This is a genomic window from Nodularia spumigena CCY9414 (assembly GCF_000340565.2).
Classification (GTDB): Bacteria; Cyanobacteriota; Cyanobacteriia; order Cyanobacteriales; family Nostocaceae; genus Nodularia; species Nodularia spumigena.
The window spans coordinates 89,346-147,016 of sequence record NZ_CP007203.1 but is presented as its reverse complement, the minus strand read 5'-3'; the positions used below and the strand labels follow the sequence as shown (position 1 = coordinate 147,016).

Genomic DNA, 57,671 nt, shown 5'->3' with positions numbered 1-57,671 from the left:
ACCCAATCCCCAACACCTAATCTCATAGACTGATAAAGTATCATTACTGGCTCGTTACGCAGGAGCTTTTAATATGGAAAGCGTTGCATATATCTTGATTTTTGCTCTGGCCATAGGTGTTCTTTTCTTTGCGATCGCATTTCGCGAACCCCCCCGCATTCAAAAGAAAGAAGAAGAATAGATTGCTCTTAGCAGAGATTTAAGGGCATCTAAACCTGTTATCCGCTGTTACCAATGGTGGTAGCGGCGGATATTTACATTTTGTCAATACCTTTGAAGGGTGAAATTCCCAAAAATATAGCAACCGCCAAGGACGTTAGGACATACACTGATCATAAAAGTTAGACACCGAAAGGTTTTTACCCTACTCCCCAGCTATAACTGATGAATAAATAAAAAGTTCCTAGAATATGTGATACAATATTCTATCTGGAAGTTAATATGTGTTAATACTAGCTTTTCTGCGCTAGGATAAAAAAAAGATGTAGGTGTCCCTCCCGCCTAGTGCCTTCGCATATACATCACGCCTATGCCACAACCCTTACGGAGACTAGAACCAGGAACAAATTAGCATGGTCAATCAGAACTTAACCGCTACAGAAATTGGATTCACTCACGAAGATTTCGCTGCTCTACTTGACAAGTATGATTATCACTTTAGCCCTGGGGATATTGTACCAGGAACAGTTTTCAGTATAGAGCCGCGCGGCGCTCTGATTGACATAGGGGCTAAAACAGCAGCCTACATCCCCATACAAGAAATGTCTATTAACCGGGTCGATGCCCCGGAAGAAGTTTTACAATCAAACGAAACCAGAGAATTTTTCATCCTGACTGATGAAAACGAAGATGGTCAGCTCACCCTTTCCATTCGTCGCATTGAATATATGCGGGCTTGGGAACGTGTGCGGCAGTTACAAGCAGAAGATGCTACTGTTCGTTCCGGTGTGTTTGCTACTAACCGTGGTGGTGCATTAGTACGCATTGAAGGATTACGCGGCTTCATCCCCGGTTCTCACATCAGCACCCGCAAACCGAAGGAAGAATTGGTAGGCGAAGAACTACCATTGAAATTCTTAGAAGTAGATGAAGAACGCAACCGCCTAGTTCTATCCCACCGTCGAGCGCTAGTTGAGCGGAAGATGAACCGCCTAGAAGTGGGAGAAGTGGTAATTGGTACAGTTCGTGGTATTAAACCATACGGTGCTTTTATAGATATTGGTGGTGTGAGCGGACTCCTGCACATTTCAGAAATTTCTCACGAGCATATTGATACACCTCACAGCGTGTTCAATGTCAATGACGAAGTTAAAGTCATGATCATTGATTTGGACGCAGAAAGGGGTCGGATTTCCTTGTCTACCAAGCAGTTGGAACCCGAACCCGGTGATATGATTAAGAACCGTGATTTGGTTTATGATAAAGCTGAAGAAATGGCAGCTAAGTATCGTGAACAGATGCTAGCTAAACAGCAAGGTATTACTGCTGCGCCTGCGGAAGCTGAAGAGGTTGTGGGTGCTGAAGAAGCCGTAGAAGCGACAACTGAAGAAGAAATCCCAGCAGCAACGGAAACTCAAGAAGAAGTATCGGCTGTAGCTGCTACTGAAGAAGAAACTCCAGCCGCAAGCGAAGAAGTATCGGCTGTAGCTGCTACTGAAGAAGAAGTTCCAGCAGCAACCGAGTCTGAAGAAGAGATTCCAGCGACTGTTGAACAGGAAGGTTGAGCCAAGTCTTGATTTAAACTCTGTTATGGATAGGGTAATGCTTCGCTACATTTAATAACAGCGACTGACAAGCCTTAAATGAACGCTAATAAGCTTGTAGTTATTAAACTATTAATTAAAGAGGGAACACCCCTCTTTTTTTGTGATGAATTGAATAAATAGGGTGAAATATTTTGGTAACTATTAAATGTAGAAACATCAGCTTTTCTAATATCCAGGCAATTTTTTTTGATAAAAATGGTACATTAGAAGACTCAGAAGCGTATTTGCGATCGCTTGGACAAAGAAGCGCGCGCATGATAGACGCTCAAATTCCCGGAATTGGCGAACCCTTATTAATGGCCTTTGGCATCAATAGCGATACCCTAGACCCAGCAGGATTAATATCCGTAGCTAGTCGCCGTGAAACCGAAATTGCCGCAGCTGCATATATTGCCGAAACTGGGAAAGGATGGTTTGAATCTTTAAAAATAGCTCGAAAATCCTTAGACGAAGCTGAAAAATATCTGGGTACAACTCCTGCGCCACTATTTCCAGGTACTTTGGATCTGTTAAAGTCCTTGTCAGCAGCCGGAATAAAACTCGGTATAATTTCCGCAGCAACCACAGCCGAAGTTAGTAATTTTGTCACACAACACGAGTTAACTGATTACATCCAGCTACAAAAAGGAGTGGATGACGGCCCCAGTAAACCAGATCCAATATTGTTTTTACAGGCTTGTGCAGCTTTGGGTGTAGAACCAGGTAATACATTGATGGTAGGAGATGCTGTTGGTGATATGCAAATGGCACGTAATGCTAAAGCCGCAGGTTGTATTGGTATCACCTGGGTAGGTAAATCAGATCATGTCCAAGGCGCGGATGTAGTGATTAATCAACTAGATGAAATAGTCATTAGTCATTAGTCATTGGTCATTGGTCATTGGTCATTGGTCATTGGTCATTGGTCATTGGTCATTGGTCATTGGTCATTGGTCATTGGTCATTGGTCATTGGTCATTGGTCATTGGTTGTTTGGGGTGCATAGTCGGGTAGTTAATACCATATTTTTATTAAAATGTCAAGCTTAAATGCTAGGATATGAATACCCGCAATTTTCACATTTGCTAGACAAGCCATGCAAAACACAGAAACAACCTTACCGCTTCGCCTGTGGACGGTTGAAGAATACCATCGGATGGCTGAGGCTGGGATTTTTGGTGTAGACGAGCGAGTGGAACTTCTAGAAGGAAAAATTATCTGGAAGATTGCTAAAGGAACAGCCCATCGGTCAGCAGTGGGGAGAACAGATAAGTTGCTGCAAAATCGTTTAGGAAATCGCGCCTGGATATCTATCCAAGACCCAATCAAGTTAAATGAACGCTCTGAACCAGAACCGGATATTGCTGTTGTTAAAGTCGATCCTTTAGACTACGCAGACCACCACCCGACACCATCTGAAGTTTATCTGATTATTGAGGTAGCAAACAGCAGTTTGATACTAGACTGCGAGACTAAAGCAAAAGCTTACTCCCAAGCCGGAATTACAGATTATTGGGTGCTAGATGTGATTAGCCGTCAATTGCACATTTTTCGGGAACCGACTCAGGAAGGCTATGAAAATAAAGTAATTTTGGCAGAAAATGCGACTATTTCACCGTTGGCGTTTCCTGATTTGCAAATTGTGGTTTTAGAAATGCTACCACCAGTCAGGTAATATTTTCGCTCAATTCTAGGATGGTTTAGCAAAAATTGTTAGCAAAACTGGTCCTAGTAAATAATGATGACTCAAACACAATAATCCAGCCGATGAGCCGAAAAGTTCACGTTGTTGAGGGCTATAGAGTCTAATACCACGAGGAGAAATCGGTAAAACTTGCGGTGCTGTATCTTTTTTGGTAGTGATGTCAACTAAGTAGAAGCGCCCGCCAGGTGAAAGTACCCGTGCTACTTCACTCAGCACTTGTTGAGGTTCCAAATAGTGTAAGAAGCTGATAGTACTAAAGACAGCATCAAACTGACCTTCACCAAACGGCAGAGACTCCGCTTTACCTTCAATATAAATTAAACGTGGATGGTGGCGATCGCTCTGTCTGGCTATTCGCAACATATTAGATGATAAATCTAATCCAGTGCCACGTACATCAGGAAATTCAGTTGCCAAGCGGTCAAGTAGTCGTCCAGTACCACAGCCCATATCAAGTATATTGGCTCCTTCGGCTAAATCCACATACTCCAACAACCGCTTGTGAATAGCTTGATAAATGACTGAAGGAAAAAGCCAATCATAGCTAAATGCCCATTGGTCAAAAAGCAGCTTTTTGTTACTGAGAAAGTTAAAAGTCATAAATCAACATTCCTTGTGGTCTGGGTCAAGCTTAAAGGGTAGATTTCACCCTTTACTGTCCATTTGAACAGCTTTTTTACATTCCGGCAATGTGTAAATTAAATCCCCTCTACGAGCCATTCGCAAGTCTGCGTTTCAAAGCGCTTTGTTATCTCGCTGATGAATGAGCTAAAGTTGGCTGGTATTTTGCTCAGTAGCTATCGGTAATTACAGGCTTACGGTTGTTACTTGCTTAAATCTATACTAAGCTAAGTCAACTCAACTGAGATTCAGGCTATTTATTGGTCTGATTTAATTACCCTGCTCAAATCCTGAATATCATCTATGACGCACATCTTGCTAGTTGAAGATGAAGTCAAACTAGCGCGATTTATCGAATTGGAACTAAGTTATGAAGGCTATCAAGTTAGTGTGGCCTACGATGGACTAACTGCGCTCACCGCAGCCAGAGAGTTAGATATAGACTTAGTAATTTTAGATTGGATGCTGCCTGGTTTGTCGGGCTTGGAGATTTGTCGCCGCCTGCGAAGTACAGGGGATCAAGTGCCAGTAATTTTATTAACGGCTAAAGATGAAGTCAGCGATGGGCATCGCGTTGCCGGTTTAGATGCTGGTGCTGATGACTACGTGGTTAAACCCTTTAGCGTTGAAGAATTATTAGCCAGAGTCCGCGCCCACCTGCGAAGAAATCAGGACGCAGACGCAGGAGATATTTTACAATTTGAAGACCTGAGTTTAAATCGCCGCACACGAGAAGTATTCCGGGGACAGAGGTTAATTGATTTAACTGCCAAAGAATTTGATTTACTAGAATATTTACTCACCCATCCGCGACAGGTAATTACACGCGATCGCATTTTAGAACAAGTTTGGGATTATGACTTCATAGGTGATTCCAACATCATTGAAGTTTACATCCGCTACTTGCGCCTGAAACTCGAAACCAATAACGAAAAGCGCCTCATTCAAACTGTGCGTGGTGTCGGCTACGTTTTGCGTGAGTGAACCATCTCTAAATCCGCTACACTTTGGGCAGGGCTTTGAGATTCCCATAATTAAGTTTTGGGACTTTTCTCTGCCCAACTATCTGAGTTTACCACCAATAAATCTGTACTTATTGGAGATAGGACTTACGCAAAAAACCTCCCAACCTCTCATGACTCTGTGTACTCTGCGTCCTCTGTGGTTCGTTTTTCCCTTCTTTGTGCGTAAGTCCTGGGAGATTTTGGGAATTATCCTGATCTGAGCAAAAACTCATTTAAATAATGGTTAGTTGTATGAGGATGCAGAAACTGGAATCTACAAGACCAAATACTAGACTAAGACCATATTAACGCCCCAAAAATGTTAATAATCAGTTTATTTTTAGCTACGCTTTTTTTAGCTTATTCAAATGGAGCAAACGACAACTTTAAAGGTGTAGCAACACTGTTTGGTAGCAGGCAAACCAGTTATCAAACAGCAATTTTATGGGGAAGTTTGACAACTTTTGCTGGTGCAGTAGCCTCAGTTTTCTGGGCTAGTAAATTGGTAGAAAAATTTACTGCTCAAGGTATATTTCCCGATGCGATCGCTAATGCACCAGAAATTCATTTAGCAGTAGCCATTACCACTGGTTTAACCGTCCTAGTTGCCGCCCTGACAGGATTTCCCATTTCCACAACTCACAGTATTACAGGTGCGCTACTTGGTGCTGGATTAGTAGCTATTGGACTCAAAGTGAATTTTGCAGCTTTAGAAAGCTTATTTATTTTACCGCTATTGTTAAGCCCTATTATTGCAATTTGTTTGGCAGCAGTAACTCATAAATTAGTTCAATATATCAACTCTAAATTGAATATACAAGCCAACCCAAGAATAATTGATACTTGCCACTTGATCAGTTCAGGCATTATCAGTTTTAGTAGAGGTTTCAATGATACACCTAAGTTTGTTTCAATCATTTTAATTATTGATTATTTTTCAGTGCAGGGAGGAATGCTGACAATAGCAATGGCCATGGGACTAGGTGGTTTACTCAACTCCCAACAAATCGCACAAACCATGAGTCAAAAAATTACCACCATGAATCATACACAGGGGTTATCTGCAAATATGGTAACTGGAATTTTGGTCATTGCGGCTAATCATTTTGGGCTTCCTGTTTCCATGACTCAAGTTTCAGTTAGTTCTATTTTTGGGGTAGGGCTGATTGACAACCAAGCGAAGACCCGTGTTTTTTATCAGATTTTATTTTCGTGGATTTTAACTTTACCTATTTCCACAATTATTAGTGGCATCATTTATAGATTATTACAATGATAGAAAAAGCAATTTGTGATTAATGACTGCAATTTGGCGAGCTTCAGTTTCCAGGTACTCAGAACTATGGTGAATCCCTGACAATTGCTAAATTGCTATAAATTGGCAGTTTCAACTGAAATTGATACTCGCCTGTCTAACTATACTGACCTGTGGGGAGATGCTTGAGGCGGCTGCCTTAACTACAAGCAATGCTAGCGTAATTGCATAAAAAAAAATTCCGTTACCAAAATTGTTACGAGTGTTCTGCCACTTTGGCATTACTTTATGATGGAACTTAGTTAAGCTCCTCACACTACACCAAAAGCCATGCAACATCATGTTGTATGGCTTTTTATTTTTCACGCCCACCTACGGACACTATAGGATGTCTAAATTCTGTCTTGGTGCGGAGAAGTCACGACTAGACAAACAAAACCTGCAAAAGCAGGTTATTTTGGATTAAGCTGTGTAAGCAGGCAATTGGATAACTAAAATAACCCGGATTAAGTTAGAATTTCAATGCCAACTCAGTTATTTAGGTTAATTTTGAATTTTCACACAGCTTCTACTGGCGTGACAAGCTTAAAATGATGCATTATGTTTCTCTTGTGGAACAGGCATCTTGCCTGTTCTTGGGGGACCAGTAGCCCACCCCACAATATTTATTATGCACAAAATTAGCTGTGTCACGCCACTACTGTGTTTTAGGATATTTGAGAAAATTTCGTTTAATTAAATCAATACTAAACTAGCCTTGACATCCTGGTTTTTTGATCCTTACCACCAAGAGCCATTGATATCTGCCGCAGAACAGGCTTCTTGGCAATTCCAAATTCGTGCGGCTACACCTGATGATTTGAATGGTATTGCCCAAATTATTGCCGAAAGCTTTCACGCAAATGATGGTTTCTGGGGATGGGCTTTTCCGCTACTACGTTTGGGTATTTACGAAGACCTCAAACATCGCTTGTCATCACCTGCACCCCATCATGTTTGTTTGGTTGCTATTGACACCAGTGCTGCTTCCACTCATAACTTAGTCGGAACTGTAGAATTGGGTGTGCGTTTCAATGATTCTTGGGTACAGACGGGCAGGAGTTTTCCTTATCTGTCTAATTTAGCTGTTCACCCCAAATACCGTAGGCATGGTGTTGCTTCAGGGCTATTGATTAGCTGTGAAAAATTCTCTCATCAGTGGGGATTTCAAGATTTATACCTCCATGTTTTGGAAAATAACCATCAGGCACGGCAACTTTATTTTAAGCTGGGATATAAGGCGCATAATTTAGAATCTCATTGGAATAGATTTTTCCTCAGACGCTCTCGGCAAATATTGTTGCATAAACATCTGAGCATTTAAGTTGATGAAATTATCTAAATTTTATGTGAAGAAGAAAAGTTGATCATTTTGAGCTATCAAAAGATTCACTCTTGTATTTTGATTTCAATAAAAAATCACTGAACTATGTGCATTCTAATTAGACATGATATGTTATGTAAATTTGAGGGGTTAGATCAAGAGTAAGTGCTTTAAAAAATAAAAGATAGACTATAATAGAACAGCCATAGAATTACGCTTCATAAAATTTCAACACCTCATACTATCTTTATATTTAGTAATTCATCTTTATAAAAAATTTAAAAATATGAGCTATTTTTCGTCCACAAATTCTACTAAATCTTCTAGAATATTCTTAATTATTTACTAATCCAATTCTGTTTTTTTATATCTAAGTTAAATCAAGCAGTCAGCTTTTGTTATCAAGAAGTTTTAAATAAACATCAAAAATCTGATTTTATTTCACCCAAGTTACTGCTAAAAGTACATAACACTACCACTTATCTGCAAGCTCAAGAACACATGGATAGCGAAAGCTACCGACGCTATCAAGCTGCTATGGTATCAACCTACTACCCTGACACTATTCTCCTGAACCATCTTTTCATGACAGATGGAATTGAGCAGTCATACGGCTCGGATATCCTCACACTTCTGCAAAGTGGTCAGGTTTTTGTTGTTAATAGTCGTAACCATAATGGTTTAATACTCTTTAAACGCTATCATGCAGAATTTGCTGGGCCGGGTGCAGCAGTTGGCGGGAATTATGATAGTGATTGTGAAAGAGTACTGCCCATAGGTAATTTGTCTTTATTAACTCCCGAAACTTATGAGGAACGTCAGAAGGCTTATTTAATTAGACGACAGTGGATTCGCTTAATCAAGCAAATTACAGAGAACCCGCTTCCTCAGCAGCGAGTCCAGAAAATTTTAGATCAATTTGAACAATACTTTCCACTACCAATGGTGGCTCAAATGCCTGATATTGTCTTTGCCCTTTTAGTAGGGGTGTTGCCACAAACGGTAGGAATAGTACGCCGTTTGGGCAATGAGTTGGATGGAAAGTTTAATTATTGAATCATTAAAATTCCAGATTTGCCAAAGCAGCTTGTATTCTATTCAAGGTGCGGGTGTTTTCGTCTGATGTGCCGATAGTAATTCGCAATCCTCCGCTAATTTGGCGTACAAGAGTGCCATTTGTCTTAAGTTTTTGGTGAAGACTTTTTAAGGTAGAATTTTGTGTGTCAGAGTTATTGGCTTCAAGACGAAGGAAAATAAAGTTAGCAGCACTTTTTGTCACTTGTAAGGCGGGATGTTGGGATAAAACTTTGATAAGTTTGTCTCGTTCATCCAAAGTTGGGGAAATTGCTTCGAGCAAAAGTTGGCTATTTTGCATAGCAGCTAAGGCCGCAGCGATGGAGAAGCTAGGAAGATTATAAGGTAAACGGACTTTTTCTAAGATAGCGATCGCCTCTGGATGTGCGACACAATAACCCACTCTTAACGCTGCTAACCGGAAAGCTTTAGAAAAAGTCCGGAGAATCAACCAGTTAGGACGCTGTGCTAATTCACCAACTAGGGTAGTCTGGCTAAATTCAAAGTAAGCTTCATCAATTACCACCAAAATCTGCTCACCCAAACTTCTTAACCATGACAATTCCGCCGCAGTTAAACAATTACCAGTCGGGGAATTGGGATGCACCACAAAAACCACCCGAATCGGCGGATTTTGAGTTTCTTCAATCGCAGATTGGGCAGCTTTTAAATCAAGTTCAAAATTATCTGGATTTCTGTCCACCGTCACCACAGGAATTCCCAAAGTTTTGGCTAAAATTCCATACATGGAGAAAGTGGGATTGGCGACTAAAATTGAGCCTTCTCCTCCCAGACAGGTGGCGATTAACAAAGAGCGGATTAGTTCATCTGAACCATTACCTAGAGAAATATTGGCAGCAGTAAATACAGATGAAGTCAGTGATGCTGACTCATTCACATATTGAGCGATCGCATCCTTAAGTGTCCCATGTCCACCATCAGGATAACGATTTGTTTCAATTACTTGCTGATATGTCCAAGCCAGCTTTTCTTTTAACTCTGATGGCAAATCATAGGGGCTTTCGTTGGTATCCAGCCGATCCAACTGCACGGGAACTCCTGCGGCTGTATCACTGCTGGGGTGGGGTTTATAAGCGTTAAATTGGGCTAAGTCTGACCGGATAAAGGGAAGCATAATTTTAGTCATTAGTCATTGGTCATTGGTCATTGGTGACAGAGGCGTTGTAATATTTCTTCTTGATATTGTGCGGCATCTGTCACGAAATTATAACTTAGGGGAAGCGATCGCCCATGCCCATAATGGTAAATCATCAAATATTGTTCTTCTTGCCAACGCTCTCCTAGCTGGGGTAACCAATGGGATAAAAACCCAAAAGCTGGTGCTAGCAAAATCAGGCGTTGCACTTGTGGATATTGCTGTGCTAAATGGGCAGATGTCAAACCGCCTAAACTAGAACCAATGAGGGTTACTGGGGTTGAATGATCAGGAAATTCGGCTGCAACTTGAGTTATCTGGCGAGTGATAGTTAATTGCGAAAAATCCCCAGCATTCAAATCGGGAATTTTCAGCTTTGTCTGAATTTCGGCAAAGCGATCCCTGATATTCTGTGCTTTAGCAGATTTTGGGCTGGAGGCAAAACCGTGTAGGTAGATGTAGTCATCCACAATGGAAAAAGTTCTGCAACTATTACCAGTATCGATGGAAAGGATTCCCAAAAAATAAATTAGAAATAAATTATCCAAATTGTGGGGTGGGCATCTTGCCCGCCCGAACTACGAATGAGTCAAATCACTTTAGCTTTTAGTCATAAACATTCCTGGCGACAGAGGAATAAATTAGCCATCATCAGATTATAGATAGATAAATTTATCCCCTTGAGTTGCTTAAGATAGTTCCAAGATGAAATGATAGGATTGGAATTGTGTCTGAAGAACAAAAACCAAAAAATAATAATCAAGAAACTACTCCCAGCGCTTCTGGTGGCTATCAAACTCCAGTTGAACCTGGTATTCGCAAGACTGGAAATGCTGCACAAACTGAGGCTCAAGAAGGTGCTAAACCTGAAGCACCAGGAGAAGATACTGTTGCTGGTAGTCCCAATCAGGGAACCGAATCGCGTTAATTTCTAGGAATTATGCCATTTAAAAGGCGATCGCACCATTAATTACCCTTCAAATGCGATCGCCTTTATCAGAACTTTAAATTACAACTTCTTCCCGTTGGCAATCAAAAACCACCGTGAACGAAGCATGAGGTGTGATCTGGCTTAAGTGTTGCATATAACCCTCTGCATCAGAACGACTGCGGAAACGAGCCACAATTTCCCGTTGTGTATCAGGAAGTAAACGAGCGATCGCCCAAGAATTCAGACGTGCTTTGTAGGCGATTGCTTGAGTCGCTGTATTGGCAGCTTTGTGGTCAGTATTTTGTGGCATGATTTATCTAAATTACGTGATTTTTTGTTAAGAGCTTTACAGACTTTTGTGGCAGGGGTGAGCTAATGCATTTTTTTATGTGCTGCCACCTTGTTATTCCATTCTTCCTAAATTGTCAATACTGTTCGCTACATTTTAGACCTACTAAGTTGAAATTTTTTATTAGCTATGAACTTCAAAGCTTTAACTTGCAAACTATGCAAAGAATAAAAATAAATTTCAAACAGACAAGAGTTATATTTTTGCTACTTATAGCATCGTATATTACAAGTAGTTCTAGTAAACAAAGTTACCGTTAAATTATGTTTCAAAAAATACTAATTTCTTTGAAACTGCAAAAATTAACTAAACTATTTATAGCGTTTACTAGTCTGCAAAAGATCCGGATTTATCTGTGTTATGACTTACGCTCAGAGGTTCTAGTACAGCACGGCATCAATAAGGATACCATTTCAAAAAGTTCAAAATCTCGAAATCAAAGCCTTTGGACTTTTGACGAACGCCCTGCGGTACTAGCGCCAATCATCGATAGAAAAAACATCTGGGCGATTATATCCAGGATCATTGGGTTTATGCATTGCTACTCCGATGATGTCACTACGAAAACCACAAGCCAACATTCTTAAGTAAGCTGACTCTCGACTAGTATTAATTCCTGCAACCAATCTAGACATCCCCAGAGTTACAAAATTAGACCCGACTAATTTACCATCAACCTCAGCAGCGAAAGCACGATTGGGATTAATTTTCCAACGGTGAGAAAAATAAGCTATGTCCTTGTAAAATTCAGTTGGTTCCGGGAGTCCGACAAAAGTGCCAAAGGCCAGCCGAAAAATATGGTCAGCTGTGCCTAAATCATGAGCTTGTAGTAGGCTAATCGAAGTATTCATCATCCTGGATTTTAGCTATTACTATGCTTACGGCGTTTTAATTCCGCCTCAATGGCTTCCACAACAGTTTCAATTACCTTAACTCTCGCATAGTATTTGTCATTAGCAGCAACAATTGTCCAGGGAGCCGTGGGGGTAGTGGTGCGCTGAATAGCCTGATTGACGGCGACATCGTAATGATTCCACTTTTCCCGATTGCGCCAGTCATCATCGGTGAGCTTATACTGTTTAAAGGGGTCATTTTGGCGGTCTATAAAACGCTGAAGTTGTTCCTCTGGGCTAATGTGTAGCCAGAATTTCACTAAAACATAGCCTGCACTGGTTAATTGAGCCTCAAATTCATTAATTTCCCGGTAGGCTCTGCGCCATTCGATTGCCGTAGCAAAGCCTTCCACACGCTCCACTAACACCCTTCCGTACCAGGAACGGTCAAAAATCCCAATTATCCCAGCCGTGGGTAATCGTCGCCAAAATCGCCAGAGGTAATGATGAACTTTTTCTTCATCTGTGGGAGCAGCAAAGGGATAAACAAAGTAACTGCGAGGATCGAGAATATCGGTCAGCCGCTTAATAGCCCCGCCTTTACCGGCTGCATCCCAGCCTTCAAACATCACCAGTACAGGAATTTGATGCTTATGGATGCTTAATTGCAATTTGCGTAGTTCTACCTGTGCGTCAGCTAATTGCTCATCGTAGTCGTTTTCTGAAAGACTTAAGCTCAAATCAGTTTGCGCCAGTAAGTCAGACTCCGTGGTTTCTAATTCCGTCTGTGCAGGTAAAGCGGGAGCGGGAAGCTGAATTTTCAGTCTATCTAAAGCCGCAGTTAAAGTGGTAGCCAGGTGGGTGAGTACCTTCACTTGCGCCCACCGTTCCGAGTCAGCCTCAACTAAAGTCCAAGGAGCAACGCCGGTACTGGTTTGCACTAGCATCTCTTCTGCAAAGCTGGCGTAGCGGTCATAGTGTTTTGCTTGCTTCCAGTCTGCTTTTCGCACTCGCCAAGCGGTTAATTCATCTTTGGCGTAGTCTTTTAAGCGACTTTTCAATTCTTTACGACTTAGATGCAACCAAAATTTAGCGATCGCAGCTCCATCATCCACCATTTGGCGCTCAAAGGAGTTAATTTGCCCCATGATTTTCAGGACTGTGGGAACTTGTTCAGTACCGACGCGCTCAAATAAACGTTCTTCTAAAACATGAGTATACCAACTGTGATAGAAAAAGCTGATATGACCTTGGGCAGGTAATTTTTGCCAAAATCTCCAGAGGAAGGGGTATTTGCGTTCTTCTTCACTCGGTGGCCAGATAGGATGTACCTGAAATCCACGAGGGTCCATGTAAGAAACCATTTGCTTGACTAGCCCACCCTTACCAGAAGCAGCCCATCCTTCCAAGACCACAATTACAGGCAATTTTTTATCCCAACAGGCATTTTGCAGTTCCCGCAGTTGATACATCAGCCTGTCAATTTCTGATTTATAGGTGGCTTTATCTAAGGAAAGGGTTAAATCTAGTGTATCCAGCATAGGAACTTTGTTATCTCTATATTGCTGGATTATGACATTTGTGTACTCAACTTGACATCCTGGCGTGTAGCGGGAGATTTCAAAGATGACTCTCATGCTTCAGTAAGTCGGCACAAATAAACCAAACTTCACCAAATTGCGTTGCTCTCGATGATAATTAGCTATTACGTCAAATTTTATATTTTAATAGCGGAATTAAATTCAATTTTTCCATTAAAATGGAATACTAAATACAGAATTGACGCGTTAACTTAGCTATCGTCTGAGGTTTGACCGTGACCGTGCGCTTGCCATCCTTAACTAATCCCCCACAAACAGAAAATCACAATCAGTCTGGTGTGACTCAATCGCCAGTCGTCGCGCCCAAGCGTGAAACTGGTGGTTTTGCTCTGCTTGACAGTCTCGTCCGCCATGAAGTTGAATACATTTTTGGTTATCCTGGTGGGGCAATCCTACCAATTTACGATGACCTCTACAAAGTAGAATCAACTGGTGCTATTAAACACATTTTAGTCCGGCACGAACAAGGCGCAGCTCACGCCGCCGATGGCTATGCCCGTGCTACTGGCAAAGTCGGAGTATGCTTTGGTACTTCTGGCCCTGGGGCAACGAATTTAGTCACAGGCATCGCTACAGCCTACATGGACTCTATTCCCATGATTGTGGTGACAGGACAAGTGCCACGGGCATCGATTGGTACGGATGCCTTTCAAGAAACGGATATCTACGGAATTACCCTACCAATAGTCAAACACTCCTATGTCGTGCGCGACCCTAAAGACATGGCGCGCATTGTGGCTGAAGCTTTCCACATCGCTAGCACTGGACGACCAGGGCCAGTTTTGATTGATGTGCCTAAAGATGTGGCGTTGGAAGAATGCGACTATGTACCCGTTGCACGGGGAACTGTAAAATTACCGGGATATCGTCCCACTGTTAAGGGAAATCCTCGGCAAATCAACGCGGCAATTAAGTTAATTCGTAACAGTCACCGTCCTTTATTATATGTCGGTGGTGGGGCGATCGCATCTAACGCCCATGCAGAAATTAAAGAACTAGCTGAGTTATTTAATATCCCCGTCACCACAACCTTAATGGGTATCGGTGCATTTGATGAACATCACCCCCTGTCTGTGGGAATGTTGGGGATGCACGGTACAGCTTACGCTAACTTTGCAGTGACAGATTGCGATTTATTAATCTGCGTCGGCGCGAGATTTGACGATCGCGTAACTGGTAAATTAGATGAATTCGCTTCCCATGCCAAAGTAATTCACATCGACATCGACCCCGCAGAAGTCGGTAAAAACCGAGTTCCTGAAGTACCAATTGTGGGTGATGTGCGTCAGGTTTTGGTTGACTTATTGCGTCGCTGTCAGGAAACAGGGATTAAGAACATACCCCACAAAAATCAAGAGTGGTTGCATTTAATTAACCGTTGGCGACAAGACTACCCCCTAGAAGTGCCTCAGCATCCCGATAGCATTTCACCCCAAGAGGTAATTGTGGAAGTTGGTCGCCAAGCCCCCCACGCATTTTATACTACAGACGTGGGTCAACATCAAATGTGGGCAGCACAATTCCTAAAAAATGGCCCCAGACGCTGGATTTCTAGCGCTGGTTTAGGAACAATGGGTTTTGGTGTCCCGGCGGCTATGGGTGCAAAAGTAGCATTCCCTGATGAAGAAGTTATCTGTATCAGTGGTGATGCTAGTTTCCAGATGTGTTTGCAAGAATTGGGAACCCTAGCACAGTATGGCATTAATGTCAAGACTGTAATTTTGAATAATGGTTGGCAGGGAATGGTGCGCCAATGGCAACAAGCCTTCTATGGTGAGCGTTACTCATGCTCAAACATGGAAGTAGGGATGCCAGACATTGAGCATTTGACAAAAGCCTACGGTATTAAGGGCATGGTAGTTCAGACTCGTGAGGAATTACAAGGTGCGATCGCCGAAATGCTAGCACATAATGGCCCCGTTGTCATGGATGTCCGAGTCACCAAAGACGAAAACTGTTACCCAATGGTAGCCCCAGGTAAAAGCAATGCTCAAATGATTGGTTTACCTATACAGCAACCAAAAGTTGTAGTCGAACCTGTTTCTTGTAACCATTGCGGGACAACAAACCCTCCTACACACAACTTTTGCTCTGAGTGTGGCACTAAATTATAGGGCATAGAGTAGACATCTGGTGAAAAAGAATGTAGAGACGTTCCATGTCTCTACATGGGTTTCAGGTGAAGCATATTTAAATTCGGGCGTTGCTGATTTCAAATATGAATTTGTTTCACGCAAAGGCGCATTCGGCGTTCGCGCAGCGTCCCGAAGGGAAGCCGTTCCCGAAGGGTAGGCGCAAAGGTATGAAGAAGAAGAAAGGTTATTTTGGCATTTCATACTTTGATTCAGCAACGCCTAAATTCGGTCGATGTCTATTTCAGTTAAGCAATTTTTTCCAACTTTTCCTTCTCTCTCTGCGTCCTCTGCGCCTGGTGCGGTTAGAGAAAACCTTTTTTATCATAGGATAAAAACTACGAAGGACGAATTATTATATTAATGTCTAAAAAAATCACTATTAGCTTGCTGTCGCTGTTTCTGAGTACTCAAATTGCGGTAACTCAACAAACAGCTAAAGCGCAAATACAAACACCAGTCACACCGACAACCAGCACAAAAACAATTTGTCCCGCCCAACTAAAGTCAGCAGTAGATGCTGTCACAAACAGCCCGGAATTTAACCGAGTGCGCTGGGGAATTTTAGTCAAAAATCTGGCTGATGAACAAACTCTTTATAATAGAGATGCTGAAAAATACTTTAATCCAGCTTCTAACACCAAATTACTCACAACAGCCGCAGCTTTAGAACAATTGGGTGCAGATTTTCGCATTCGTACCTCTGTTTATCAAGATAGCGATGGTGTTTTGCGTGTAGTCGGTAGAGGAGACCCCAGTTTAAAAGTACCACAACTGCAAGAATTAGCCCAGCAATTACAGCAACAAGGAATTACGCAAATTAATCAGTTAATTGCTGACGATAGTTATTTTCAAGGTGAAATTGTTCATCCGAGTTGGGAATGGGAAGACTTAGCCGCTTATTATGGCGCACCAGTTAACAGTTTAATTGTCAATGAAAATGCTTCTCTATTTACAGTTTCCCCCCAAACCATAGGAAAACCATTACAACTCAAGTGGAATGAACCCTTTGAAGCATATCAGTGGCGAGTGGAAAATAATTCTGTAACTACCGAGAAAGATGAATCGGGTTTTGTTGCAGTTAGCCGTGACTTAAAAGGGCCAGTGTTGCGAATTCAAGGACAAATGGCTGTAAATTCTAATTCTACTATGAGAGCGATCGCTGTTTTTGACCCCGTGCAAAATTTCTTGCGACACTTCCGCCAAACTTTGGTAAAATCAGGAATTACTGTGAGTCAGATGTCTAATGGTACGAGTGGTAAAAATGAAAGAGAACTAGCAGCAGTAGAATCACCACCTTTATCTGAGTTGTTAAAAGAGACAAATATTAATAGTAATAATTTGTATGCGGAAGCTTTATTGAGGGCTTTAGCTAAACAACCATTAGAAAATAATCAAACTACAGCTGATGCAGGTTTAGAAGTTGTCAAATCTAGTTTAACTAAATTAGGAGTAGATCCCACAAGTTATATATTAGTAGATGGTTCTGGCTTATCTCGCAAAAACTTAATTAGTCCCCAAGCTTTGGTGCAAACTTTACAAGCTATGGTAAAATCACCACAAGCTGAACTTTTTCGGGCATCTTTACCTGTTGCGGGTGTAAGCGGAACTTTAAAAAATCGCTTGGGTGATACCTCGGCTGTAGGAATTGTCCAAGCCAAAACAGGCACGATGACAGGTGTAGTTTCCCTTTCAGGATATGTAAATTCGCCCAATTATCAGCCCTTAGCTTTCAGTATAATTGTCAATCATTCGGAACAACCCGCTAGAATTGTCCGCCAATCAATGGATGAAATTGTCGTTTTATTAACACAATTAAAGCGCTGTTAAATTTCCTCACCTCCTCCTCTGGTGCGCCTGGTGCGCCTGGTGCGTGATATCAACTCATAATTCCAACTTTTCCCGCAGAATTTCCTGAATTATTTCTTGCACTGCTGCTTGACTTAAACTACCATCAACCCGTATAATGCGAGATGGATAAGATGCGGCTAACTCTGAGTAACCTTGCTGAACACGCCGATGAAAATCAATTGTCTCTTGTTCAATACGGTCAAACTTATCGCCTTGTTTCCTAGCTAGTCCCACCTCCACATCAACATCTAGCCAAATAGTTAAGTCGCTTTCTAACCCAGCAGTAGCAATATAGTTGAGTTGATTAATTAAGCTCATGTTCAAAGCCCGACCATAACCTTGGTAGGCAGTGGTAGAATCAGTGTAGCGATCGCACAATATATATTTTCCTGCTGCTAAATTGGGTTTGAGTTCTTGTTCTACGTGTTGTGACCGGTCAGCAGCATACAATAATAATTCTGTCACCTCAGCAATTGGTTGATTCTCTACCTTCTCTAGTAAAAGCCGGCGCAGATGTAAGCCTAACTCTGTTCCCCCTGGTTCACGAGTCACAACCACGGAGATACCTAAATTTTGCAACCATTGACAACAAAGCTGCATTTGGCTAGTTTTTCCGCAGCCTTCCACCCCTTCAAATACAATGAATTTACCCGCCATGCTTTTTCAGTGAATTTAAATAGACTTGTTCTACTTCATGAATATTTTTATTGATTTTTTTATACACAAAAAAGCACTTGAGAATTTTGCTTACTCAAGTACTTTTTTGTAAAAGTTAATACCAGTTCACTTGTTTGCTGCCACATTTGAAAACTGCAATACGGCTTTGGGCGAAGCATTGCCAGAATTACTTGTAACAAACATTGGGTGAAGTGGTAGCACTCCTTGCACTATATCAATAGTAGCTCTTCTAGGATCAAATCGAACATTTTATTCGTGAAACTTTATTAAGTGATGTTCGTTATAAATAATGCCCCATACTTGGTAGCTATTAAAACTCAACTTTTTTGGGGTCATAGCTACAGTGTATAGCTCCTGTTTCAATTTAAAGCAGATTTCGGAACACTCCACCAAGCTAAACCATAGGGTTGAGTGGCTTCGTTGACCTGTTCACGGAACTGGACACGGATTTTATAATTACCAGTAGCAGGAACAGGGCAGAAAATATGTTCTACACTGTCAATTTTACTAACTGAGCTACAAACAACCCCAGCATCTGAATTTTGAGCATCTGCTTTGATTAAGTATAAGTCGAGGTTATTCAAACCGCGATCGCTAAAAGTTTCCCCCAGATCATATTGCTTGTTTTTATTAGTATCATTTAGATCAACTAACCGATTCCAAGTCAGAGTAATACTGGCATAACTGCCCTGTTTTAAAGGTTTATCGAAGGTATAATCTACAGTAGAACCCACATCCACCGTGCCATAATTCCAACCAACAGCAGCGACTGTGCTAGATGGCTGCCATTGACCAGCGCTAAATTGCTGATAAGCTCGAAAAGTATTTAAATGACCCGTTCCCATTTGAGCATCCAAGGGAATTTGGGGGTCTTCATAAGCATCAGAAGCCAGCCAGTTTTGATTTTGTTTATCAATCAGCGTCCGAGTCATCCCCAGGCGCAAGCCATCACCACTATCTTGCAACTTGTCTGCTGAATTCAACAATACAGCCTTCATCACTTGATGACGGCGAGCATCAATAGTCCAATAGCGTTGTTTATTCTGTAGCTGTCGGTCTCCAAATTCCTGCAACAAAGCCACAGTGGCGGTAACTTGAGGCGCGGCAAAACTTGTCCCTGTCACCTTATTCAACTTACCATCTGGATTGAGCATGGGAATATTACCTCCCGGTGCAACCAAACCGATAGAACGACGACCATCGATATTAAACTCCTTACCAGCTAACCGAGCAGTGGCTCCCTGCTTGCTAGCAGCCAGATTGGAAACGTCAACTTTATTAAAAATACCTCCTCGGCGGGATGAAAAAGCAACGTTGATTCCGTTATAATTATCTGTGGGAATGGGAATACCTCCTCTGCCTTGATTACCTGCGATCGCATAGAGAACATCATGAACGCGAGTAGACCAGTCTAGGCATAAAGTTAGTAAAGCCTGACCGTCTAAAACAGGATTAGGACGGGGATCACGGCTAAGAGGTTCACCAAAGCTAAAATTAATCGCCCGGACATCACCACCATTTTGTAAAGCTATGTGTTGTGCTGTTAAACACTCTTCTGGCTGACCCATGTTTCTTGTAGAACCCACCCCAGACGAATATAATCGCGCCCTTGGGGCAACTCCAGGTAGAGCTTTATCTCGACTAACCATTACACCAGCAACATTGTAGGCGTGGGAGTCAACACCAGTGTTAGATTTAGCTGGTTCATTGCGTAAAAACACTGCTGCTAAGGAAATGGCACGATTTTCCGATACTGCCTTATCCAACCCAAACATTCCCGGACGACCAATTTCCACCTGACCAATGCCAATCTTGCGCCCCAATAGATCATAAGGAGGTTGGTGTAATCTTAGAGCATCAATGCCATTAGTGCCTATAGAACTTTGTAAAGAGGAAGCAAGTACAGGCGCACTTAAGCAAGAAGCACTCAATCCCCAAATTATCCACCTTAGTTTTTTGCCCATTGTTTAGTTGTTAATTCGTTAGTAGTTATTAATTATTGTTTATCAAGATAATTTCGGTTGCTTCCCTGTTTAGGGGTATTTCTTTTGCAGTCTTAACAGGACGGGATCAAAGTTATCTGAATTGGCTCAAGATTTTGTTACAATGCTTACAGACGAGAACGCTTTAAAACCCACTAACCATGACCCAAAAACCATCTCAAAAGCCCATTGTGATCTCTCCATCTATCTTATCAGCAGATTTTAGTCGTCTAGGCGACGAGATTCGGGCTGTAGATGCCGCCGGAGCTGATTGGATTCATGTTGACGTAATGGATGGTCGTTTCGTACCTAACATTACAATAGGTCCTCTGGTTGTGGAGGCAATTCGCCCAGTGACAACCAAGCCACTGGATGTCCACTTGATGATTGTGGAACCAGAAAAGTATGTAGAAGATTTTGCCAAAGCAGGTGCTGATATTATTTCCGTACATTGCGAGCATAATGCTTCCCCCCACCTGCACCGGACATTGGGACAAATCAGAGAACTAGGAAAGAAAGCCGGCGTTGTACTCAACCCCGGTACTCCTTTAGTGCTAATTGAACACGTTCTCGACCTGTGCGATTTAATCCTGATTATGAGCGTTAACCCCGGCTTTGGCGGTCAAAGCTTTATCCCCGGTGTATTGCCCAAAATCCGTCAATTGCGCCAAATGTGTGATGAGCGCGGTTTAGACCCCTGGATTGAAGTGGATGGGGGACTCAAGGCTAATAATACTTGGCAGGTTTTGGAAGCTGGAGCTAATGCGATTGTGGCTGGTTCAGCTGTATTTAAAGCCCCAGATTACGCTGAAGCTGTGTCATCTATTCGTAATAGTAAGCGCCCTGCACAAGAATTGGCAAAGGTTTAATTGTTTCGCCATCTAAATAAGTACGTTGAGAACCTCCCCAATTAAATTCGGGAGGTTCTATTATTTTATACAAAATTAGTAATTTTAACTACTGGCAAACACTTTTACCATTAGCTTTAGTAACAGAGAAGGCATCAAATTCGCCTACCTCAAATTCGCCGCTCACGGTTACTTGATCACCAGCCGATATGGACCGGGTAGTATTATCTCCACAGATATCATAAGTATCAACTGTGATGGAACGACCACTGGTGTTTAAGCGAAATCCATCTTCCCAAACTCGCTGAACTCTACCAGAAAAGGAATTACCTTGATTTTGAGCAATTGCTGGTACAGATGCCAGAATGACAACACCGAGAAATAGGAATCTTGTGGCAGTTAGTTTCACGATTTAACTCCTGAATTCTGAGAAGTGTGAAGAATTGCTTAATAATTTCAGAATATCAGATTCAACTAGATTGCAGGATAACCAGTTTCTATCATTGGAATCAGCAGAAATCTATCGGTATTGTCAAAAAGAAGGGTGTGGGGGGTTGGCTACGCTCAAGCGCAACGTAACCCACCTTTCTCACTTACTTGCGACTACCTAACCACTTAGCGGCTGCAATCCCAATCAAACCGGCGACAATGGGATTGCTGAGAAACTTCATAATTGCTGGTTGTTCCGCCAGTACATCCCGGAAAATATCAGGGTGGTTGTGATAAGCGAAAGATGCAAGTTTACTCACATCATCAGCGCTCATTCGGTTAGGGTTGCGGGTGGAAAGATTTAATTGTTGTTCTAAGCGTTTGTCGTCTAAATTTCTCGATTTAAATTCTTTGAAAAAAGCCCTAGCTACATCATCCCGTTCATTGGGTTTGATTTGGGCGATCGCCTTTTGTAATTCTGGCTCCATTTGGCTCGGAGGTATCCGTTCAGGACTTACAGACTTACCAAATAACTGACGACGTTGGTCAGGTGTTGTCCTCTGAGCAAAATCATCAAAGTTGTCATAGGAAACATCATCAAGAGATTCTACATTACCCCCAGACAAATCTTGCATAATTTGCCGTCTGTACTCTTCGCTACTTGTCACTTTACTTACTCCTTGTTTTCCATCAAATTAGCTATACTGAATTTGATTAGTCGCCCTGTCATACTGAGTAGTCAAAATCAACTGTTTGTCCGGGCCATATACCAAAACAGTTAAATTTTGATCGGGAAAGTTTTTCTGAAAACCTTGAACTAAAGATTTTGCTAGAGGTCGCACCTCGTTAGGGCTAACTTGAGGAGAAATGACAACACCTAGCTTATTGTTATCCCTGACATAAGCATCCTTAATTAATCCCCTAGATGTTTCTACAACCCAGTCACCAAAACTTTGTCCGGATGGGGTGTTACCTCTCTCTAGCTGCGCGTAAGTGACATCACGTCCAACTTGTGGGGTAGCAGTGCGGTCGGGTTCTGTTACAGTACCGCCACCACAAGCAGTAGTTATTGTTAACACTAAAATTAATATGAAAGCGATCGCAATTTTGCGACTCTGCTCCAGCAGATTCATGTTTTACCTCTCATAGTAAAATAGCTACAAACTATGTAGTTTGATTTACATAAATAAAATGATTCTTTAATTTATTAACAGGGTTTGGTGTAGATGTAACTATAAAAAAATATCTTTTAGCTGACTTAAAAATCAACCTCTCTTTGCTAGTGAGAAAGTAAATAAGCAATAATAGCCTCTACTTTCTCTTTCTCATTTGAAATAAAAAGGGTATAGCCAAGATTTTTAAACAGTTATGACCTTGGCAGAATCAGATTAAACCCAGTTAATATTTCTCAAGATTTTGCAAAGAATCAAATTTCTAATTTAGCTTTTCTTTCGCTTTATCTTTGATGTCTTCTACACCGTGACGCAGTTGACTTTCGGCTTGTTTTGCTTTACCTTCAGCCTTATCTTCTGGATCTCCGGTAACATTTCCCAGTGCTTCTTGAGCTTTACCTTCGATATTTTTCGCTGTGGCTTTGGCGCGATCTTCTATGCTCATGTTGCACTCCTATTCTTCTTACCTTTATACTGTAGTTAAATTTTGCATTACCCTCTTCGGCCATAAGGTACATTAGTTATCTATATAAAAAGACTGATTATTAAAGCAAGTTAAATATTTTATTTCATAAAAAACCCGGTTATGTTATGTAACCGGGTGATCGTAGTTATACTATTTTTATGACTAATCGAGAAAACCCATCATAATTCCTGACTCATCAGTCTCATTGGGTGCTGTTGGACGGTTCCCGAAGGAGGAATAACTATCAGAAATTGCTAGTGTACTGGAACCAATGGGACGAATACCAGATAAGTTCATCGTGTCAACAATTTCAAATGTATGAGCGCCGATGGGGCGAATTCCCATAATATTAACTGTATCAGCTACTACCAAAGTGCTGACACCAATAGGGCGGATTCCAGAAATTTGGACTGTCCCAGCAATTTGTAGCCCACTGCTACCTATGGGACGAACTCCAGCAACGGACAGTTTCCCTTGCTCAGAGCCGTTTTCGACTTTATCTGTATCCAAATTATTATCCTGCTTATTTTCAACTTCCACTGTATTTTCTCCCTTTAGCTTGGTATCCTGTTGTCGAGGATCGATTTCTTAACCAGTGCTGCTAACACTCATAAAAGGATACCTCTGGTTTATTAACTGAATTTTACAATAATTAAGGAAAAATGATTTTTTTTCCCACGCATAATGAGTGTAACCTGAAAAAAGCTTGTAAATATATAAGTATCTTTAAAACTGATACATAAGTAAATTTAAATTGTAAATTTTTGTAAAAAAATATTGCTATTTATTAGTTTGATTAACTAAGTTCAGCAGGGGCGCAACAGTATCGTTACCATGAGATATGGTATTTTCAACAGATTGAAAACAACTGTATGACAGGATTTTGTCTTCAAGCTCCCTTTATTCCCACAGGCGACCAACCACAAGCGATCGCACAACTAACCAGCAGTATCCAATCTGGCAATCGTTACCAAACTTTACTCGGCGCGACGGGAACCGGTAAGACATTTTCCATTGCCGCAGTCATTGAAAAAGTGGGTAGACCGACTTTGGTACTAGCCCATAATAAAACTTTAGCAGCCCAACTGTGTAACGAATTGCGAGAATTCTTTCCTCATAACGCAGTTGAGTATTTTGTCAGCTACTACGATTACTATCAGCCAGAAGCCTATATTCCGGTTAGTGATACTTATATTGAAAAAACATCTTCGATTAATGATGAAATAGATATGTTACGGCATTCAGCGACGCGATCGCTCTTTGAACGCCGTGATGTAATTGTAGTGGCTTCCATTAGCTGTATCTACGGCTTGGGGATTCCCTCAGAATACCTCAAAGCCGCCATCCCTTTCCAAATCGGGATGGAAGTCAACCAACGTCAAATTTTACGAGATTTGGCATCAGTACAGTATAGCCGCAACGACATAGAAATGGGTCGGGGACGTTTTCGCGTCCGGGGTGATGTCTTAGAAATTGGTCCCGCCTACGAAGACCGAATTATTCGTGTAGAATTCTTTGGCGATGAAATAGACGCGATTCGTTATATCGACCCCGTGACAGGGGAAATTATCCGCAGTTTGGAAGCTGTAAACGTTTACCCAGCGCGTCACTTTGTCACCCCACAAGAACGCTTAGAGATAGCTTGTGATGAAATTGCAGCCGAATTAAAGCAGCAACAAGCCGAACTAGAACAAGCGGGAAAATTATTAGAAGCACAACGCATCGACCAACGGACACGCTATGATTTGGAAATGTTGCGCGAAGTTGGTTTCTGTAACGGCGTAGAAAACTATTCTCGCCACTTAGCAGGAAGACAAGCCGGCGCACCCCCAGAGTGTTTAATTGATTATTTTCCCAAAGATTGGCTGTTAGTTATCGATGAATCTCACGTTACAGTACCCCAAATTCGCGGTATGTATAACGGCGACCAAGCCAGAAAAAAAGTTTTAATTGATCATGGATTTCGACTTCCCAGTGCTGCTGATAACAGACCGTTAAAAGCAGAAGAATTTTGGCAAAAAGTAAATCAGTGCATTTTTGTTTCCGCTACACCAGGAGATTGGGAATTAGAAATATCTGAAGGTCATATTGCTGACCAAATAATTCGACCGACTGGGGTAATTGATCCAGAAATTTCCGTGCGTCCCACAGAAGGACAAATTGATGATTTATTAGGCGAAATTAAAGACAGAGTTGACCTTCAAGAGCGAGTGTTAATTACCACATTAACGAAGCGCATGGCGGAAGATTTGACGGAGTATCTGCAAGACCATAATATAAAAGTCCGTTATTTGCATTCAGAGATTAATTCCATTGAACGCATCGAGATTTTGCAAGATTTACGTGCGGGTAAATTTGATGTTTTGGTGGGTGTGAACTTGTTACGGGAAGGCTTAGACTTACCAGAAGTTTCCTTAGTGGCAATTATGGATGCAGATAAAGAAGGCTTTTTACGCGCCGAGCGTTCTTTAATTCAAACTATTGGGAGAGCAGCACGGCACATCAGAGGACAAGCAATTATGTATGCTGATAATATGACAGGCAGCATGATTAAAGCCATTGATGAAACAGATAGAAGGCGGGGAATTCAGATGGCTTATAATCGGACGCATGGAATTACACCGCAACCGATTATTAAGAGATCGAGTAATGCAATTTTATCTTTTTTAGATGTTTCCCGGCGATTAAATGCGACTGATTTAAAAGTGGTTGATGAACATATAGATGAACTGCCTTTAGAAGAAATTCCAGGGTTGATTGGGAAGTTAGAAGCACAGATGAAAGATGCAGCTAAGAAATTGGAATTTGAAGAGGCGGGAAAATTACGCGATCGCATCAAGCATCTGCGCGATAAAATGCTAGGGCGTTAATCAAGCCCTCGCCCATCTCCAGTCAGCAAAAAACCCCGGCGAAACTAACCGAGGTTGAAAGGAGAAGTCCAAATGACGATGAGCAAGTCCTAAGTTGACAATTTCATAGACAAAACTATACTTATATTGACAAAAATCAATATATATTTTAGGAAAAAATCAACTACTTGATATATAATACGGTGATATCAAGTATTGAATTGAGACTATTGCCGACGCGAAAACCAAGCAATGATGGTGGTAGTCTTTTTCAGAAACTTAATTGGAACACAATCGCGTCTGGCTAAGGCGTGAAAGTCTACTGAGGGATAACTGCTCCCATGCTCCCGTTGAAGTAGAAAGTAAAGTCTAGTTTTGTCTAGGTTTTATATAGCAGAAACACCGATAGCGAAATCTACAAATATTAGCTAACGCTCAATGCAACCAAAATTACAGTGGTGACAATTAATGTAGCTAATACACCCTGTACAGAATATTGGCGTTGCTGCTCTTGGTTGGGCTGGTTAGCGTAATACATTTTGGGTTCGTTGGCGTAGTTATGTGAACTACTCAGACTTGCCTGCGGCTGGAGTCTGAGCTTCCCAATTCATCGGTAACAGCCTCAAAAACTCCATAGTTTTTTTGGTCTGACATTCCCTCTCTGGGCAGGAGTCCTTCCAAGACCCAAATCTTTCTCTTGCAACACTTACCTAGACAGCTTGGTTTTCGCTTACGGCATTGGTGGTCAAGACATTTAATATGTTACCAGAAAATACTAGGGATTCGTCATCCAAATGTATAGAGGTTCCATGTAACGTCTCTACAAGGGTTTTCGGCTCACGAATTTGCACAAACCGAGTAGTATTGGGAAGCGTTACGAATGCACCGATTCTTCAATCAGTGGGGTGCGGAGGTCTTCCACCATTGCTTGAATTTGAGGGGGAGGGGGTGGAGTCAGGCGAGAAACTACAAAGGTCACTACAAAATTAATTAACATACCTAAGGTGCCAATTCCTTCTGGAGAAACCCCAAAAAACCAAGGCTGCATACCCCCAAACTTAACGGCAATAATGTAGATGATGGTAAAAATTAAACCAACCAGCATCCCAGATATCGCCCCTTCAGAATTACTGCGCTTGTCGAAAATCCCCAAGAAAATTACCGGGAAGAAGCTAGCAGCAGCTAAACCAAAAGCAAAAGCCACTACTTCACTCACAAATCCCGGTGGATTTACTCCAAAATAGCCGGCAAGAACTAGGGACAAACCCACCATAATCCGCCCGAAAAACACCCGTTTTTGTTCTGAGGCGGTGGGATCGATGATGCGATAATAAATATCGTGGGCGACAGAACTGGAAATTACCAGCAATAAACCTGATGCTGTAGACAAAGCTGCGGCTAATCCACCTGCTGCTACTAAGCCAACTACCCAAGGAGCTAGTTTAGCTACTTCTGGGGTAGAAAGGACGATGATATCCCGATCAATTGTAATTTCGTTGGTGTCTTTATTGGGGGTTAACTGGAGACGACCATCTTGATTTTTGTCCTCAAAGCCTAGCAGTCCAGTTTTTTCCCACTTAGTCGCCCAGTCAAGCTGCTGCACTTCTGCAACGGTCTGATTATGCAGAGAATTGATCAGGTTATAGCGGGCGAACATGGCGAGCGCCGGAGCGGTAGTATAAAGAATGGCAATAAATAACAATGCCCAACCAGCAGAGAAACGGGCAGCCCTGACACTTGGGACTGTGTAAAACCGAACAATAATATGGGGTAAGCCAGCAGTTCCGACCATTAAGGCCACAGTTGTAAACAGCACATCAAGCATGGACTTGTTGACAAATGGCTGGGTATATTCCTGAAACCCTAAATCAACTTGGATTTGATTGAGTTGGTCGGCAACATCGCTGAAGGTAAATGCTAATTGGGGAATAGGATTACCTGTGAGCCGCCAGGCGATCGCAATTGCCGGAATTAAATAAGCAACAATTAACACAACATACTGTGCTACCTGTGTCCAGGTAATACCTTTCATCCCTCCTAACACAGCAAAAAAGCCGACAATCACCATACCGATGATCACACCCGTATTGATGTCAACTTGGAGGAAACGGCTGAAAACAATGCCCACGCCCCGCATTTGCCCAGCAACATAAGTGAGGGAGACGAAAATAGCTGCAATTACTGCCACTAAACGAGCAATATTTGAATAATAGCGATCGCCCACAAAATCCGGCACTGTATATTTACCAAATTTCCGCAGGTAAGGAGCCAACAGCAAGGCCAACAGCACATAGCCACCAGTCCAACCCATCAGATAAATAGAACCGTCATACCCCAAAAAAGAAATCAGCCCCGCCATTGAAATAAACGAAGCGGCTGACATCCAGTCAGCCGCCGTCGCCGCACCATTAGCAATTGAGGGTATCCCCTGTCCGGCGATAAAAAAGTCTTTACTATCTTTGACTCGTGATTGCCAACCAATATAAATGTAGCCAAGGAAGGAGAGTCCAACCAATAAAATAGTCCAAATTTCAACTGACACAGGTTTCCCTCACTTCTTGATATTATGTTTGCGGTCTAACTTGTCCATTTGAAAGGCATAAATGAAAATTAAAGCTACAAATACCAGAATTGATCCTTGCTGTGCCATCCAAAAGCCAAAGGGTACGCCGAAAAAACGTATCCCGTTCAATGGTTGAACCAGCAAAATACTGAAAACTATAGAAACCAGCGCCCAGACAATTAAAAGATTACGAATTAAAGCAGTATTAGCACGCCAGTAAGAACGACGCTGATCTTCATCCATTTTTGTTTATAGTAAGTGCATCATTAATAATATCAACATTTCTGGCTCTTATCCTGTCTAACTTATTGTGTAGTTTTTTAAAGTTTTAGTAAAATTTTTTACATTTATAGTAGCAAAAATTACCGCTTATATAGCTGGGGAGTGGTCCGTGGTCCGTAGGGTAAAAACCTTTCGGTGTCTCACTTTTATGATCAGTTTATGGTTCTTGGCAACTTTTGGTGATCTTGGTTGGGGCAATGCAGGAGGCAGACGGTAGAGGGCAGAAGGAAGGAGGAAGGAAAAATTCCCACAATTGAAGCTTTGCTTGGATTACAGAACATCTGCATCATAAAAATATTATGCTCTTTACTGGCTATCTTTCGTGCCTTATCCTCTGGGACTGGAACCTTCATGCTTAATTACTTTTTAACTATTTGAAGATTTTATCATCAAGAAACAACGGTTTCCTTGATAACTACAATTCCTATTCCCTTCCTAACCAAGAATACCAGTAATTAAAGGTGCGTTAGCCTACGGCATAACACACCCTACGTTAAATTTTTTCGCCGACTTACTTATCCTTAAACAACTACAAAATTCACCAACCTTCCAGGAACTACAATCACCTTTTTAATTTCCTTCCCTTCAATGTAACGTTGAACTAATTCCGACTCACGGGCGTACTTCTCCAACTCTGCTTTATCAGCTTGTGCAGGAACTTCAATATCAGCACGCTTTTTGCCGTTAATCTGAATTATCAAAGTAATTTCGTCAGCTACCAAAGCCGCCGGGTCAAAAGATGGCCAAGTTTGAGTGTGGATAGAATTAGTATTACCCAATGACTGCCACAATTCATCAGCAATGTGTGGGGCAAAAGGCGCTAACATTATCACTAAAGTCTGAATACCTTCAGCATAAATTGGTGAATTTTTGCAGTCAGCATCAGTTAAAGCATTACTTAACTTCATCAATTCAGAAACGGCGGTATTGAATTGATATTCATCTTCTAAATCTTCGGTGACAGCTTGAATAGCTGTGTGAATTGCTCGCCGTAATTCCTTTTCTGGCTTACTTAAATCAGAGAGTTGGGCTTTCTTACGTGATACTCCAGCCGTAGCATAATCTGTCACCAAGCGCCACACCCGATTTAAAAAGCGAAATTGCCCTTCGACATCCGCTTCATCCCATTCTAGGTCTTTTTCTGGGGGTGCTTTGAACAAAATAAACATCCGCGCAGTATCAACACCATACTTACTAATTACGTCTTCTGGTGCTACACCATTACCCTTAGATTTAGACATGGTGGCATACAGGCGTTGCAATGGTTCCCCTGTCTGCGGGTCGCGGGGGTCGGCTGCATTCACCAAATTAGAGGGAACCCATTTATCTTTACCGCCCTTATTCGGATTCATGTAAGTTAAACCCTGTACCATACCTTGAGTTAACAGGCGTTGAAAGGGTTCATCAAAGTTTAATAAGCCTCTGTCGCGCAGTACCTTAGTAAAGAATCTGGAATATAATAAATGTAAAATGGCGTGTTCAATGCCACCCACATACTGGTCTACAGGCATCCAGTCATTAGTTTTGGCGGGGTCGAATACCTGTTGTTCATTTTGTGCATCAGGATAGCGCAAGAAATACCACGAGGAATCAATGAAGGTGTCCATTGTATCGGTTTCTCGCTTCGCTGGAGTGCCGCAAGTGGGACAAGGGACATTTACCCAGCTTTCTAACTGAGTCAAAGGTGAACCACCACGTCCAGTTAATTCCACTTCTTCGGGTAACTTAACTGGCAAATCTTCATCTGGGACTGGAACTATGCCACAATTTGGGCAGTGAATTACTGGAATAGGTGCGCCCCAATACCGTTGTCGGGAAATTAACCAATCTCGCAAGCGGTACTGAATTCGCAGTTTACCAAAATTTTGTTCTTCAGCATATTTAATGATTGCGGCTTTGGCATCTGGGGAATTCATGCCTGTAAAAGACCCAGAATTAATTAAAATTCCTGGTTCTGTATATGCTTCGTTATATTCAATTTTAATCAGTTTTGTGATTTCTTCTGTTTCTGATGTTGGTGTTAAGTCAAAATCAGCTACATCTTCGGGGGACGCAATCACAAATTCAATAGGTAAATTATAAACACGGGCAAATTTAAAATCTCGCACATCATGAGCCGGTACACCCATGACTGCACCCGTACCATATTCATACAGTACATAATCGGCAATCCAGATGGGTACTTCTTCGCCTGTAAAGGGGTTAAAAACTTTACCACCGGTGGGGATACCGCGCTTGGGTTTGTCTTCGGCTGTACGTTCTAATTCGCTTTGCTGAGAAACTTCTTGAATAAAGGCTGCTACGGCTGTTTTTTGTTCTGGGGTGGTGACAACTTGGGTTAAAGGATGTTCTGGTGCTAATACCAAATAGCTGACACCATAAATCGTATCTGGGCGGGTGGTGTAAACAGCGATTTTTTCATCCATCCCCACTACAGGAAATTCTAAATAAGCGCCTGTGGATTTACCAATCCAATTAGCTTGCATTAATTTGACCCGTTCCGGCCAACCTGTTAATTTATCTAAATCATTCAGTAATTCTTCGGCGTAGTCGGTAATCTTTAAAAACCACTGCCGTAATAGTTTGCGCTCAACTTTTGCCCCACTGCGCCAAGAACGTCCTTCGTTATCAACTTGTTCGTTGGCGATGACAGTTTGGTCGATGGGGTCCCAGTTGACTGCGGCTTCTTTTTGATAAGCTAATCCGGCTTGCCAGAATTGCAAAAAAATCCATTGTGTCCATTTATAATAATCTGGGGAACAAGTGGCAAGTTCGGTTTCCCAGTCGATAGCCAAACCCAGACGCTGTAATTGCTGCCGCATTTGGGCAATATTTTGATAAGTCCACTTGGCTGGGGGAACTCCTCGGTCAATGGCGGCGTTTTCTGCTGGTAAACCAAAGGCATCCCAACCCATTGGATGCAGCACTTTATACCCTTGCATTCGCTTGAGTCGTGCAATCACATCGGTAATTGTATAATTACGGACGTGACCCATGTGGAGGCTGCCCGATGGATAGGGGAACATGGAAAGAGCGTAGAATTTCGGCTTGTGACTATTTGCAGGTGTCTTATCTAAGCCAAGTTCTGCCCATGTTTGTTGCCATTTTTCCTCAATGTCTGCGGGGTTATATCGGGAATCCACCAAAAATTCTCCTACGGGACTGTAATCGTGTCTGCTTACATATTGTAGATGCTAGATACTGTATTGAGTTGATCAAAAATAAGATTTCCTGTGGGTAGGTTCAAACCCGGTGAATTATCCCAGTTAATAACTCTTGATACTAATGTGACAGCTAAGTTACAAAGCTTCAAAGTCGGCTGTAAATCCAGCCAAGTTTGCACATTCTTCTTGAAAAGCTTCAGCATCACTGACATCTTCTATTTTATATCCCATGATCCGCGTGCCATCTGGCATTTTCTTAGAAGAAATACACTCGCCTTGATACTGGTCTGACATCGATTTGAAGTTAGCACCGTGTTGTTTCCAAGCATCACCGGAACAAGTCACATTAACCCGCCACATAATTTATCTGATTTACTAGCTATTAATACTGATTATCTCACAAAGGTTACAAAAAAGGGGAACAGGGAACAGATAAGAGACTTTAGTTCGGAGTTTAAAGCTCAGTCAAACAGGAATTACGCAAAAGCCCTCTCAAATCCTTATTCCTCTTAAATAAGTCATCTGCTGTAATAGTTAATTATCGCGCTTTTCTATCTAAAGGAAGTGTCTATTTTTCAAGCCCTCCATCATAATGTAGATGAAAGATAATGTCTGAAAAATTTTATCCACTTAGCTAAATAGGAAAGCTGCAAAATGCCTAACAACATTAAAGAACAAATTCAAACTGATTTACAGCAGGTTAAAGAAACCGGACAGTTAAGAACTGAGCGCATTCGCGAAATTGTTAAGTCTGCTGTTTCTCAGTTAGGTTCGGAGTTGAAAGCAGGTTCTAGTGATATTCGTTATCTGGTAAAAGATGCGGTTTCTGCTGTAGTTGAAAACTTGCAAGGTAAAGGTGCGGAAATCAGAGAAGAGGTGACAGCTTCCATTGAAGGGGCGTTGGAAGGTGTTAACAGTAAAAGACATGAATCTATTGCGAAAACTCAAGCGGAAGTGAAAAAGCTGCAAGCTCAACTTGATAATGAAGAGGAACAAATTCAGCAAGAAGTTGATGGTATTTTAGCAGAAATTGAAGAAACTGGCAAGGACAAAACTGAGGATACTAAAAATGCCATTGCATCGGCGATTAATGCTATTCGGGATAGTGAAGAAGTCTCTTTGTTAAAGAAACGTTACGCTCAATTACAAGCGCAATTATCCATTGTCAGAGCGAATTTGGCGGCGCGTTACGGCGGACGGGATGGTGAAGTGAAGGATTATATCGATGAGGCAAAACACTGGTATGATCAAGCACGTCCAAAAGCTGAAGCTGTTGCTACACAAGTAGACGAGAAGCGATCGCAACTAGAAGATAAACTAGGTGAAGCTGGTTCGGCTTTAGCTAAAAAAGAGCGTAAAATTAAACAAACTCTACGGGAATTGCTGCTATCAACGGCTGATATGTTCAAAGATAAAGAACCTGCTGATAAACATGAGCAACTTACTAAGAAGTAGGCTGGTTTTTGCAATATCCATGAGGGTATTGCAAATACAGATGTTTACAGATTTATCAGCCAAAAAATAGGGGGGTTAATCCCCACCTCATTTTAGTTTAGTAACTACGTCTCTCTCCATTCATTTGTTCTTCGTGTTTAGCAATAACCCAAACTGCGTGGATGCTACCGGGAAGCCAACCGAGAAGCGTCAGTAAAATGTTAATCAACAAAGTTGGACCAGCGCCGACTGTGAGAAAGACACCTAGAGGAGGTAAAACTAAACCTAAAAGTAAACGAACTATTTTCATGATGGATTTATTTGTTGAATTACGTTTTTGAGAGAAGGCTGAATTACGATATTCAGCTAATAATAATTATCTAGAGGGTAATTCCCCTGGAGTATTGACATCGCCACTGCTTTTTAAAGCAGGATTTCTTTCGGCAAAATATTTGTTAATGAAGGTGCTAGCAAGAGATAGAATCACTGGACCGAGGATAAATGCGATAAGTCCACGAACTGCGAACCCAGGAACCAGCACTGCTGCTAACCAGAAACAAAAACCGTTAACTACTAGCGAAAATGCCCCTAATGTCAGGAAGTTAAGTGGTAAAGATAGAGTAGAAAGGACTGGTTTAACTGAACCGTTAATCAAACCAATTACTAAAGCCGCAATCATAGCTGCTGGAAAATTAGCAATGTTGACACCAGGTACAACTAAATCGACAATTAACAAGCTCAACGCTGTAGCTATGGCAGTTAAAAATGTTGCCCACATTGTGTTCACCTACTAAAAATAACAGATAGATTCTTGAGGAATCTTTTACTATTGTTGAATAATTACTCAGGTTTTACATCTCTTTAAAGATAGATTGAACTTCTACCATTTGGCTGATTGTTTACAGTCTGTTAGACCCCACCCCCAGCCCCTCCCCGCAAGCGAGGAGGGGAGATTTAACGAACCACAGAGGCGCAGAGAACACAGAGGGAGAGAAGACAGTATGTGTGAATAGAAAGGTTCTGTTATTGTTTTACGGCTTTTATTGATAAACTAATCCGTTTCAATTTTTCGTTAATTTCTAACACTCGGATTTTTACAACTTGTCCGACTTTGACGATTTTTTGAGGATCATCTACGAATCTATCAGCTAGTTGGGATATATGTACTAAACCATCTTGATGTACGCCAATATCTACAAATGCACCAAAGTTAGCTACGTTTGTGACAATTCCTTCTAATTCCATTCCCACTTCTAAATCGCTAATTTCTTTGATTCCCTCTCTAAATGTGGCATATTTAAATTCTGCACGGGGGTCTCTTCCTGGTTTGTCTAATTCGCTGATAATGTCGCGCAGTGTGGGTTCGCCTATGCTATCAGTGACGTATTTTTTCAGGTTGGTTTTTTTAAGTTTTTCGGCTATTTCGGTGACTTGATTTAAGGATACATCTAAATCAGCTGCGATCGCCTGCACGAGAGCATAACTTTCGGGATGCACTGCTGTATTATCTAAAGGGTTATCACCGTCACGAATTCGCAGAAAACCCGCCGCTTGTTCAAACGCCTTTGGTCCCAATTTAGCCACTTTTAACAATTGTCGGCGGTTCTGAAAAACTCCATGCTCATTCCGATAAGCAACAATGTTATTAGCCACCGTAGCCGTAATTCCCGAAACAAAGGTCAAAAGTTCCTTAGAAGCCGTGTTTAAGTCCACACCGACGTAATTCACGCAACTTTCTACAGTCTCATCTAGTTTCTTTTTCAGCAACTTTTGATCCACGTCATGCTGATATTGTCCCACACCGATAGATTTCGGGTCAATTTTCACCAGTTCCGCCAGAGGATCTTGCAAACGGCGACCGATACTAATTGCACCACGCACGGTAATATCTAAATGGGGAAACTCTTCTAAAGCCACTTTACTCGCAGAATATATCGATGCGCCAGACTCATTTACCATGACTTTAACCGGTTTGCGATCGATAGTTTGTAATACCTCGGCGACAAACTCATCTGTCTCACGGGAAGCTGTACCGTTACCAATAGCAATTAAGGAAATCTGATATTTTTCAATCAAATTTATCATAGTTTGTGCAGCTTTGGCGCGTTGTTCAGCCGCTTGATGGGGAAAAACCGCTTGGTATTCTAAAAATTGTCCGGTTTGGTCGAGTACCGCAACTTTACACCCAGTTCTAAACCCTGGGTCTATAGCTAATGTCGGTTTCATTCCTGCTGGTGCAGATAAGAGTAATTCTCGCAGATTTGCTTCAAAGGTTTTAATCGACTCCATATCAGCATAGGTTTTCTTTTGAGAAATTACCTCACCGATAATGGAAGCTTTCATAAGGCGATTGAATGCGTCTTTGAGCATCGCCTGATAAAAATCGCGAATTATCCGAACTTTCGCCTTAATTTCCTTTGATTCCAGATAATCAAGTACCAAATCTTCATCAAAAGCAATTTCATAGTTTAACACTCCCTCTGCTTCACCGCGACACAAGGCGAGCAGATTATGAGGTGCAATATTTCTCACCCGAATTTGATAGTTGCGGTACATCTCAAACTTGGTTGTACCTTCGGGATGATCCTTTTTGATATCAGAGACAAATACCCCCTCAGCTAGGAAGTAATCACGCAGATATGCACGCAATTCGGCTTTTTCTGCTACTTCTTCTGCTAAAATATCCCCAGCACCTTTGAGCGCTTCTTGTGCTGTTTTAACTCCCTGAGTCTCAGAAACATATTTTCCTGCGGCTTCTTCTAGTGAGGCTGTTGCAGCATTTGGGACATTGAGCGACTTGATGAACTCCGCTAAAGGTTCCAAACCTTTTTCTCTAGCTATAGTGGCGCGGGTGCGGCGTTTTGGTCGATAGGGGAGATATAAATCTTCCAGTTCGGTTTTTTGTAAACAGGCGGTAATTTTGGCTTTGAGTTCATCTGTGAGTTTACCTTGTTCAGCGATCGCATTTAAAATTACCGATTTTCTAGCTGCTAATTCGGTTAAATAAGCATATCGCTCAAACAAGTCCCGCAATTGGACTTCATTCATTTCCCCGGTGCGCTCTTTGCGGTAACGTGCAATAAAGGGAACTGTCGCACCTTCTGCTAAAAGTTCTAACGCGTTTTCGATTTGATGAGGTTTGAGGTTTAATTCAGTCGCCAGTAGTTGAGGAATGTTGAGCATCGGGTGTTTAATTTAAAAAAGTTCCTTCTAAATGTAATATGCTAGATCGTCCACTCAGTAATAGCAGCCAGCATTAACTTAGTTACCGGGTTTTTGCGTAATCTAGACGGTTAATTGACCACAAGGATTTTGCATAAAATCTACTTAGTTGTATAATAAACAACAATTATCAAAACAGTTTGCGTCTGCTTTTATCCATTTTTGCATTTTAGTTCCGAGGATAGTAAAAATGCACTTATCTTTTTTGATTCCCCTTTGTACTGGTTTAGCTATCGGCTATGTATCTAAAAAGTGTGATGGTGAAATAGCTTATCTCATCAGTTTATTTACAGTTCTCAGTTTAATTTTAAGTTTAGTATTAGCCCCTTGGCAATTTCAGCTAGTGGTATTAATTCTGGTTCTGGTAAGTACGGATAGATTTTTACTTAAAAATTAAGTGTTAAATAGTATAGATATATTTGAGAGCATTTTCTCACGCAAAGGCGCATTCGGCGTTCGCGCAGCGTCCCGAAGGGAAGCCGTTCCCGAAGGGTAGGCGCAAAGGTAGAAAGAAAAAGAAAGGTAATTTTGGCATTTCATACTCTGATTCAGCAACACCCGCAATTTTAGCGCCACCTACAAAAAGCTGTATAAATCTTACAGTCCGTTTCAACGGACTTCTGCTATTAGACGGAGAATTTATTCTCTGGCGGGATATGGAATAGGCGGATAATTTCCTTTGTCCCTAATCATATTTCTCAGGACAAAATTTACAAGTCTCGACGCGAGAGAAGAACACTACGCACCTCTCCCGCAACCGCTACCACCCAAAAAGGGAGGTGGCCTTCAGGTGAAGTCAAATCAAAAATAATATCCTTGTAGTAGAACCACTTTCCTCTTTTTCTCCATCCTACCGTGTCCCCAAAGGCGCTCCAAATTTCACCATTAAAATCTCTCGTTCCCCCCAAACTTTGATAAATACGTTTCTGCACAGAAAAACCAAAGCGCCCATTGCTGTATTTTACCCACAACTGGTCAATAGTGCGGAGGTCTTCACAAGGAAACTTCTCAATACTTTCAACATCTAACCAACCTTCTTCTTCCCGCTTCATCACCGCTAACATTACGCGCCTTGTTTCCTCATCCGCTTCTCTCCATTTCCAAGCAGCGAGTAAATCACCCAGCTTCCCATAATCCATCCCCACAGATGATATTAGTCCCCCCTCCTCGCTTGCGGGGAGGGGGTTAGGGGGTGGGGTTATTGTCTTTTTCCTTACAGGGTTAGGGGGTGAGGTTATTGTCTTTTTTCTTACAGGGTTAGGGGGTGAGGTTATTGTCTTTTTTCTTACAGGGTTAGGGGGTGAGGTTATTGTCTTTAAAACATTCACAACTTCTGCAACAGATTGATAACGCTGCTTAGGGATAGGATTTGCTAACCTTTCCAAAATCTTCCCTAATTCATCACCAACAACATTACCATTCAAATAATCTCGCCATACCCATTCCCCCTCCATCACATCATATAAATCAAAGGGACTGATGTGAGTTAATAAATGCAGACAAGTTACCCCTAAACTATATAAATCACTAATATATTTAGGTTTTCCATGCAACTGCTCAGGAGCGCAATATTCCGCCGAGCCGATAATTGTTCCTGTAGCTGTGCGCTGTTTTTGCTCTACTACCTTAGCTGCGCCAAAATCCACTAAAAATAATTTATTGTCAGCACTGCGACGAATGATATTTTCTGGCTTAATATCTCGGTGAATTACTTGTTGACTGTGAACAAACTGCAAAATATCCAATAGTTCTATTAATAATTCTCGAATCTGCTGTTCTGAGAAAACACCATTTTTGTCTAACTCAGCTTGTAGAGTTTCCCCTTTCACAAATTCTTGAACTAAATATTGGCGATTATCTGCGGTGAAATAAGCCATTAATTCTGGAATTTGGGGATGCTTACCCAACTCTTCCAAACGTTCTGCTTCTTGGCTAAACAACTGCGAAGCCTTATCAATACTGTCTGTTCCTTGTGCTTGGGGTAAAAACTGCTTAATCACACAAAAGGGTTTTGATGGCTTATCTTCATCAATGGCTAAAAAAGTCCGACCAAAACCCCCTTGTCCTAAAATTGACTGAGGCGCATACCTTTCTCGCAGAAGTAACTTGCTCCCGCACTTCTGGCAAAATTGGAAATTATCAGGGTTAGGGTAGAGACAGTCAGGATTCAGGCATTGACGCATAGACTCAAAACCGGGCATTCTGTGATAATTTTAACCCAAGTTCAGGATAATGGTGGGTTACTGTGATAATTTTAACCCAAGTTCAGGATAATGGTGGGTTACGCTGCGCTAACCCACCCTACATGGACGTACTCGGACTCGAACCGAGGAACCTCTACGATGTCAACGTAGCGCTCTAACCAACTGAGCTATACGTCCTTAACCACACGAAAACCTAATATAACATATATTTTACAGGAAAGCAAATATTAATTTTCATGCCGTCAGTCCACAGATGCACGGCGGACTATTCTTTGCTGCTAACAGTAGTATTTGTATCTCGGCTGAGGTTAGTCTTCCCAATGATCAGAAAAAAAATACACTTGCAATACTGACGCAAAATTTTTCATAAAGCCTAATTTTATTGTATATTCTTTGTTCATGGCTGTTTGTAATTTTGTTAATTATGTGTCAATTTTAACTGAGTAACGTGTGTTTTTTGATCCTTATTGGAAAAGAAGTTTGAATAGTTAAAAGTTGTTTAAATTAGTTTCAGGACTTACGCAAAATCATGAAAAAACGAACCACATTCGCGTAGCGTCTCCCCTTGGGAGAAGAACGCGAAGGACACGAAGGAAAGAGGGTTGCAGAGAGTTATTGCGTAAGTCCTAAGTTTAAAAAATTATAATATTGATCATAAAATATTCAATATTGAAAATGCTAACTGCTTTAATAACTGGTGCATCTAGTGGTATTGGTAAAGCCTTTGCCCAAGAATTAGCTACACGCAAGACAAACCTGGTTTTAGTTTCCCGTTCCGCAGAAAAACTTAATCAACTAGCAAAAAAACTACAAGACCAATACAATATTCAAGTTGATGTTATTGTTAAAGATTTAACAGAAACTGATGCACCTGCGGCTGTATTTGATATAACTAAAAGTAAGGGTTTAACCATTGATTTATTAATCAATAATGCTGGTTTTGGTGACTATGGTGATTTTGCCGAAAGTGACAGAGAACGGCAAATAAAAATTGTACAGCTTAACGTTTTGGCATTGGTAGATTTAACCCATAAATTTCTACCTCTTATGCGTCAACGCCATTCTGTCGGCATTATTAACGTATCTTCAATTACAGCATTTCAACCAATACCATATCTTTCTGTTTATGCTGCTAGTAAAGCTTTTATTCTCAGTTTCAGTGAAGCACTTTGGGCAGAAAATCGTCCCTATGGTGTGGGTGTCCTAGCTACTTGTCCAGGCCCCATAGAAACCAACTTTTTTGTAGAAGCTAACTTTCCGACAGCTTTAGCAGGAAATACAGATAAGGCTTATTCTTCTGAAGAAGTTGTGCGTGAATCATTAAAGGCTTTAGAAAATCATCAACCAACACTGGTTATGGGTGACATTAAAACTCAAATCAGAAGTACATTAGCTCGATTAGTACCCCGAAAAATTCTATTGAATATGTTAGCCAGACATTTTAAATCTTAAAATATTTATAGCCGAAAATACATTTAAATTTATTAATAAGTTATAATTAGACTTGTGTTTTTGTAAAATTTTCACATGGAATCAAAAAATCCTGTGATCACAACGCAAAGAAGATTTTCTTGATGTTTAGTGCATTTATTGTTGCTTGCGGTAGAACCCATCTGATGGATGTGTGGACGCGTTGGTATCCTACTTATTGGCTATCGGGGTTAATCAAAGCTATCACAGCCTTTGTGAGCGATATTGGAGTAGAATTTAAAATAGATTTTCCTATAGTATAAATAAACTTTGGTTACACATGAAAATTACAAAAATTGTCATAGTAGAAGATGAAGCTATTGTTGCCAAAGATTTACGTAATCGGCTACAAAAATTTGGTTATATAGTTTCTGCTATGGCTGCTTCAGGACAAGAAGCAATTAATAAGTCTTTAGAACTTTGTCCAGATTTAGTGCTAATGGATATTAGATTAAAAGGGGAAATAGATGGTATCCAAGCGGCTAATGAAATTCACAAGCATTTGGATATTCCCATAATTTATCTGACGGCTTATGCTGATAATAAAACTTTAGAACGTGCCAAAATTACTGAGCCTTTTGGCTACTTACTCAAACCTTTTAAAGAAAGAGAGCTACAAATAAATATTGAAATAGCTCTGACTAAACATAAATTAGAAAAGCAATTAAAAACGCATCAAAAATGGGTATCTACACTCCTGAAAAGTATCAGCGATGGAGTCATTTCTAGCGACTTTGAAGAGTTAGTAACTTTTATGAATCCTGTGGCTGAAACTCTCACGGGCTGGAAACAAGAAGAAGCTTGTGGGAGAAATTTATCGGAAGTATTTAAGATTGCCAATGGAGAAACTCACGAGCTTTTGGAAAGTCCGATCACAAAAGTCTTGCAAGATGGTAATATCGTTAGTTTACCAGCAGAAACTGTTCTGATTTCTAAAAATGGTGCAGAGATTCCCATTCATGATAGTGCTGCGCCCATTAGAGATGATCAAGATCGGATTACAGGTGCGGTATTAATTTTCCGAGATATGACTGAGCGCAAACAGGTTATGGAGGCTCGTAAAAAGCAAAGTGAGCAAGAACAACTCGTAGCGCAACTAGCAGAAATCAATCAACTCAAAAATGAGTTCTTAAATTTATTGTCTCACCAATTGCGATCGCCTCTGAGCAATATGAAGATGATGATTCAAATGTTACAACTTTCTATCAGATCAGGAGAAAATCACCGCTATTTAAAAATGTTATCAGGTGAGTGCGATCGCGAAATGGCGCTAATCAACGATTTGCTAGACTTACAACGCTTAGAAGCTGACGGCTGTTTCTTGATTACCCCAGATGTGTTGCTCTTAGAACAGTTGATACCTTGGATAATTGCGCCGTTTCAAGTCCGTCTTCAAGAACATCAGCAAACTTTACAGTTAAATCTTCCCTCAAATCTGCCGTCACTATTATCAGATGGTACTAGCTTAGAGCGCATCTTGGCGGAATTACTCAATAATGCTTGCAAATATACTCCACCTGGTGGCGAAATTATCTTGAGTGTAGCTCACAATTCCTCGGAAATACCCCCCAAAACTATCATCACTAAAATTTGTTTATATATGAGGCTGCATATCACATTTGCAAATATTTGTATACAACTCTAAGATAGATGAATTGATATGAGTTTATAGCTAAAATAGCTGGATATGGTAAACACCTGGTATATATAAAGGCTTGGCACTTGTTCAAGCCTTTTTCATACTTCTGACACATGAATTAAATTTACGCAATATAAAATTGTATATAGCGTTTACTAATCTGCAAAATATCAGGATTTATCTGTGTTTATCTGTGTCCATCTGTGGTCGAATAATTCTGGGTATACCTCATTGAGGTAGAAATCGCTATATTAGGCTTAGAGAATATTTTAAAAGTTTTGAATGAATATAAATAGCTACTACAAAAATGTAGAAGCATAGCCACAGCAGTTCGGTATTTTTGGTCGCCAAAATGATTACCTGGACTGGAAGTGACTTTCGCCAAAACTAGTATGAAGTTAATATTTGGAGACTTCCAAAAGGAAGATGAACTATAAAAATAGTAACTTAAAATTATAGTCCAGTACGTTGTTAAGCACAGCAATAATCAAGGTTTGGTTTATAGCCAAACCTTTTTTTTATGATTAAACAAAGCAATTTATTATCAGTTTTTAGGTTATTTGCACACATCCTTTAGGAGGATGAACTAAAGGCATAGAAAGATTAAATTATTATTGGTGTAGTAAATGCTTGGTATACATAAGGGCTTGGCTTGTCCAAGCCTTTTTTCTTGAAAAGTTGGGTCAAATTTTCTCAGATTTAACATATGTCTATACAAGTTCAGCTACAGCAAATATTCCAACTTTGATTACCAATAGCTGAGTTTTTTTAGATTTATTTTTAAGTCATCTCATCTGAATATTTTAAACTGAGCCAAGGCGATGAGCGATCGCCTCGTGCAATATTACAATTATCATTACATTTGTGAGTTTGTGGCTAAATTTTGCTGTAGTCACTCCCACACCCTGCAAAGCCCTCTCAAGCTAGGAAATTTTAAGATTTGTAAACTCTGATAGACTCTCTAGTTGGCTAGAGAGTTTAGGATAAATATAAGGTAAATCTCCGCCATGCGTCAGTAAAAGCCAAACTTAATCGCTGACGACAGTGGAAAGCACCCCCTACAGCCATAAAGATGGCTGAATTAGCTTTACAGACTGCAATTGAGCAGATACAAGCTTAGTCTTGATAGTTCTTTTATTCCATACCGTAAATCTATGACACTCAAACTGACAGTTCCCAATATGGCTTGTTCTGCTTGTGCAAACAATATTACCAATGCAGTTAAAACAATTGATGCCAATGCTACCATTGAGGCTGATCCACAAACCAAATTTGTCAGCGTAGAAACTCAAGCTTCAGAAACAGCAATTAAGGATGCTTTAGCTGCTGCTGGCTATCCCGTGGCTTAAATCTGATTAGCTCCACATTGAACTTTGCATAAGGAGGGCGGGCAAGATGCCCACCCCACAAGGGTTTGATGCCCAACCCACAAGGGTTTGATGTTATTTGAATGCAAACTAAATGTGTTTGAGTTGATTAAGTTGCATTCAGATGAATGCAACTTCTGCTTCAACACCCTATATCAGTGAAAGTGGTTTACTTAGTATGGATACTCTCACACTCAAACTCAAAGGTATGAGTTGCGCCTCCTGTGCGAACAATATCGACCAAGCAATTCGCTCGGTTCCAGGGGTGACTGACTGTAATGTTAACTTTGGTTTTGAGCAAGCCACGATTAATTATGACCAAAAACGCACTGATTTAAAGACAATTCAAGCCGCTATCGATGCTGTGGGATACTCTTCTTATTTACCGCAAACAGATATTCTGGCTGGGGAAGATGAGACTGAAAAAGCCAGTAAGTTAGCGGAAGATAGGGAAATTACCCGCAAGGTGATTGTGGGGGGTGTGATTGGGATTATCATGTTTGTCGGTTCCATACCGATGATGACTGGGATAAATGTGCCGTTTATTCCCGCATTTCTCCATAATTATTGGGTGCAGTTAGTGTTGACTATACCTGTACAATTCTGGTGTGGTTGGAGTTTTTACGTGAATGGTTGGAAAGCCCTGAAACACCATACAGCAACAATGGATACTCTGATGGCTGTGGGTACAAGTGCAGCATTTCTCTATTCTGTGTTTGTGACTTTCTTCCCTGGATTTTTTATGGCTCAGGGTTTGATGCCTCATGTATATTATGAGGTTTCGGTGATTGTAATTGCTTTAATTTTGCTGGGGCGGTTGTTAGAACATCGCGCGAGGGGAAAAACTTCGGAAGCTATTCATCAACTCATGGGACTACAACCCAAAAATGCTAGAGTTATCCGTGATGGTGTGGAAATGGATATTCCCATTACGGAAGTCGCAATTAATGATGTGATTTTGGTGCGCCCTGGGGAAAAGATTCCGGTAGATGGTGAGGTGATTAATGGTGCTTCTATGGTGGATGAGGCGATGGTGACTGGTGAAAGTTTACCAGTGCAGAAGCAACCAGGGTATGAGGTAATTGGGGCGACGATTAACAAAACTGGTAGTTTTCAGTTTCGGGCGACACGAGTGGGAAATGATACGTTTTTGGCGCAAATTGTCAAACTTGTGCAGCAAGCCCAAGGTTCTAAAGCTCCTATTCAAAGGTTAGCAGATCAGGTTACGGGCTGGTTTGTACCTGTTGTGATGGCGATCGCGATCGCCACTTTTGTGATTTGGTTTAATTTTATGGGTAACTTTACCCTCGCCATCATGACGACGGTGGGTGTATTAATTATCGCCTGTCCTTGTGCTTTGGGTTTAGCTACTCCAACTTCAATTATGGTGGGGACTGGTAAAGGGGCAGAAAATGGTATTTTAATTAAAGATGCCCAAAGCTTAGAATTAGCACACAAAATTCAAACCATTGTTCTCGATAAAACTGGGACTTTAACTGAAGGAAAACCCACAGTTACAGATTTTGTCTCTGTCAACGGTACAGCCGATCATAATGAACTCCAGCTTTTACAGTTGGCTGCATCCGTGGAACGCAATTCTGAGCATCCCTTGGCGGAAGCTGTGGTAAAATATGCTCAATCCCAAGAGGTGAGTTTAACTGAAGCTGATAATTTTGCAGCCGTTGCTGGGAGTGGTGTGCAAGCTGTGGTTTCCGAACGCTTGGTACAAATTGGTACACAGCGCTGGATGGCAGAATTGGGCATCAATACTGACGTTCTCCAGGAAAATAAAGATGCTTGGGAAACTGCGGCTAAAACTGTGATTTTAATGGCTGTAGATGGTGAAATAGCAGGAGTTATGGGTATTGCCGATGCTCTGAAACCTTCCTCAGCCGCAGCAGTGAAAATACTGCAAAAACTGGGTTTAGAGGTAGTAATGTTAACTGGAGATAATCGGAAAACTGCGGAGACGATCGCGCAACAAGTCGGCATCCAGCGAGTGTTTCCAGAGGTGCGCCCAGACCAAAAAGCGGCGATGATTCAATCTCTGCAAGGCGAAAAGAATGAAGCTAAAATTGTGGCGATGGTAGGCGATGGGATTAATGATGCGCCTGCGCTAGCACAAGCAGATGTGGGTATTGCAATTGGTACTGGAACAGATGTGGCGATCGCCGCTAGTGATATTACACTGATTTCAGGAGACTTACAAGGAATCGTCACAGCCATTCAACTCAGCCGAGCCACAATTCGCAATATCCGCCAAAACCTGTTCTTTGCCTTTATCTACAACGTTATCGGCATTCCTATCGCTGCGGGAATTTTGTTTCCTATGTTTGGCTGGTTGCTAAATCCGATTATTGCCGGTGCTGCAATGGCTTTATCTTCGGTTTCTGTGGTGACAAATGCCCTCAGATTGCGAAAGTTTCAGCCAAAAGTCATCTCCTAAATTATACCATATCTTAACTAATGTTCAGCAAAAATCTACTTTGGGCAAGCCTGACTGCTTTAGGTTTGTCTGTAGGAACTGCATCAGCAAGCATCCCAACCACTTCATCAGGGGAAACTAGGGAATTTCAATCCATAGAGCAACCTTTAGCATTGAAAGTTGGTGTAACTATCGGTGGTTTAGCGTTAATTGGACTAGAGTTATGGTGGTTTCTGTTCAGCAAATCATCAGCGCCAACCAACGGTAAAGAACAGTAAATTTTGGTGAGGGAAGCGATCGCCGTGAGTTATAGTTCCGTACAGCGATCGCCTAATTGATTGATCCCTAGCCACAGGGACTCATCACCAAAATTGTAATTCTGTTATGGGCTAAATGATTGCAGTGGCACGCCCCTCATATCCCCTAAATCTTCTGATCTAATTCAACCAAACCCAGTCTGTGACTTCTTTTTCACTCTCCCCTCTCCTTAATAAGGAGAGGGGTTGGGGTGAGGTTCCGCACGCTATGAGCGAGAAAATTGGCAATTTAAAGAAATTCTGTGAGCGTTTATGCTTAAAATTGCTTAAAAGACCATTTGCAGAACATCTCCAAGCTATGATCACTGAAATTATTCCTTTCCGTATCGAGGTTAACACGGTAGCGATCGCCGGTGCGAGTCTGTGGTCATTGGCGCTATACTTTACTTTTTCGTCACTGCGTGATAAAATCATTGAGCAGCTAAATCGTTGGTTTAATTTTGCCGAGCGATCGCTTTACACCAGCCAAACTGAATTTGAAAAGACACGAGAAGCCAGAGAATCCCAAAACGCTTTTTATGCTTCGTTATTTAGTATCGTCCCTTTTCTGGTAATTGGTGCTTTATCCAACTGGCTGATAGAAATTAGTTTAGGACGCAGTTGGGGAATCAGCTTCGGTATCATGGCTTGTATTATTTCTGGTATTTATGAACTGGGACGACAAAGTGGACAATTAGACGAATGATTTCATCAACCTTCCACAATAGCTATTTCCTCATCAGTTAATTCATAGAGTTCATACACCAATTGATTAATTTGTCTATCTGTGGCTTTAATTTGTTGTATAACTCTTTTTTTAGCTGGGGGCGTTTGGACTTCATTTAGTTGTTGATGAAGTGCAAGCATTTGTTCCACAAGTCTAATCATACCATGATGGATAACCTGATCAGTAGATTTTGATAAATCTAATAATTTAATAGGTATTTTTTGAATAAATTGTTTACTTAAAGCTATATAGCCTCCTCTAAATGGTGTGCTAATCAACTGCAAAAACTTGTTGATTAATTGAGAATTCAGAATACCTAATACATAAAAATAAGATATATTGATTTCTGCTAATAGAGAAATCCCATATCCACCACCACCCCCACCTCCACTACCAACGAAATAATAACCACCATTTAAATCAGCAGTGAAACAACTACCAGTACCAATTGCGGGAACTAATAACTTTGGTGAATCAAAGCGAGTATGATTTTTATGATATACATAACCATACCACTTTGTTCCCATCTTACCTTTATTTCTGGCTGCTAAACGAGCTTGATTTTCTTGGATATAATTCCATGTCAGAGGAAATCTATTTTCATAGTCATGTGCTGACAATAATACAGATTTATTGTTGATGGTTTCATAAGGAAAAATCAGACGTTTATTCACATTTTTGAAAGAATACCTACAAATATTCAGTGATCCTTTCAAGAAATATTTTAAAAAATTATTTTCTAACCAATATAACTTCCCATTTACTTGAGATTTACATAGAACTTGCTGATTTTCTATACATACCTGTTCCATAATAAAGATATCATCTGCATCAGTTTGTAAGCCTACAAATAGATGAGCAATATCACCTAACTTCACCGATATATTATTGATTTTACTAAACCATTTGTCATCTCTTCCCATTACAAAATTCCACTCCTCATGGGAAATATATGACATAGGAAAAATTTGCCTAACTATATTTTTATTTTCATCACTACGCCAATCAATCAAACTATGAATTTTCTTAAATTCAAAACTTTTATTTTTCTGCTTACTTAAAAATAATAAACAAGTGTATGTAGTTGCATCAGTAAAAACTTGTTTATCTCCAAAATGAATAATTTGATTTAATGATTTATTTTCCGCTATAAATCCTCTGATAAGTTCTCCATATTGAGCATTAAAAAACTTATGAGGTAAAATAAAACCCAAACGCCCATCTTTTGTTAATAAATTTAATCCTTTTTCTACAAAAATAACATAGATATCATAATTTCCCTTCTTCGCAGAAACATATTTTTCCTGATAAAATTCTACTTCCAGAGCAGCCCATTCTTTTAAAGCTTGAATCCGAATATAAGGAGGATTTCCAATAACTATATCAAAACCTCCTCGTTTCATAATTGCCGAAAAACCAGTTTCCCAATCAAAAATATTAATCCGCTCAGATGTATCCTCATCTAGTAAATCAAGCTGATTATTTTGATAAAATTCTCCATCTATTAAAGAATTACCACACTGAATATTATTATCTAAATCTGGTAAAGCCCTTTCCTTTAAAAACTCTAACTGTTTTGTAATAGTTTCAACTGATTCACCCTCTAAAACCTTTAACAGCAAAGACAGCTTTGTTGTTTCAACTGCCTGTTGATCAATATCTATACCATAGATATGAGCTAATAAAATCCGTTTTCTTTCAGTTGAAGTTAACCGCCAACTATTACCTGTAACTTGATAAATTTTATTTTTGTATTTCTTTAAATTTTGCAGATACTGCTGTAAATACCAATCTAATAAAAATTGATAAGCTACTATTAAAAAAGAACCAGAGCCACAGGCCGGATCAATAATGCTCATTTCTTGGACTTTTTCTGGTTTCTTACCCTCTAAAAACTTGCCAATAGTTTCTTTGACAATATAATCTACAATATAACTAGGAGTATAATAAACACCACCGGCTTTTCTAACTTCTGGCTTATCTTCTACTACTGCTTGACGACTAGCTGATAAGGTAATTATTTTACCCAAAAACTGCTCATAAACCTGTCCTAAAATTTCTACAGGAATCACAGAAAACTCATAAGGACTTTCTGGTGGATACAGCTTTTTAATAATCGCTCTTAAAGGATAATCTTCTATTGTCAGATTTAGGGTAAAATCATCTGGTTGTTCGCGTCCTTTCTCTTGTTGAAAATAAAATAAACCAGAATTATAACGATAGTCTGCATTGATAAATAAACGTCCTAATTCTTGATAAATATTCTGAAATTTTAATAAATTTAATAACTGTTCATAAATTTCAATTTCCCTATCTTCACAGATGCGTAAAAATATGATTCTATTAATAGTTATTTGAACTGCAAAGTTTAAGTCTCTTTGTTTAATTTGCGGGTTGCGCCAAGCGATATTAGCGGCTAAATTTTCTCGCCAAGTTTCGATTTCCCGTAAAAATGCTTGATCAACGGTAACACCTGCTTTCACTTTAGTTTCAGCAAATTTTTCTAAGGAACCATTTAACACAGCTTCTTTAGAAAAAAGTTGATAAATTTCTTCCCATTTTTCTACATATTCTGTATACTTAAAATATTTAATTCTTCCTTGAGATGCCGGATCATTTTTATTGGGCATAATCCGACAGTCATAAACCGAAAACTCTTCAAAATCCGTTAAAATGCTAACTGGTAATTTTGCTGACCATCCATAACGTCTAAGTTGAAAAGCAGCACTAATATTTGTACCTACATTCACAGCAGGTTTCTTGGCTTCCACAAAAAACTTTCTTACTCCCCCTACACGAAAACTATAATCTGGTGCTTTTGCTTTTTTAGCATCACTAATTTTCAACCTATCTTCATGAACAACATCTTGATAAATGTCAGAAACTTGTTTTTCATTGCTGATATCCCATCCCAAAGCTGCAAAAAATGGATCAATAAATTGAATCCGAGTTTGTGTTTCATTTAAGCCACTCCCTTTATATAAATCTATTTGCTGGTGAAAATAATCAACAAGTTGAATGATACTCAGAGGGGCATTCATAATTGGTATTAATAGTTAGTATTATTTCAAGTGTAGCTTGTCGTGTTTATGTATTAATTGACAATTTCTTCACTGACAATCTGTGCCATTTTCTTGGCTGCACCGCTTTCACCCCTAACACCGCGTAATTTCGCCCTAATTGCTGCCAATTTTTCTGGATGATCCAAAAAGTCCAAAACCATTTCTGCGACATCTTGCGGCTGGAGTTTACCCACTAATTCTGGTACAATCTCTTCTTTAGCCCAGATATTCGGCCATGCTAATAAACCTTTGCGATTCAACACCAGCCAGTTAATTACCTTAGCAAAAGTAGAACCAACCCCAGGTAAATTAGCTAATAATCCCGGTAAACCATCCCAAGAACGCATCGCATCAAGTTGTTGAGTCGGTATTAAAACAATCATCGGTACAGCCAAAGCACCGAGTTCAGCAGTGTTTGCGCCTACGGTGGTTAAACAGATAGTACATTGAGATAATAATTCGTGGGCGGGATTTTCTCTGCACAATTCCAAACACAAACCCGTTTCAGTTTTCAGCACGGGATACTCAGATTCAACTAAAGTAGCAGATACACCGCCAAATATCTTGACAAAAGAGTTCTTTTGTGTATCTGCAAAATTCACTAAAGTTTGTAAATCCAATGTCGGCGCAACGGGAATCACAAATCTGATTTCGGGTCTTCTGGTGTGAATATATTCAGCAATAGCTAAAGATAATGGTACACCTTGGGCTAATTTTGCAGCTTTTGACCCTGGAAGTAAACCAATTATTTCAGTGTTGGGCGAAGAGTCAGGAGTTAAAACCTGCTCAAATTTCTGTGCTTCTAACATCAAATCACCCACAACCGTAAATTTGTGAGCATATTTTCGGGAAACTTTTGCAGCAACTTTAGCCTGCATTACGCCAAAACGGTCAATCAAATTATGCCATCGTGCATCCCATTCGGCGTAAACCACGGTGCGATAACCCAGTTTTTTGCCAATGACTACGGGAAAAATTTGATCACCACCTAAAAAAACTACCACACCGCGATCGCGCCATTCCCAATTATCAAAAGTCTTACCCCACAGCAAAAACTGCCAAAAATGCTCTGCTGATTGTACCCTGTCAACTTCTGGATAGGAAAGAGCGATCGCCCCTTCCTTACCCGTAGCATTTGGACAAGGCGACAAAACCACAGAAATCCTCACCACAGCAGGGTTGTCCCCTAATTCTTGCCGTAAAGCCTTAACAACAGGACGCACCCAAGTAGTCACCTCACCGGGTCCATTCGAGAGAATCACAATATCAACTGGTTTAGTCATTAGTCAATCAATTTTAGATTTTGGATTTTGGATTTTGGATTCAACTGCAATCTAAAATTCTTTGGTCATCTCCCATATTCCCATATTCCCTACTCCCCACTCCCCACTCCCCACTCCCAAAATATTACAAAACTGTTACACAAATGTGAGTAAACACTTTTCTAATTTGTCAAGATTTATAAATAAATATTTATTTTTTTATATCGATTTGTGTCATCTAGACCACGAAATGCACAAAGAGTAAGGTTTTTCTGATAAAAAATTAATATTGCCGAAAATCAAGAAGTAATCCTAGCGGCAGATGTCGCTAAGAACTTCAGTTTAGAGAACATCAAAGGAGCAAATCTGCATGTTCACACACGTCAAGTCCACCATTAGACATATTGCGCCTGATAACTTACGCGGACGTAATTTAATCAAGGTGGTCTATGTCGTGCTTGAGTCCCAATATCAAAGTGCATTGTCGCAAGCTGTTAGCACAATAAACTCGAACAACCCCAACCTAGCCATTGAAATCAGTGGGTACTTGATCGAGGAACTCCGAGATCCAGAGAACTACGAAGAGTTCAAACGGGAAATGGAGACTGCTAACATCTTTATCGCCTCACTTATTTTCATAGAAGACTTAGCACAAAAAGTAGTTACAGCCGTAGAACCACACCGCCATCACCTAGATGTTTCGGTTGTTTTCCCATCCATGCCCGAAGTTATGCGCCTCAATAAAATGGGGACTTTTTCCTTGGCACAATTGGGACAATCGAAGAGTGCGATCGCTCAATTTATGCGGAAACGCAAGGAAAAATCTGGAGCAGGATTCCAAGATGGAATGCTGAAACTGCTGCGAACCTTGCCCCAAGTATTAAAGTTCTTGCCAATGGAAAAGGCACAGGACGCTCGAAATTTCATGCTCAGTTTTCAGTATTGGCTTGGAGGTTCACCAGAAAACCTGGAAAACTTCTTGCTAATGTTAGCTGATAAATATGTATTAAAAGATGTAGACAAGAAAAATTTTCCATCTCCCACTTATGAAGCGCCAGTTGTCTATCCCGATATGGGAATTTGGCATCCTTTGGCGACCACCATGTTTGAGGATATAAGAGAATACCTGAATTGGTACACCGCCCGCAAGGATATTTCTAGTGATCTAAAAGATCCCTTAGCTCCTTGTGTCGGTTTAGTATTACAACGCACGCACCTAGTTACAGGTGATGATGCCCATTATGTAGCCATTGTCCAGGAATTGGAATCACTGGGAGCCAGAGTAATTCCTGTATTTGCCGGCGGCTTGGATTTTTCCAAACCCGTGGATGCTTACTTTTATGAACCGACTACCAACACAACGTTGATTGATGCAGTGATTTCGTTGACTGGGTTTGCCTTAGTTGGTGGTCCAGCTAGACAAGACCATCCCAAAGCCATTGAATCACTCAAACGCCTGAATCGTCCTTATATGGTAGCGTTGCCCTTAGTCTTCCAAACCACAGAAGAGTGGATGGATAGCGACTTGGGTTTACATCCCATTCAAGTAGCTTTGCAAATTGCTATTCCTGAATTAGATGGAGCCATTGAGCCGATAATTTTATCAGGTAGAGATGGGGCTACAGGAAAAGCACACGCCCTCCAGGATCGAGTAGAAGCCATAGCCCAAAGAGCCTTAAAATGGGCTAACCTGCGCCGCAAGCCAAAACTTGACAAAAAAGTTGCCATCACCGTTTTCAGCTTCCCCCCAGATAAAGGCAACGTCGGAACCGCCGCTTACTTAGATGTATTCGGTTCCATATTTGAAGTATTAAAAGGGCTAAGAAACAACGGCTACGACGTGCAAGACGTTCCCGAAACCGCCCAAGCGTTAATGGAACAAGTCATCCACGATGCCCAGGCACAGTATTCCAGCCCAGAACTGAACATCGCCTACAAGATGTCAGTCCCAGAGTATGAAGCACTCACCCCCTACTCCCAACGCCTAGAAGAAAACTGGGGACCACCTCCCGGAAACCTCAACAGCGATGGTCAGAACCTGCTGATTTACGGCAAACAATTTGGTAACGTCTTCATCGGCGTACAGCCTACATTTGGTTACGAAGGCGACCCCATGCGGCTATTGTTCTCCCGTTCAGCCAGTCCTCACCACGGTTTTGCAGCTTACTACACCTACCTAGAGCAAATTTGGGGTGCGGATGCAGTACTGCACTTTGGTACACATGGTTCCTTGGAATTTATGCCAGGTAAGCAAATGGGGATGTCTGGAGACTGTTACCCAGATAACCTAATTGGCTCAATTCCCAACCTGTATTACTACGCAGCCAATAACCCCAGTGAAGCGACAATTGCCAAACGCCGCAGTTATGCTGAAACAATTTCCTACCTGACACCACCCGCAGAAAACGCCGGGTTATATAAAGGTTTGAAAGAACTCAGCGAATTAATAGCTTCATACCAAACCTTAAAAGATAGTGGGCGAGGCATTCCCATTGTCAACACGATCATGGATAAATGCCGGATCGTCAACCTGGATAAAGATATTAACTTACCAGATACCGATGCCAAAGAAATGACCGCCGATGAGCGAGATCATATTGTTGGTAGCGTCTACCGGAAGTTAATGGAAATTGAATCTAGGCTGTTACCTTGCGGGTTGCACGTCATTGGTAAACCACCAAGTGCGGAAGAAGCAGTAGCTACCCTAGTTAACATTGGTAGTTTAGATCGTCAAGAAGAAGAAATTCTCAGCTTACCCCGAATCATTGCCAGCAGCATCGGGCGTGACATAGACGACATTTACAAAAACAGCGACCTCGGTAATTTAGAAGATGTCCAGTTATTACAAGATATAACCTTAGCCACCCGTGAAGCAGTAGCCGCACTGGTAAAAGCGCAAACCGACGCAGAAGGCAGAGTTTCTTTGGTTTCCCGGTTGAACTTCTTCAACATGGGTAAAAAAGAACCTTGGGTAGAAGCTTTACATAAAGCCGGCTATCCCAAAGTTGACCCAGAAGCCTTAAAGCCAGTGTTTGAGTATTTGGAATTCTGCTTGAAACAAGTTTGTGCAGATAACGAACTCGGCGCATTACTCCAAGGCTTAGAAGGCGAATATGTTTTACCTGGCCCTGGTGGAGATCCCATCCGTAACCCGGATGTATTGCCTACAGGTAAGAATATCCATGCCCTCGACCCCCAATCAATCCCCACAGCCGCCGCAGTCCAATCAGCCAAAATCGTTGTAGATCGGCTCTTGGAACGTAACAAGGCAGAAAATGAGGGTAAATGGCCAGAAACCATCGCCTGTGTCCTCTGGGGAACCGATAACATCAAAACTTACGGTGAATCCCTAGCACAAATTATGTGGATGATTGGTGTGCGTCCGGTTCCCGATGCTTTGGGACGGGTGAACAAGTTGGAGTTAATACCTTTAGAAGAGTTGGGACGACCCAGAATTGATGTAGTAATCAACTGTTCTGGTGTATTCCGCGACTTGTTCATTAACCAAATGAACCTGCTAGACCAAGGTGTGAAAATGGCTGCTGAGGCTGATGAACCCTTAGAAATGAACTTTGTTCGCCAACACGCTTTGAAACAAGCCGAGGAAATGGGAATTAATCTGCGTCAAGCAGCGACTCGCGTTTTCTCTAATGCTTCTGGTTCTTACTCGTCAAATATTAACTTAGCGGTAGAAAACAGCACTTGGGATAGTGAAGCCGAGTTGCAGGAAATGTACCTGAGACGGAAATCGTTCTCCTTCAATTCTGATAACCCCGGTGTGATGGATGAGTCACGGCAGATGTTTGAAACTTCTTTGAAAACTGCTGATGCTACATTCCAAAACCTGGACTCTTCGGAAATTAGCTTAACGGACGTTTCCCACTACTTTGACTCAGATCCTACTAAGTTAGTAGCAAGTCTGCGTAAAGATGGGAAGACACCAGCATCATACATTGCAGACACTACCACAGCAAATGCACAGGTGCGATCGTTAACGGAAACCGTGCGTTTAGATGCGCGTACCAAGTTGTTAAACCCCAAATGGTACGAAGGGATGTTATCTCACGGTTACGAAGGTGTACGCGAACTTTCCAAGCGGTTAGTAAATACCACTGGTTGGAGTGCGACCGCCGGCGCTGTGGATAACTGGATTTATGAGGATACCAACGAAACCTTCATCAAAGATGAAGAAATGCAGAAACGGTTGATGAATCTCAACCCCCATTCTTTCCGCAAGATTGTTTCCACGTTGTTGGAAATGAATGGTCGCGGTTATTGGGAGACTAGCGACGATAATTTAGATCGTCTGCGCGAGTTGTACCAAGAGGTTGAAGACCGGATTGAAGGTATAGAATAGGATTACATGGGCAGGTATAAAACCTGCCTATTTTTAAATGAGTTGATTTTTTTTCACGCAGAGGCGCAGAGGCGCAGAGAGGTGTTGGGAATTTGATATAATTGTTGTGGGTTTCGCGCAAAGGTGCTAAGGAGCAAAGGAAGAGAGAGATTAGTTCATGATTTGGGTGAAATAACAATTTTTGTAATTGTAGGATATGGCTATGAATGCTTTAACTGTCAATTTAAAATCAGTGATAGATATGACTGATGATCAGTTTTTTCAGCTATGTCAAAACAACCGGGAATTGAGATTTGAAAGAACTGCAAATGGGGAATTAATCATTATGCCACCAACGGGAGGAGAAACGGGAAATCGTAATGGTAGACTAAATCAACAATTATTTAATTGGACTGATGCTGATGGTACGGGAATAGCTTTTGATTCTTCTACCTGTTTTAAATTGCCTAATGGTGCAGATCGTTCTCCTGATGCTTCTTGGATAAAGTTAGAAAGATGGGATAGTTTAACGGAGGAGCAAAAAGAAAAGTTTCCCCCGATTTGTCCTGATTTTGTGGTTGAATTACTTTCCCCAAGTGATAGTTTGAAGGTTGCACAGGAAAAGATGAGGGAATATATAGATAATGGTGTGCGTTTAGGTTTATTAATTAATCGTAAATATCGGCAAGTTGAGATTTATAGACAAGGAAAAGAGGTTGAGGTTTTGGAGTCTCCTACTACGGTGTCAGGGGAAGATGTGTTAAATGGTTTTGTTTTGAATTTGGGAATGATTTGGTAATATCTGCCTGGATTTTAACAAACAGAGATTTATTTTTACTTTTATTCATGATCTTATGAATTATTCTTGTTTGTAGTTAATATATAATAATCTTAGATACTCTGTTTATTTCATAACACTTAGAAAATGGGGAGAAATAGATCAAAAACTTTCAAAATTGTCAAATATTAGAGTTTTGTTCAGTGCAGCTAAAGCAAATGAAGGAAAAATAAAAACACAATTTAACCCACATTCCGCACCTTCAACTGTCACAAGCGGTAATTACTGAAATAAAAATGTAAGCAAAGAATAAAATCAGACATTTATAGGGAGAAAAGATTTTGAGCAGTCATTAATCTGACAAAATGGCATCAGAATGTATTGTCAATAAGGAGCAATAAGAACGAGAACTAAATTTATGTGATTTGATAGATAAATGTCTATGCTAAATCTCTAAATTCGCAATTTTACTAATATATACAAGCGACAAACCTAGATTTTAAACATATTAATTGAGAACTAATTGTTAAATTAATTAGCCCGTTAATCAAAAATAAAATAACTAATTAAATACGCAATTACGAGAATAGTTAGGTAACGAATTTATAGTAATGAAGACAATCTGATGGTAAAAGCCTCAGAATAAAATCTCTATCTTTATTCTGATTAGAGATTTGAATTTGGTCATTAGATGTAACTAAATGAATTGACTGAAAGCATTGAAATATCCAGCGTACAGTAGGTTTTGCAGTTGGTTTACCTAACTGATTTCTAATTGTTGATTGATTTTCTCGTAAAGCGGCTCGTATTTGTCTTTGTGCCAGGGTATATACCAGCAAGCATAAACCCATAATCATTGCTAGAGATTCAATTCTCTCAGGGCTTTTGAGAAAGATACTATCTGCAAAAAATAATGGGTCTTTGAGAAAACCAAATCCCCGTTCACATGATTGTTGTGCTTTATATTCCTTTAACATTGAGTCATTGCTGAGTACACTAGACTCTAAAATATTTGTGGCAATTACAAATCTACCTGCACTCTGTACTTCCTTGTTAATTTGATTTTCATTCCTGGATACTGTCCCGAATATTTGGTAGAATTTCTCTGGTTGGTTGTCTTTTTTCTTTGATGTGATTTCACTGACGTTACTCTGCTCAATTTGGTGATATTTAAATTGTTTCGATATTTTTAATAATGCCTTGATAGCATCAGCCTCACAAGCAAATTTATCTTGTGATAACTTTTTCAATTCCTTAACAGCTTTTTCTTCAGCCTTGATAATTTTTTGTGAAAGCTTACGCAGGTCTGATTCTTTTCTCACTTGGCTCTGTACGACCAACCATCTTTGCTCTATGTCCCCGTAAGTTATTTGATTTTCTTTAAATGAATATCCTG

Annotated in this window: 49 protein-coding genes, 1 tRNA gene and 2 pseudogenes; 26 read left to right on the top strand and 26 right to left on the bottom strand. The window is 40.8% G+C overall.

The window, feature by feature from the left end; all coding sequences use genetic code 11:
• Positions 1 to 73 precede the first annotated feature (73 nt).
• The 5 genes from NSP_RS00695 to NSP_RS00680 all read left to right on the top strand — a co-directional run bounded on the left by NSP_RS00695 (position 74) and on the right by NSP_RS00680 (position 3,420).
• Positions 74 to 181 (top strand): photosystem II reaction center protein T, encoded by a 108-nt coding sequence (locus NSP_RS00695; RefSeq protein ID WP_006194297.1) that lies wholly within the window; start codon positions 74 to 76, stop codon positions 179 to 181.
• Between the two features lie 391 nt (positions 182 to 572).
• Positions 573 to 1,724: a 30S ribosomal protein S1 gene (locus tag NSP_RS00690; protein ID WP_006194298.1), complete on the top strand. Its 1,152-nt coding sequence runs from the start codon at positions 573 to 575 to the stop codon at positions 1,722 to 1,724.
• A gap of 173 nt (positions 1,725 to 1,897) precedes the next feature.
• Complete coding sequence (locus NSP_RS00685; RefSeq protein ID WP_006194299.1) at positions 1,898 to 2,629, top strand: HAD family hydrolase; 732 nt, start codon at positions 1,898 to 1,900, stop codon at positions 2,627 to 2,629.
• A 3-nt stretch (positions 2,630 to 2,632) separates the two neighbouring features.
• A complete protein-coding gene (locus NSP_RS26160) occupies positions 2,633 to 2,794 on the top strand; it encodes a hypothetical protein (RefSeq protein ID WP_173403243.1) in 162 nt (53 codons plus the stop codon).
• Between the two features lie 47 nt (positions 2,795 to 2,841).
• The gene (locus NSP_RS00680) at positions 2,842 to 3,420 is read left to right on the top strand and encodes a Uma2 family endonuclease (protein WP_006194300.1); all 579 of its coding nucleotides are present in this window, start codon (positions 2,842 to 2,844) and stop codon (positions 3,418 to 3,420) included.
• A gap of 15 nt (positions 3,421 to 3,435) precedes the next feature.
• Here NSP_RS00680 and NSP_RS00675 read toward each other — a convergent pair whose 3' ends face one another.
• A complete protein-coding gene (locus NSP_RS00675) occupies positions 3,436 to 4,050 on the bottom strand; it encodes a class I SAM-dependent methyltransferase (protein ID WP_006194301.1) in 615 nt (204 codons plus the stop codon).
• 56 nt (positions 4,051 to 4,106) lie between these two features.
• On the opposite strand from NSP_RS00675, the pseudogene NSP_RS27310 reads away from it, so the two are divergent.
• The 5 genes and pseudogenes from NSP_RS27310 to NSP_RS00655 form a co-directional block, all read left to right on the top strand.
• A pseudogene (locus tag NSP_RS27310) lies at positions 4,107 to 4,217 on the top strand (Mo-dependent nitrogenase C-terminal domain-containing protein); the annotation flags it as partial.
• Between the two features lie 157 nt (positions 4,218 to 4,374).
• Complete coding sequence (locus tag NSP_RS00670; RefSeq protein ID WP_006194302.1) at positions 4,375 to 5,055, top strand: response regulator transcription factor; 681 nt, start codon at positions 4,375 to 4,377, stop codon at positions 5,053 to 5,055.
• A gap of 339 nt (positions 5,056 to 5,394) precedes the next feature.
• Positions 5,395 to 6,351, top strand: coding sequence for an inorganic phosphate transporter (locus tag NSP_RS00665; RefSeq protein WP_006194303.1), 957 nt, complete (start codon positions 5,395 to 5,397; stop codon positions 6,349 to 6,351).
• Between the two features lie 736 nt (positions 6,352 to 7,087).
• Positions 7,088 to 7,693, top strand: a complete 606-nt coding sequence (locus NSP_RS00660) for a GNAT family N-acetyltransferase (RefSeq protein ID WP_006194304.1) — start codon at positions 7,088 to 7,090, stop codon at positions 7,691 to 7,693.
• 501 nt (positions 7,694 to 8,194) lie between these two features.
• Positions 8,195 to 8,749 (top strand): hypothetical protein, encoded by a 555-nt coding sequence (locus tag NSP_RS00655; protein WP_006194305.1) that lies wholly within the window; start codon positions 8,195 to 8,197, stop codon positions 8,747 to 8,749.
• A 4-nt stretch (positions 8,750 to 8,753) separates the two neighbouring features.
• On the opposite strand, the gene NSP_RS00650 is transcribed toward NSP_RS00655, so the two are convergent.
• Together NSP_RS00650 and NSP_RS00645 are read right to left on the bottom strand one after the other, a co-directional pair.
• Positions 8,754 to 9,902 carry a histidinol-phosphate transaminase gene (locus NSP_RS00650; protein ID WP_173403322.1) on the bottom strand — a complete coding sequence of 383 codons (1,149 nt, stop codon included), beginning with the start codon at positions 9,900 to 9,902 and terminating at the stop codon, positions 8,754 to 8,756.
• 44 nt (positions 9,903 to 9,946) lie between these two features.
• Positions 9,947 to 10,396 (bottom strand): annotated as a pseudogene (locus NSP_RS00645) (YqiA/YcfP family alpha/beta fold hydrolase); the annotation flags it as partial.
• Between the two features lie 254 nt (positions 10,397 to 10,650).
• On the opposite strand from NSP_RS00645, the gene NSP_RS00640 reads away from it, so the two are divergent.
• On the top strand, positions 10,651 to 10,851 hold the full coding sequence (locus NSP_RS00640) for a hypothetical protein (RefSeq protein WP_006194308.1): 201 nt from the start codon (positions 10,651 to 10,653) through the stop codon (positions 10,849 to 10,851).
• Between the two features lie 76 nt (positions 10,852 to 10,927).
• On the opposite strand, the gene NSP_RS00635 is transcribed toward NSP_RS00640, so the two are convergent.
• The 3 genes from NSP_RS00635 to pap all read right to left on the bottom strand — a co-directional run bounded on the left by NSP_RS00635 (position 10,928) and on the right by pap (position 13,673).
• Positions 10,928 to 11,164, bottom strand: coding sequence for a hypothetical protein (locus NSP_RS00635; RefSeq protein ID WP_006194309.1), 237 nt, complete (start codon positions 11,162 to 11,164; stop codon positions 10,928 to 10,930).
• A 512-nt stretch (positions 11,165 to 11,676) separates the two neighbouring features.
• Positions 11,677 to 12,057, bottom strand: coding sequence for a hypothetical protein (locus NSP_RS00630; protein ID WP_006194310.1), 381 nt, complete (start codon positions 12,055 to 12,057; stop codon positions 11,677 to 11,679).
• A gap of 8 nt (positions 12,058 to 12,065) precedes the next feature.
• On the bottom strand, positions 12,066 to 13,673 hold the full coding sequence (gene pap, locus NSP_RS00625; RefSeq protein ID WP_017803707.1) for a polyphosphate:AMP phosphotransferase: 1,608 nt from the start codon (positions 13,671 to 13,673) through the stop codon (positions 12,066 to 12,068).
• Positions 13,674 to 13,852: 179 nt separating this feature from the next.
• Here pap and ilvB point away from each other — a divergent pair, with 179 nt between their 5' ends.
• Complete coding sequence (gene ilvB, locus NSP_RS00620; protein ID WP_006194312.1) at positions 13,853 to 15,751, top strand: biosynthetic-type acetolactate synthase large subunit; 1,899 nt, start codon at positions 13,853 to 13,855, stop codon at positions 15,749 to 15,751.
• Between the two features lie 381 nt (positions 15,752 to 16,132).
• Positions 16,133 to 17,599, top strand: coding sequence for a D-alanyl-D-alanine carboxypeptidase/D-alanyl-D-alanine endopeptidase (gene dacB, locus NSP_RS00610; RefSeq protein ID WP_006194314.1), 1,467 nt, complete (start codon positions 16,133 to 16,135; stop codon positions 17,597 to 17,599).
• A gap of 54 nt (positions 17,600 to 17,653) precedes the next feature.
• On the opposite strand, the gene tmk is transcribed toward dacB, so the two are convergent.
• Both tmk and NSP_RS00600 read right to left on the bottom strand, forming a co-directional pair.
• Positions 17,654 to 18,277, bottom strand: coding sequence for a dTMP kinase (gene tmk, locus NSP_RS00605; RefSeq protein WP_006194315.1), 624 nt, complete (start codon positions 18,275 to 18,277; stop codon positions 17,654 to 17,656).
• A gap of 380 nt (positions 18,278 to 18,657) precedes the next feature.
• On the bottom strand, positions 18,658 to 20,262 hold the full coding sequence (locus NSP_RS00600; RefSeq protein WP_006194316.1) for a S8 family serine peptidase: 1,605 nt from the start codon (positions 20,260 to 20,262) through the stop codon (positions 18,658 to 18,660).
• 179 nt (positions 20,263 to 20,441) lie between these two features.
• On the opposite strand from NSP_RS00600, the gene rpe reads away from it, so the two are divergent.
• Positions 20,442 to 21,149, top strand: a complete 708-nt coding sequence (gene rpe, locus NSP_RS00595) for a ribulose-phosphate 3-epimerase (protein WP_006194317.1) — start codon at positions 20,442 to 20,444, stop codon at positions 21,147 to 21,149.
• An 88-nt stretch (positions 21,150 to 21,237) separates the two neighbouring features.
• Here rpe and NSP_RS00590 read toward each other — a convergent pair whose 3' ends face one another.
• The 5 genes from NSP_RS00590 to NSP_RS00570 form a co-directional block, all read right to left on the bottom strand.
• The gene (locus tag NSP_RS00590; protein WP_006194318.1) at positions 21,238 to 21,537 is read right to left on the bottom strand and encodes a hypothetical protein; all 300 of its coding nucleotides are present in this window, start codon (positions 21,535 to 21,537) and stop codon (positions 21,238 to 21,240) included.
• A gap of 184 nt (positions 21,538 to 21,721) precedes the next feature.
• Positions 21,722 to 22,225: a hypothetical protein gene (locus NSP_RS00585; protein ID WP_173403242.1), complete on the bottom strand. Its 504-nt coding sequence runs from the start codon at positions 22,223 to 22,225 to the stop codon at positions 21,722 to 21,724.
• Positions 22,226 to 22,252: 27 nt separating this feature from the next.
• Positions 22,253 to 22,690, bottom strand: a complete 438-nt coding sequence (locus NSP_RS00580) for a hypothetical protein (protein ID WP_006194320.1) — start codon at positions 22,688 to 22,690, stop codon at positions 22,253 to 22,255.
• A gap of 301 nt (positions 22,691 to 22,991) precedes the next feature.
• Positions 22,992 to 23,174 carry a CsbD family protein gene (locus NSP_RS00575; RefSeq protein WP_006194321.1) on the bottom strand — a complete coding sequence of 61 codons (183 nt, stop codon included), beginning with the start codon at positions 23,172 to 23,174 and terminating at the stop codon, positions 22,992 to 22,994.
• 183 nt (positions 23,175 to 23,357) lie between these two features.
• Entirely contained in the window at positions 23,358 to 23,735 is a 378-nt protein-coding gene (locus NSP_RS00570; RefSeq protein ID WP_006194322.1) for a hypothetical protein, read from the bottom strand.
• A 332-nt stretch (positions 23,736 to 24,067) separates the two neighbouring features.
• Here NSP_RS00570 and uvrB point away from each other — a divergent pair, with 332 nt between their 5' ends.
• Positions 24,068 to 26,065, top strand: a complete 1,998-nt coding sequence (gene uvrB, locus NSP_RS00565; RefSeq protein WP_006194323.1) for an excinuclease ABC subunit UvrB — start codon at positions 24,068 to 24,070, stop codon at positions 26,063 to 26,065.
• Between the two features lie 403 nt (positions 26,066 to 26,468).
• Here uvrB and psb34 read toward each other — a convergent pair whose 3' ends face one another.
• From psb34 to NSP_RS00545, 5 genes are all read right to left on the bottom strand, one after another.
• Positions 26,469 to 26,618 carry a photosystem II assembly protein Psb34 gene (gene psb34, locus NSP_RS24945; RefSeq protein WP_231859581.1) on the bottom strand — a complete coding sequence of 50 codons (150 nt, stop codon included), beginning with the start codon at positions 26,616 to 26,618 and terminating at the stop codon, positions 26,469 to 26,471.
• A 300-nt stretch (positions 26,619 to 26,918) separates the two neighbouring features.
• Entirely contained in the window at positions 26,919 to 28,586 is a 1,668-nt protein-coding gene (locus NSP_RS00560) for a sodium:solute symporter family protein (RefSeq protein WP_006194325.1), read from the bottom strand.
• A 9-nt stretch (positions 28,587 to 28,595) separates the two neighbouring features.
• Positions 28,596 to 28,850 carry a DUF4212 domain-containing protein gene (locus NSP_RS00555; RefSeq protein WP_006194326.1) on the bottom strand — a complete coding sequence of 85 codons (255 nt, stop codon included), beginning with the start codon at positions 28,848 to 28,850 and terminating at the stop codon, positions 28,596 to 28,598.
• A 560-nt stretch (positions 28,851 to 29,410) separates the two neighbouring features.
• Positions 29,411 to 32,032, bottom strand: a complete 2,622-nt coding sequence (leuS, locus tag NSP_RS00550; RefSeq protein WP_006194327.1) for a leucine--tRNA ligase — start codon at positions 32,030 to 32,032, stop codon at positions 29,411 to 29,413.
• Positions 32,033 to 32,188: 156 nt separating this feature from the next.
• On the bottom strand, positions 32,189 to 32,413 hold the full coding sequence (locus NSP_RS00545; RefSeq protein ID WP_006194328.1) for a hypothetical protein: 225 nt from the start codon (positions 32,411 to 32,413) through the stop codon (positions 32,189 to 32,191).
• Positions 32,414 to 32,707: 294 nt separating this feature from the next.
• Between NSP_RS00545 and NSP_RS00540 the strand changes: the two genes are divergently transcribed.
• Positions 32,708 to 33,508, top strand: a complete 801-nt coding sequence (locus tag NSP_RS00540; protein ID WP_006194329.1) for a hypothetical protein — start codon at positions 32,708 to 32,710, stop codon at positions 33,506 to 33,508.
• Between the two features lie 97 nt (positions 33,509 to 33,605).
• Here the strand turns inward: NSP_RS00540 and NSP_RS00535 are convergent, their stop codons facing one another.
• The 3 genes from NSP_RS00535 to NSP_RS00525 all read right to left on the bottom strand — a co-directional run bounded on the left by NSP_RS00535 (position 33,606) and on the right by NSP_RS00525 (position 36,670).
• Positions 33,606 to 33,797 carry a YqaE/Pmp3 family membrane protein gene (locus tag NSP_RS00535; RefSeq protein WP_006194330.1) on the bottom strand — a complete coding sequence of 64 codons (192 nt, stop codon included), beginning with the start codon at positions 33,795 to 33,797 and terminating at the stop codon, positions 33,606 to 33,608.
• Between the two features lie 66 nt (positions 33,798 to 33,863).
• Positions 33,864 to 34,265 (bottom strand): phage holin family protein, encoded by a 402-nt coding sequence (locus tag NSP_RS00530; protein WP_006194332.1) that lies wholly within the window; start codon positions 34,263 to 34,265, stop codon positions 33,864 to 33,866.
• Between the two features lie 245 nt (positions 34,266 to 34,510).
• Complete coding sequence (locus tag NSP_RS00525) at positions 34,511 to 36,670, bottom strand: Tex family protein (RefSeq protein ID WP_006194333.1); 2,160 nt, start codon at positions 36,668 to 36,670, stop codon at positions 34,511 to 34,513.
• 229 nt (positions 36,671 to 36,899) lie between these two features.
• On the opposite strand from NSP_RS00525, the gene NSP_RS00520 reads away from it, so the two are divergent.
• Complete coding sequence (locus NSP_RS00520; protein ID WP_006194335.1) at positions 36,900 to 37,106, top strand: hypothetical protein; 207 nt, start codon at positions 36,900 to 36,902, stop codon at positions 37,104 to 37,106.
• Positions 37,107 to 37,419: 313 nt separating this feature from the next.
• Here NSP_RS00520 and NSP_RS00515 read toward each other — a convergent pair whose 3' ends face one another.
• Positions 37,420 to 38,892: a GUN4 domain-containing protein gene (locus NSP_RS00515; protein ID WP_173403321.1), complete on the bottom strand. Its 1,473-nt coding sequence runs from the start codon at positions 38,890 to 38,892 to the stop codon at positions 37,420 to 37,422.
• A 123-nt stretch (positions 38,893 to 39,015) separates the two neighbouring features.
• Positions 39,016 to 39,090, bottom strand: a tRNA-Val gene (locus tag NSP_RS00510).
• A gap of 498 nt (positions 39,091 to 39,588) precedes the next feature.
• Here NSP_RS00510 and NSP_RS00505 point away from each other — a divergent pair.
• From NSP_RS00505 to NSP_RS00475, 7 genes are all read left to right on the top strand, one after another.
• A complete protein-coding gene (locus tag NSP_RS00505) occupies positions 39,589 to 40,365 on the top strand; it encodes an SDR family NAD(P)-dependent oxidoreductase (protein WP_006194337.1) in 777 nt (258 codons plus the stop codon).
• A gap of 80 nt (positions 40,366 to 40,445) precedes the next feature.
• Positions 40,446 to 40,646 carry a histidine kinase gene (locus NSP_RS00500; RefSeq protein WP_444875312.1) on the top strand — a complete coding sequence of 67 codons (201 nt, stop codon included), beginning with the start codon at positions 40,446 to 40,448 and terminating at the stop codon, positions 40,644 to 40,646.
• A gap of 17 nt (positions 40,647 to 40,663) precedes the next feature.
• Complete coding sequence (locus NSP_RS00495; RefSeq protein WP_006194339.1) at positions 40,664 to 42,028, top strand: ATP-binding response regulator; 1,365 nt, start codon at positions 40,664 to 40,666, stop codon at positions 42,026 to 42,028.
• 1,148 nt (positions 42,029 to 43,176) lie between these two features.
• Positions 43,177 to 43,371, top strand: a complete 195-nt coding sequence (locus NSP_RS00490; RefSeq protein WP_006194340.1) for a heavy-metal-associated domain-containing protein — start codon at positions 43,177 to 43,179, stop codon at positions 43,369 to 43,371.
• Positions 43,372 to 43,567: 196 nt separating this feature from the next.
• The gene (locus NSP_RS00485) at positions 43,568 to 45,835 is read left to right on the top strand and encodes a heavy metal translocating P-type ATPase (RefSeq protein WP_042201576.1); all 2,268 of its coding nucleotides are present in this window, start codon (positions 43,568 to 43,570) and stop codon (positions 45,833 to 45,835) included.
• Positions 45,836 to 45,855: 20 nt separating this feature from the next.
• The gene (locus tag NSP_RS00480; RefSeq protein ID WP_006194342.1) at positions 45,856 to 46,092 is read left to right on the top strand and encodes a hypothetical protein; all 237 of its coding nucleotides are present in this window, start codon (positions 45,856 to 45,858) and stop codon (positions 46,090 to 46,092) included.
• Between the two features lie 337 nt (positions 46,093 to 46,429).
• Complete coding sequence (locus tag NSP_RS00475; RefSeq protein ID WP_042201579.1) at positions 46,430 to 46,816, top strand: hypothetical protein; 387 nt, start codon at positions 46,430 to 46,432, stop codon at positions 46,814 to 46,816.
• Positions 46,817 to 46,821: 5 nt separating this feature from the next.
• Here NSP_RS00475 and NSP_RS00470 read toward each other — a convergent pair whose 3' ends face one another.
• Positions 46,822 to 49,878: an Eco57I restriction-modification methylase domain-containing protein gene (locus tag NSP_RS00470; RefSeq protein WP_006194345.1), complete on the bottom strand. Its 3,057-nt coding sequence runs from the start codon at positions 49,876 to 49,878 to the stop codon at positions 46,822 to 46,824.
• 53 nt (positions 49,879 to 49,931) lie between these two features.
• Positions 49,932 to 51,182, bottom strand: coding sequence for a glycosyltransferase family protein (locus NSP_RS00465; RefSeq protein ID WP_006194346.1), 1,251 nt, complete (start codon positions 51,180 to 51,182; stop codon positions 49,932 to 49,934).
• A gap of 349 nt (positions 51,183 to 51,531) precedes the next feature.
• Between NSP_RS00465 and NSP_RS00460 the strand changes: the two genes are divergently transcribed.
• Both NSP_RS00460 and NSP_RS00455 read left to right on the top strand, forming a co-directional pair.
• A complete protein-coding gene (locus NSP_RS00460; protein WP_006194348.1) occupies positions 51,532 to 55,518 on the top strand; it encodes a magnesium chelatase subunit H in 3,987 nt (1,328 codons plus the stop codon).
• 202 nt (positions 55,519 to 55,720) lie between these two features.
• Complete coding sequence (locus NSP_RS00455) at positions 55,721 to 56,296, top strand: Uma2 family endonuclease (RefSeq protein ID WP_042201582.1); 576 nt, start codon at positions 55,721 to 55,723, stop codon at positions 56,294 to 56,296.
• 569 nt (positions 56,297 to 56,865) lie between these two features.
• On the opposite strand, the gene NSP_RS00450 is transcribed toward NSP_RS00455, so the two are convergent.
• Positions 56,866 to 57,671 (bottom strand): IS1634 family transposase (locus NSP_RS00450; protein ID WP_144360585.1); only part of this gene is annotated, 806 nt, incomplete at its 5' end.

What these genes read in the sequence shown, in the direction of transcription:
- NSP_RS00555 (WP_006194326.1), bottom strand. Translation starts at nt 28,850, where the DNA reads ATGGATGAAGATCAGCGTCGTTCTTACTGGCGTGCTAATACTGCTTTA.
- NSP_RS00535 (WP_006194330.1), bottom strand. Translation starts at nt 33,797, where the DNA reads ATGAAAATAGTTCGTTTACTTTTAGGTTTAGTTTTACCTCCTCTAGGT.
- NSP_RS00630 (WP_006194310.1), bottom strand. Translation starts at nt 12,057, where the DNA reads ATGATGAATACTTCGATTAGCCTACTACAAGCTCATGATTTAGGCACA.
- rpe (WP_006194317.1), top strand. Translation starts at nt 20,442, where the DNA reads ATGACCCAAAAACCATCTCAAAAGCCCATTGTGATCTCTCCATCTATC.
- tmk (WP_006194315.1), bottom strand. Translation starts at nt 18,277, where the DNA reads ATGGCGGGTAAATTCATTGTATTTGAAGGGGTGGAAGGCTGCGGAAAA.
- NSP_RS00580 (WP_006194320.1), bottom strand. Translation starts at nt 22,690, where the DNA reads ATGAATCTGCTGGAGCAGAGTCGCAAAATTGCGATCGCTTTCATATTA.
- dacB (WP_006194314.1), top strand. Translation starts at nt 16,133, where the DNA reads ATGTCTAAAAAAATCACTATTAGCTTGCTGTCGCTGTTTCTGAGTACT.
- NSP_RS00575 (WP_006194321.1), bottom strand. Translation starts at nt 23,174, where the DNA reads ATGAGCATAGAAGATCGCGCCAAAGCCACAGCGAAAAATATCGAAGGT.
- NSP_RS00480 (WP_006194342.1), top strand. Translation starts at nt 45,856, where the DNA reads ATGTTCAGCAAAAATCTACTTTGGGCAAGCCTGACTGCTTTAGGTTTG.
- NSP_RS00600 (WP_006194316.1), bottom strand. Translation starts at nt 20,262, where the DNA reads ATGGGCAAAAAACTAAGGTGGATAATTTGGGGATTGAGTGCTTCTTGC.
- NSP_RS00670 (WP_006194302.1), top strand. Translation starts at nt 4,375, where the DNA reads ATGACGCACATCTTGCTAGTTGAAGATGAAGTCAAACTAGCGCGATTT.
- NSP_RS00485 (WP_042201576.1), top strand. Translation starts at nt 43,568, where the DNA reads ATGGATACTCTCACACTCAAACTCAAAGGTATGAGTTGCGCCTCCTGT.
- NSP_RS00675 (WP_006194301.1), bottom strand. Translation starts at nt 4,050, where the DNA reads ATGACTTTTAACTTTCTCAGTAACAAAAAGCTGCTTTTTGACCAATGG.
- NSP_RS00650 (WP_173403322.1), bottom strand. Translation starts at nt 9,902, where the DNA reads ATGCTTCCCTTTATCCGGTCAGACTTAGCCCAATTTAACGCTTATAAA.
- NSP_RS00515 (WP_173403321.1), bottom strand. Translation starts at nt 38,892, where the DNA reads ATGCGTCAATGCCTGAATCCTGACTGTCTCTACCCTAACCCTGATAAT.
- NSP_RS00635 (WP_006194309.1), bottom strand. Translation starts at nt 11,164, where the DNA reads ATGCCACAAAATACTGACCACAAAGCTGCCAATACAGCGACTCAAGCA.
- NSP_RS00490 (WP_006194340.1), top strand. Translation starts at nt 43,177, where the DNA reads ATGACACTCAAACTGACAGTTCCCAATATGGCTTGTTCTGCTTGTGCA.
- uvrB (WP_006194323.1), top strand. Translation starts at nt 24,068, where the DNA reads ATGACAGGATTTTGTCTTCAAGCTCCCTTTATTCCCACAGGCGACCAA.
- NSP_RS00460 (WP_006194348.1), top strand. Translation starts at nt 51,532, where the DNA reads ATGTTCACACACGTCAAGTCCACCATTAGACATATTGCGCCTGATAAC.
- NSP_RS00695 (WP_006194297.1), top strand. Translation starts at nt 74, where the DNA reads ATGGAAAGCGTTGCATATATCTTGATTTTTGCTCTGGCCATAGGTGTT.
- NSP_RS00525 (WP_006194333.1), bottom strand. Translation starts at nt 36,670, where the DNA reads ATGCTCAACATTCCTCAACTACTGGCGACTGAATTAAACCTCAAACCT.
- NSP_RS00495 (WP_006194339.1), top strand. Translation starts at nt 40,664, where the DNA reads ATGAAAATTACAAAAATTGTCATAGTAGAAGATGAAGCTATTGTTGCC.
- pap (WP_017803707.1), bottom strand. Translation starts at nt 13,673, where the DNA reads ATGAGAGTCATCTTTGAAATCTCCCGCTACACGCCAGGATGTCAAGTT.
- NSP_RS00475 (WP_042201579.1), top strand. Translation starts at nt 46,430, where the DNA reads ATGATCACTGAAATTATTCCTTTCCGTATCGAGGTTAACACGGTAGCG.
- NSP_RS00520 (WP_006194335.1), top strand. Translation starts at nt 36,900, where the DNA reads ATGCACTTATCTTTTTTGATTCCCCTTTGTACTGGTTTAGCTATCGGC.
- NSP_RS00680 (WP_006194300.1), top strand. Translation starts at nt 2,842, where the DNA reads ATGCAAAACACAGAAACAACCTTACCGCTTCGCCTGTGGACGGTTGAA.
- NSP_RS00530 (WP_006194332.1), bottom strand. Translation starts at nt 34,265, where the DNA reads ATGTGGGCAACATTTTTAACTGCCATAGCTACAGCGTTGAGCTTGTTA.
- NSP_RS00540 (WP_006194329.1), top strand. Translation starts at nt 32,708, where the DNA reads ATGCCTAACAACATTAAAGAACAAATTCAAACTGATTTACAGCAGGTT.
- NSP_RS00465 (WP_006194346.1), bottom strand. Translation starts at nt 51,182, where the DNA reads ATGACTAAACCAGTTGATATTGTGATTCTCTCGAATGGACCCGGTGAG.
- NSP_RS00505 (WP_006194337.1), top strand. Translation starts at nt 39,589, where the DNA reads ATGCTAACTGCTTTAATAACTGGTGCATCTAGTGGTATTGGTAAAGCC.
- NSP_RS00470 (WP_006194345.1), bottom strand. Translation starts at nt 49,878, where the DNA reads ATGAATGCCCCTCTGAGTATCATTCAACTTGTTGATTATTTTCACCAG.
- NSP_RS00655 (WP_006194305.1), top strand. Translation starts at nt 8,195, where the DNA reads ATGGATAGCGAAAGCTACCGACGCTATCAAGCTGCTATGGTATCAACC.
- NSP_RS00665 (WP_006194303.1), top strand. Translation starts at nt 5,395, where the DNA reads ATGTTAATAATCAGTTTATTTTTAGCTACGCTTTTTTTAGCTTATTCA.
- NSP_RS00545 (WP_006194328.1), bottom strand. Translation starts at nt 32,413, where the DNA reads ATGTGGCGGGTTAATGTGACTTGTTCCGGTGATGCTTGGAAACAACAC.
- NSP_RS00455 (WP_042201582.1), top strand. Translation starts at nt 55,721, where the DNA reads ATGAATGCTTTAACTGTCAATTTAAAATCAGTGATAGATATGACTGAT.
- NSP_RS00690 (WP_006194298.1), top strand. Translation starts at nt 573, where the DNA reads ATGGTCAATCAGAACTTAACCGCTACAGAAATTGGATTCACTCACGAA.